This is a genomic window from Mesorhizobium sp. M0317 (assembly GCF_040321555.1).
GTDB lineage: Bacteria > Pseudomonadota > Alphaproteobacteria > Rhizobiales > Rhizobiaceae > Mesorhizobium.
This window is the reverse complement of the sequence record NZ_JAMYRV010000057.1, coordinates 1-45422: the sequence shown is the minus strand read 5'-3', so window position 1 is coordinate 45422 and position 45422 is coordinate 1. Positions and strand designations below refer to the sequence as shown.

The 45422-nt window shown below is 61.8% G+C and carries 42 protein-coding genes, 1 tRNA gene, 2 pseudogenes and 1 riboswitch; of the genes and pseudogenes, 22 read left to right on the top strand and 23 right to left on the bottom strand.

Translation table 11 applies throughout. The features are described 5' to 3' along the window. Together NKI88_RS28590 and NKI88_RS28585 are read left to right on the top strand one after the other, a co-directional pair. A partial coding sequence (locus tag NKI88_RS28590) for a DUF2125 domain-containing protein (protein WP_352658773.1) occupies nucleotides 1-461 on the top strand: 461 nt, incomplete at its 5' end. 124 nt (nucleotides 462-585) lie between these two features. Further along, nucleotides 586-1509, top strand: a complete 924-nt coding sequence (locus tag NKI88_RS28585; protein ID WP_023748509.1) for a sugar kinase — start codon at nucleotides 586-588, stop codon at nucleotides 1507-1509. A 7-nt stretch (nucleotides 1510-1516) separates the two neighbouring features. On the opposite strand, the gene NKI88_RS28580 is transcribed toward NKI88_RS28585, so the two are convergent. Together NKI88_RS28580 and hisC are read right to left on the bottom strand one after the other, a co-directional pair. Then, a complete protein-coding gene (locus NKI88_RS28580) occupies nucleotides 1517-2452 on the bottom strand; it encodes a prephenate/arogenate dehydrogenase family protein (RefSeq protein WP_352658771.1) in 936 nt (311 codons plus the stop codon). A gap of 4 nt (nucleotides 2453-2456) precedes the next feature. Further along, a complete protein-coding gene (gene hisC / locus NKI88_RS28575) occupies nucleotides 2457-3566 on the bottom strand; it encodes a histidinol-phosphate transaminase (RefSeq protein ID WP_352658769.1) in 1110 nt (369 codons plus the stop codon). A 126-nt stretch (nucleotides 3567-3692) separates the two neighbouring features. Beyond that, nucleotides 3693-3770, top strand: a riboswitch (SAM riboswitch). Nucleotides 3771-3830: 60 nt separating this feature from the next. Here hisC and metX point away from each other — a divergent pair. Beyond that, a complete protein-coding gene (gene metX / locus NKI88_RS28570; protein WP_352463195.1) occupies nucleotides 3831-5000 on the top strand; it encodes a homoserine O-acetyltransferase MetX in 1170 nt (389 codons plus the stop codon). Then, the gene (metW, locus tag NKI88_RS28565) at nucleotides 4997-5611 is read left to right on the top strand and encodes a methionine biosynthesis protein MetW (protein WP_023685353.1); all 615 of its coding nucleotides are present in this window, start codon (nucleotides 4997-4999) and stop codon (nucleotides 5609-5611) included. Before metX ends, metW begins: the two co-directional genes overlap by 4 nt. 7 nt (nucleotides 5612-5618) lie before the next feature. Here the strand turns inward: metW and NKI88_RS28560 are convergent, their stop codons facing one another. Further along, nucleotides 5619-5939: a DUF1330 domain-containing protein gene (locus NKI88_RS28560; protein ID WP_352658767.1), complete on the bottom strand. Its 321-nt coding sequence runs from the start codon at nucleotides 5937-5939 to the stop codon at nucleotides 5619-5621. 247 nt (nucleotides 5940-6186) lie between these two features. Between NKI88_RS28560 and NKI88_RS28555 the strand changes: the two genes are divergently transcribed. Next, nucleotides 6187-7122, top strand: a complete 936-nt coding sequence (locus NKI88_RS28555; RefSeq protein WP_023673297.1) for a glycosyltransferase family 2 protein — start codon at nucleotides 6187-6189, stop codon at nucleotides 7120-7122. A 51-nt stretch (nucleotides 7123-7173) separates the two neighbouring features. Here the strand turns inward: NKI88_RS28555 and NKI88_RS28550 are convergent, their stop codons facing one another. From NKI88_RS28550 to NKI88_RS28540, 3 genes are all read right to left on the bottom strand, one after another. Then, a complete protein-coding gene (locus NKI88_RS28550) occupies nucleotides 7174-7962 on the bottom strand; it encodes a DUF1194 domain-containing protein (RefSeq protein ID WP_352658765.1) in 789 nt (262 codons plus the stop codon). Between the two features lie 64 nt (nucleotides 7963-8026). Then, nucleotides 8027-9847: an ABC transporter ATP-binding protein/permease gene (locus NKI88_RS28545; RefSeq protein WP_352658763.1), complete on the bottom strand. Its 1821-nt coding sequence runs from the start codon at nucleotides 9845-9847 to the stop codon at nucleotides 8027-8029. Between the two features lie 136 nt (nucleotides 9848-9983). Further along, nucleotides 9984-10766, bottom strand: coding sequence for a class I SAM-dependent methyltransferase (locus NKI88_RS28540; RefSeq protein WP_023670688.1), 783 nt, complete (start codon nucleotides 10764-10766; stop codon nucleotides 9984-9986). A 117-nt stretch (nucleotides 10767-10883) separates the two neighbouring features. Here NKI88_RS28540 and gloB point away from each other — a divergent pair, with 117 nt between their 5' ends. Both gloB and NKI88_RS28530 read left to right on the top strand, forming a co-directional pair. Next, entirely contained in the window at nucleotides 10884-11651 is a 768-nt protein-coding gene (gloB, locus tag NKI88_RS28535; protein ID WP_023706326.1) for a hydroxyacylglutathione hydrolase, read from the top strand. A gap of 20 nt (nucleotides 11652-11671) precedes the next feature. Next, nucleotides 11672-12097: a cupin domain-containing protein gene (locus NKI88_RS28530; RefSeq protein ID WP_023706325.1), complete on the top strand. Its 426-nt coding sequence runs from the start codon at nucleotides 11672-11674 to the stop codon at nucleotides 12095-12097. Here NKI88_RS28530 and NKI88_RS28525 read toward each other — a convergent pair. From NKI88_RS28525 to NKI88_RS28515, 3 genes and pseudogenes are all read right to left on the bottom strand, one after another. Continuing rightward, nucleotides 12094-12769, bottom strand: a pseudogene (locus NKI88_RS28525) (lysoplasmalogenase family protein). The gene NKI88_RS28530 and the pseudogene NKI88_RS28525 overlap by 4 nt on opposite strands. After that, a complete protein-coding gene (gene yddG / locus NKI88_RS28520) occupies nucleotides 12766-13653 on the bottom strand; it encodes an aromatic amino acid exporter YddG (RefSeq protein WP_023670684.1) in 888 nt (295 codons plus the stop codon). The pseudogene NKI88_RS28525 and the gene yddG overlap by 4 nt, the downstream one beginning before the upstream one ends. 45 nt (nucleotides 13654-13698) lie before the next feature. Further along, a complete protein-coding gene (locus NKI88_RS28515; RefSeq protein ID WP_352658760.1) occupies nucleotides 13699-14499 on the bottom strand; it encodes a DUF3108 domain-containing protein in 801 nt (266 codons plus the stop codon). Between the two features lie 259 nt (nucleotides 14500-14758). On the opposite strand from NKI88_RS28515, the gene rpmB reads away from it, so the two are divergent. The 3 genes from rpmB to NKI88_RS28500 all read left to right on the top strand — a co-directional run bounded on the left by rpmB (nucleotide 14759) and on the right by NKI88_RS28500 (nucleotide 16573). Continuing rightward, nucleotides 14759-15055 (top strand): 50S ribosomal protein L28, encoded by a 297-nt coding sequence (gene rpmB, locus NKI88_RS28510; protein ID WP_023670682.1) that lies wholly within the window; start codon nucleotides 14759-14761, stop codon nucleotides 15053-15055. A gap of 162 nt (nucleotides 15056-15217) precedes the next feature. Continuing rightward, nucleotides 15218-15898 (top strand): queuosine precursor transporter, encoded by a 681-nt coding sequence (locus NKI88_RS28505; protein WP_352658758.1) that lies wholly within the window; start codon nucleotides 15218-15220, stop codon nucleotides 15896-15898. A 3-nt stretch (nucleotides 15899-15901) separates the two neighbouring features. Continuing rightward, entirely contained in the window at nucleotides 15902-16573 is a 672-nt protein-coding gene (locus NKI88_RS28500; RefSeq protein WP_023711706.1) for a polyamine aminopropyltransferase, read from the top strand. A 5-nt stretch (nucleotides 16574-16578) separates the two neighbouring features. On the opposite strand, the gene NKI88_RS28495 is transcribed toward NKI88_RS28500, so the two are convergent. From NKI88_RS28495 to NKI88_RS28480, 4 genes are all read right to left on the bottom strand, one after another. Beyond that, a complete protein-coding gene (locus NKI88_RS28495) occupies nucleotides 16579-17604 on the bottom strand; it encodes an esterase-like activity of phytase family protein (protein ID WP_352658756.1) in 1026 nt (341 codons plus the stop codon). Further along, nucleotides 17601-19499 carry a cobaltochelatase subunit CobT gene (cobT, locus tag NKI88_RS28490; RefSeq protein ID WP_023699107.1) on the bottom strand — a complete coding sequence of 633 codons (1899 nt, stop codon included), beginning with the start codon at nucleotides 19497-19499 and terminating at the stop codon, nucleotides 17601-17603. Before cobT ends, NKI88_RS28495 begins: the two co-directional genes overlap by 4 nt. A gap of 11 nt (nucleotides 19500-19510) precedes the next feature. After that, complete coding sequence (cobS, locus tag NKI88_RS28485; protein ID WP_023670677.1) at nucleotides 19511-20497, bottom strand: cobaltochelatase subunit CobS; 987 nt, start codon at nucleotides 20495-20497, stop codon at nucleotides 19511-19513. 123 nt (nucleotides 20498-20620) lie between these two features. Further along, nucleotides 20621-21250, bottom strand: a complete 630-nt coding sequence (locus NKI88_RS28480; protein ID WP_032887126.1) for a J domain-containing protein — start codon at nucleotides 21248-21250, stop codon at nucleotides 20621-20623. 170 nt (nucleotides 21251-21420) lie between these two features. Here NKI88_RS28480 and NKI88_RS28475 point away from each other — a divergent pair, with 170 nt between their 5' ends. Then, nucleotides 21421-21723, top strand: coding sequence for a BolA family protein (locus tag NKI88_RS28475; protein WP_023711704.1), 303 nt, complete (start codon nucleotides 21421-21423; stop codon nucleotides 21721-21723). 11 nt (nucleotides 21724-21734) lie between these two features. Here NKI88_RS28475 and NKI88_RS28470 read toward each other — a convergent pair whose 3' ends face one another. Both NKI88_RS28470 and NKI88_RS28465 read right to left on the bottom strand, forming a co-directional pair. Beyond that, nucleotides 21735-23288, bottom strand: coding sequence for an acetolactate synthase large subunit (locus NKI88_RS28470; protein ID WP_352658754.1), 1554 nt, complete (start codon nucleotides 23286-23288; stop codon nucleotides 21735-21737). Nucleotides 23289-23400: 112 nt separating this feature from the next. Next, nucleotides 23401-23652: a hypothetical protein gene (locus NKI88_RS28465; RefSeq protein ID WP_352443956.1), complete on the bottom strand. Its 252-nt coding sequence runs from the start codon at nucleotides 23650-23652 to the stop codon at nucleotides 23401-23403. A 173-nt stretch (nucleotides 23653-23825) separates the two neighbouring features. On the opposite strand from NKI88_RS28465, the gene NKI88_RS28460 reads away from it, so the two are divergent. From NKI88_RS28460 to NKI88_RS28450, 3 genes are read left to right on the top strand one after another with little or no spacing between them, the layout of a single operon-like run. Continuing rightward, on the top strand, nucleotides 23826-25775 hold the full coding sequence (locus NKI88_RS28460) for a PrkA family serine protein kinase (RefSeq protein ID WP_023686732.1): 1950 nt from the start codon (nucleotides 23826-23828) through the stop codon (nucleotides 25773-25775). 17 nt (nucleotides 25776-25792) lie between these two features. Beyond that, the gene (locus tag NKI88_RS28455) at nucleotides 25793-27100 is read left to right on the top strand and encodes a YeaH/YhbH family protein (RefSeq protein WP_023685368.1); all 1308 of its coding nucleotides are present in this window, start codon (nucleotides 25793-25795) and stop codon (nucleotides 27098-27100) included. Nucleotides 27101-27109: 9 nt separating this feature from the next. Then, nucleotides 27110-28660: a SpoVR family protein gene (locus tag NKI88_RS28450; RefSeq protein ID WP_352658751.1), complete on the top strand. Its 1551-nt coding sequence runs from the start codon at nucleotides 27110-27112 to the stop codon at nucleotides 28658-28660. A 41-nt stretch (nucleotides 28661-28701) separates the two neighbouring features. On the opposite strand, the gene NKI88_RS28445 is transcribed toward NKI88_RS28450, so the two are convergent. The 3 genes from NKI88_RS28445 to NKI88_RS28435 are packed head-to-tail and all read right to left on the bottom strand — an operon-like array spanning nucleotide 28702 to nucleotide 31336. After that, nucleotides 28702-29598 carry an HlyC/CorC family transporter gene (locus NKI88_RS28445; protein ID WP_352537005.1) on the bottom strand — a complete coding sequence of 299 codons (897 nt, stop codon included), beginning with the start codon at nucleotides 29596-29598 and terminating at the stop codon, nucleotides 28702-28704. Next, a complete protein-coding gene (aroB, locus tag NKI88_RS28440; protein WP_352658749.1) occupies nucleotides 29595-30728 on the bottom strand; it encodes a 3-dehydroquinate synthase in 1134 nt (377 codons plus the stop codon). The genes NKI88_RS28445 and aroB overlap by 4 nt, the downstream gene beginning before the upstream one ends. Next, complete coding sequence (locus NKI88_RS28435) at nucleotides 30725-31336, bottom strand: shikimate kinase (protein ID WP_023670667.1); 612 nt, start codon at nucleotides 31334-31336, stop codon at nucleotides 30725-30727. Before NKI88_RS28435 ends, aroB begins: the two co-directional genes overlap by 4 nt. A gap of 172 nt (nucleotides 31337-31508) precedes the next feature. Between NKI88_RS28435 and NKI88_RS28430 the strand changes: the two genes are divergently transcribed. The 5 genes from NKI88_RS28430 (at nucleotide 31509) to NKI88_RS28410 (ending at nucleotide 35471) form a co-directional block, all read left to right on the top strand. Then, a complete protein-coding gene (locus NKI88_RS28430; RefSeq protein ID WP_023670666.1) occupies nucleotides 31509-31661 on the top strand; it encodes a hypothetical protein in 153 nt (50 codons plus the stop codon). Nucleotides 31662-31682: 21 nt separating this feature from the next. Beyond that, nucleotides 31683-32594, top strand: a complete 912-nt coding sequence (locus NKI88_RS28425) for a site-specific tyrosine recombinase XerD (RefSeq protein ID WP_352658747.1) — start codon at nucleotides 31683-31685, stop codon at nucleotides 32592-32594. Between the two features lie 88 nt (nucleotides 32595-32682). Further along, nucleotides 32683-33633, top strand: coding sequence for an acetyl-CoA carboxylase carboxyltransferase subunit alpha (locus NKI88_RS28420; protein ID WP_023685389.1), 951 nt, complete (start codon nucleotides 32683-32685; stop codon nucleotides 33631-33633). A 234-nt stretch (nucleotides 33634-33867) separates the two neighbouring features. Then, nucleotides 33868-35163, top strand: a complete 1296-nt coding sequence (locus NKI88_RS28415; protein ID WP_023751683.1) for a L,D-transpeptidase family protein — start codon at nucleotides 33868-33870, stop codon at nucleotides 35161-35163. Nucleotides 35164-35222: 59 nt separating this feature from the next. Beyond that, nucleotides 35223-35471, top strand: a complete 249-nt coding sequence (locus NKI88_RS28410; protein ID WP_027050749.1) for a sulfurtransferase TusA family protein — start codon at nucleotides 35223-35225, stop codon at nucleotides 35469-35471. Nucleotides 35472-35483: 12 nt separating this feature from the next. Here the strand turns inward: NKI88_RS28410 and NKI88_RS28405 are convergent, their stop codons facing one another. Then, nucleotides 35484-36587: a CobW family GTP-binding protein gene (locus tag NKI88_RS28405; RefSeq protein WP_352658745.1), complete on the bottom strand. Its 1104-nt coding sequence runs from the start codon at nucleotides 36585-36587 to the stop codon at nucleotides 35484-35486. Nucleotides 36588-36590: 3 nt separating this feature from the next. After that, complete coding sequence (locus NKI88_RS28400) at nucleotides 36591-37769, bottom strand: D-alanyl-D-alanine carboxypeptidase family protein (RefSeq protein WP_023699101.1); 1179 nt, start codon at nucleotides 37767-37769, stop codon at nucleotides 36591-36593. 233 nt (nucleotides 37770-38002) lie between these two features. Here NKI88_RS28400 and NKI88_RS28395 point away from each other — a divergent pair, with 233 nt between their 5' ends. Further along, entirely contained in the window at nucleotides 38003-39166 is a 1164-nt protein-coding gene (locus NKI88_RS28395; protein ID WP_023818459.1) for a M20 aminoacylase family protein, read from the top strand. Between the two features lie 107 nt (nucleotides 39167-39273). Beyond that, nucleotides 39274-39350: transfer RNA gene (locus NKI88_RS28390), tRNA-Arg, on the top strand. A 240-nt stretch (nucleotides 39351-39590) separates the two neighbouring features. Here the strand turns inward: NKI88_RS28390 and NKI88_RS28385 are convergent. The 3 genes and pseudogenes from NKI88_RS28385 to NKI88_RS28375 all read right to left on the bottom strand — a co-directional run. Then, nucleotides 39591-41675: a recombinase family protein gene (locus tag NKI88_RS28385; RefSeq protein WP_352658743.1), complete on the bottom strand. Its 2085-nt coding sequence runs from the start codon at nucleotides 41673-41675 to the stop codon at nucleotides 39591-39593. Further along, nucleotides 41672-42568: a hypothetical protein gene (locus tag NKI88_RS28380; RefSeq protein WP_352658741.1), complete on the bottom strand. Its 897-nt coding sequence runs from the start codon at nucleotides 42566-42568 to the stop codon at nucleotides 41672-41674. Before NKI88_RS28380 ends, NKI88_RS28385 begins: the two co-directional genes overlap by 4 nt. 195 nt (nucleotides 42569-42763) lie before the next feature. After that, nucleotides 42764-42946 (bottom strand): annotated as a pseudogene (locus NKI88_RS28375) (helix-turn-helix domain-containing protein); the annotation flags it as partial. A 1432-nt stretch (nucleotides 42947-44378) separates the two neighbouring features. Here NKI88_RS28375 and NKI88_RS28370 point away from each other — a divergent pair. Next, a partial coding sequence (locus tag NKI88_RS28370) for a calcium-binding protein (RefSeq protein WP_352658739.1) occupies nucleotides 44379-45422 on the top strand: 1044 nt, incomplete at its 3' end.

The following is a 45422-nucleotide window of genomic DNA, read 5'->3' as shown; positions in this document are numbered from 1 at the left end:
CCCCGGGCCCGCACAGCGCCTACGCCGGCCGGTCCACCGTTGTTGATCTCGCCGCCGACGCGTGGGGCGGGCGCGGGGGGCCCCCGCGGGACGGCTGCGGCGACGCGACGCTGAAGAACGGCGTCGCGCTGATGAAGACGCAGGCCAGGAGCCTGCGCGGCCAGGCGGTCGACATCCACAAGCTCGATCTGTCGTCGCGAACCGCGCGCATCACCGTCTCCGGCCCGGTGTCGGTCGACGCCAACGGCCAGGTCAATGCCGACCTGACGATCAAGCTGCAGGATCCCAAAGCCGTGGCGGCAATTCTCGCCACCGCAATCCCCGAGCAGAAGAGCCAGATCGAGCAAGGCTTTGCCGGTCTGGCGCTGCTCGGCAACGAACCGTCGATGCCGCTCAAGGTGGTGAAGGGCAAGGTCTCGCTCGGCTTCATTCCGCTGGGCAAGATCAAGCCGCTCGATTAGAGCAATTCCAGGAAAAGTGTGAGCGGTTTTCCGTCCGGAATTGCGTTAAAACAAAGAGATAGAGCATGATCGCAAAGAGCGGGAACGGCTTTTGGGGAGAGATCATGCTCGAGCAAGCCGACGCATGAACCGACCGGTGAAACTGCTGAGCGTTGGCGCGCTGACGCTGGATACCATCCTGCGCGTCGAAACCCTGCCCACGCATCAGGGCAAGTTCATCGCCTCGGACGGCATCCAGATCGCCTCGGGCATGGCGACAAGTGCTGCCTGCGCCGCCCGCCGTCTCGGCGCCGAGGTGTTCCTGTGGGCAAGTGCAGGTGACGATGCCGTCGGCGACCAATTGCTGGCCGGCATCGAGGCCGAGGGCGTCGATTGCGACTTTGTCCGCCGCGTCGAAGGCGCCCGCTCGGCGCTGGCCGCGATCCTGGTCGACGCTCATGGCGAGCGCATCATCGTGCCCTTCTACGACCCAAAGGCGCAGGCCGACCCCGAGGCGGTGCCTGTCGCCGATCTTTCCGGCTTCGATGCCGTGCTGGTCGATGTGCGCTGGCCGGGCGCCGCCGCTCTTGCCTTGACCGCCGCGCGCGACGCCGGTTGCCCGGCAATCCTCGACGCCGACACGGCGCCGTTGGAGGTGCTGGAGCGTCTGTTGCCGCTGGCGTCGCACATCGTCGCTTCGGAGACGGCTGCACGCATCGTCTGCGGCCACGCGCTGAATCCCGAAACCGCCTGCGCCGACCTCGCCAGCCGCACAGACGCCTTTGTCGCGGTGACCGGCGGCGCCGCGGGAAGCTGGTGGCATGACCGGTCCGCCGGATGCGTGCGCCACATCGCGGCGCCGAAGATCAAGGCGGTCGACACGCTTGCCGCCGGCGACGTGTTTCACGGTGCCTTTGCCGTCGGGCTTGCCGAAGCCATGCCTATCGAGCAGGCCTTGCGCTTTGCCAGCGCGGCGGCCGCGCTCAAATGCCAGCGCTTCGGCGGCCGGCTGGGCGCGCCGGACCGGGCCGAGACAATGGCCATGGTCGCGGCGACCTGGCCCGTCTGAAACAGATTTAACTTTTCACCGGGTGCTCGACCGCCTGCCGGCCGAAATCCGGCACGTCGATATCCTGGCCGGCCTCGATGATCGAACGGCGAACGGCCCGGGTGCGGGTGAACAGGTCGAACAGCTTGTCGCCGTCGCCCCAGCGGATCGCCCGCTGCAGCGAGGCGAGGTCCTCCGAAAAGCGCGCCAGCATTTCCAGGATGGCATCCTTGTTGTGCAGGCACACGTCGCGCCACATGGTCGGGTCGGAGGCGGCCAGACGGGTGAAGTCGCGGAAACCGGAAGCCGAATATTTGATCACTTCCGACTTGGTCACCGATTCCAGATCGTCGGCCGTGCCGACGATGTTGTAGGCAATGATGTGCGGAAGATGCGAAACGATGGCCAGCGTCATGTCATGATGCTGCGGGTCCATCGTGTCGATGTTGGAGCCGCAGCGCCGCCAGAATTCCGACAGCTTTTCCAGCGCGGCCGGATCGGTTCCCGGCAGCGGCGTGAAGATGCACCAGCGGTTTTCGAACAGCTCGGCGAAACCCGCATCCGGGCCCGATTTCTCCGTACCCGCCAGCGGGTGTCCCGGAATGAAGTGCACGCCGTCCGGCACATAGGGCTGCATTTGCGCAATGACGGAGGCCTTGGTCGAACCGACATCGGTGAGGATGGCGCCTTTTTTCAGCGCCGCTGCGATCTCTTGCGCCACCTCGCCCGACGACCCCACTGGCACCGAGACGATGATCAGGTCGGCGTCGCGGACCGCTTCCCTGGCGTAGGTGGTGTAGCTCTCGCCAAGACCGAGCTCCTTCGCCCGCGCCAGCGTGGCCGGGCTGCGCGTCGCGATGGCGACATGGCGGGCCAGGCCCTCGCGGCGGATGATGCGGGCCAGCGACGAGCCGATCAGGCCGATGCCGACCAGCGCGATCTTTTCAAACATCGGTGCTGTCATTGTTTCAGCTTTTCAGGAATGTCGTGAGGGCATCGATGACGCCGCGATTTGCTTCTTCGGTGCCGACGCTCATGCGCAGCGCATTGGGAAAGCCATAGCCGGTAACGCGCCGCAATATATAGCCGCGCTGGGTGAGGTAATCGTCCGCCGCCTCAGCCGAATGCCTCTTGTCGTCGGGAAAGTGGATGAGGACGAAATTGCCGACGCTGGGCGTCACGCGCAGCCCAAGCTTCGTCAGTTCTTCATTCAGCCAGATAAGCCAGGTCTCGTTGTGCAACGAACTGCGCTCGACATGGGCGCGGTCGCGGATGGCGGCAATGCCGGCCTCGATCGCTGTTGCGTTGACGTTGAAAGGGCCGCGGATGCGGTTGATGGCATCGACGATGTGCAGTGGGCCATACATCCAGCCGATGCGCGCGCCGCCAAGGCCGAGCTTGGACAAGGTGCGGGTCATGACCACATTCTGTGCGCTGCCCGCCAGCTCGATGCCGGCCTCATAGTCATTGCGCCTGACATATTCGGCATAGGCCGCGTCCAGCACCAGAAGCACGTTGCCCGGGAGCGCGGCATGCAGGCGGCGGACCTCCTGGAACGGCAGATAGGTGCCGGTCGGGTTGTTGGGATTGGCGAGGAAGATGATTTTGGTCCGCGGCGTCACCGCGGCCAGGATCGCGTCGACGTCGGCGCGCTCCTCGGTTTCCTTCACAGCAACCGGCTTGGCCCCCGCCGACCGAATGTAGATCTTGTAGACCATGAAGGCATGTTCGGTAAAAATCGCCTCATCGCCTGGCGCAAGATAGGTCTGCGCCAGCAGGCCAAGTATCTCGTCGGAACCGTTGGAGCAGATGATGTTTGCCGGGTTGAGGCCGTGCACCTCGGCGATCGCCTCGCGCAGCCGGCGGGCGGTGCCGTCGGGATAGACATCGAGCTTGCTGGCCACTTCGCGCGCGGCCTCGATCGCCTTCGGCGACGGGCCGAGCGGGTTCTCGTTCGACGACAATTTATGGACCTTGGCGACGCCGGCCGGTGCCGTGCTCTTGCCCGGCACATAGGCGTCGATGTCCATAATGCCCGCGCGGGGCGTCGGCCGTGCCTTGTCCGCTGTCTTGTCCATGTCGCAAATCCATCGAGAATGCCTCCGTCCGGAGGCCGCAGCGGAAATACAAGCCGTAGCCGCGAATGTCGAGAGGCGGGCAATAGCTGGCCGTTGACGCCGGGCCGCACGAGTTCTAGAAGAACGCAACAGTTCCGTGGTGATTTGGCCGGTCGGCTTGCAGCCACGTTAAACAACTCGCTAAAGGGCCGTTTGCGTGACGTAACCGGCTTTGCGATCGCATTGCCGGTTTTTTATTGCCTGACGGCGGGCAAGGAGAGTCACATGGCCGCGCTCCGCGCTACAAAAACCAACAACGAGGCCGACAACCCGTCGAGCCCTGTGTTGCGTTTTGGCCCTGACAAGCCGCTGAAGCTCGACGCCGGCACGCTTTTGTCGCGGTTCCAGATCGCCTACCAGACATATGGCGCCCTCAACGATGCCCGCACCAACGCCATCCTGGTCTGCCACGCGCTGACCGGCGACCAGCATGTCGCCAGCACCAATCCGGTGACCGGCAAGCCCGGCTGGTGGGAAGTGCTGATCGGTCCCGGCAAGATCATCGACACCAACCGCTTCTTCGTCATTTGCTCCAACGTCATCGGCGGCTGCCTCGGCTCCACCGGTCCGGCCTCGACCAATCCCGCCACCGGCAAGCCCTACGGCCTCGACCTGCCAATCATCACCATCCGCGACATGGTGCGGGCGCAACTGATGCTGGTCGACCATTTCGGCATCGAAAAGCTGTTTTGCGTGCTCGGCGGCTCGATGGGCGGCATGCAGGTGCTGGAATGGGCGTCATGCTATTCCGAGCGCGTCTTCTCGGCCCTGCCGATCGCCACAGGCGCACGCCATTCCTCGCAGAACATCGCCTTCCACGAGGTCGGCCGGCAGGCCGTCATGGCCGATCCGGACTGGCATGGCGGCAAATATTTCGAGCACGGCAAGCGCCCGGAAAAGGGGCTCGCCGTGGCGCGCATGGCCGCCCACATCACCTATCTGTCTGAAGCCGCCCTGCATCGGAAATTCGGCCGCAATCTGCAGGACCGCGAAGCGCTGACCTTCGGTTTCGACGCCGACTTCCAGATCGAAAGCTATCTGCGCCACCAGGGCATGACATTCGTCGACCGCTTCGACGCCAACTCCTACCTCTACATGACCCGTTCGATGGATTATTTCGACCTCGCCGCCGACCATGGCGGCCGGTTGGCCGATGCCTTTGCCGGGACCAAGACCCGCTTCTGCCTGGTGTCCTTCACCTCGGACTGGTTGTTCCCGACCGAGGAGAGCCGCTCGATCGTGCATGCGCTCAACGCCGCCGGCGCCTCCGTCTCCTTCGTCGAGATCGACACCGACCGCGGCCATGATGCCTTCCTGCTCGATGAACCCGAACTGTTTGCCGCCATCAAGGGCTTCATCGGCTCGGCGGCCCGCGCAAGGGGGCTCGCCTCATGAGCGTCAATGGCAGCCAGCGCGTCGACCTCGAAGTCGTGGCCAACCTGATACCGCCGCAGTCGCGGGTGCTCGATGTCGGCTCCGGCGACGGCCTGCTGCTCGAACTCCTGCAGGAGACCAAGCAGGTCGACGGCCGCGGGCTGGAGCTGTCACAGCGCGGCGTCAATGAATGCGTGGCGCGCGGTCTCTCGGTCATCCAGGGCGATGCCGATACCGACCTCGAATTCTATCCGGACAAGGGTTTTGACTTCGTCGTCCTGTCTCAGACGCTGCAGGCGACCCGCAACCCGAAGCTGGTGCTCGACGAGCTGCTGCGAATCGGCAACCGCGCCATCGTCTCCTTCCCCAATTTCGGCCACTGGCGGGTGCGGCTGTCGCTGTTCGTCAAGGGCCGGATGCCGGTGACCGCGGACCTGCCCTATTCCTGGTACGACACGCCCAACATCCATTTCTGCACCATCCGCGACTTCGTCAATCTGGTCGAGGAACTCGGCGCCTCGGTCGAGAAAGCCACCGCGCTCGACGGCAACGGCCAGAAGATCGGCCTGTCGATGCCATGGTGGTTCTGGAATTTCTTCGGCCAGCAAGCGGTGTTCTTGTTGAAGCGGTAGTTTGCCCCTATGCCAGCACGTCCGTCGCCTTGTGCGGGTGCTGAACGCCATCGGCGATGATCACATCGGCGTGGGAGTTGTCGGTGCGCAAGGCCAGAATCTCGCGATAGGCTGATGAATCGTACCAGCCCCACGCATTCGCCCTGTCCGGAAACTCGATGACGATCAGATGCCCGGGCCATTCGTTTTCGACCACGTCCATGTCGGCGCCGTGGACAAGGAAGCGGCCGCCGAACGGCTCCAATGTGGCGTCGATCCTCTGCAGATACTCGACAATCTGCGGGCCCATTGTGACTTGACGCATATGGGCGACGGCGTAGGCGGCCATGGCTGAACTCCCTGTGAGATCGAAGCCCGACGACCGGCTTCGTTGGCGCAATCTGCAGACATGATGGCCATCGGTCGATTACGTCTGGGGTAATCGGCCGGCTTACCGGCGTCCTGGCTCAACAGTTAGTGATGACATTGCCGCTGGTTTTTTGTAGCGTCGAATCGAATGCCATCCCGGGGTAAGGCTTGGACGGCGACATCAAAACCTCCGGCCTCCAGGCATTTCGGGGCACAATCGAAGCAACATGTCCAAGGCAACCGACCTCGCTCCGCTGATCTCGGTGATCACACCGACGCACAATCGCCGCAGCAAGGTGGTGCGCGCCGTGGAGAGCGTGCTGGCGCAGAATTTTCCCCGGTTCGAACATATTGTCGTCGATGACGGCTCGACCGACGGTACGGCAGCCGCACTTGCCGAAATCCGCGATCCACGGCTGATCTATGTTGGCTCGAAATGGCGCGGCGCCAATGCCGCCCGCAATGCCGGCATCGAGCGGGCGCAGGCGCCGGTGGTGACATTCCTCGATTCCGACGACGTCTATTTGCCGGATCGCCTGGCGCGGACGCTGGAGCAGTTCGACAACAATCCCTCGCTCGAAGTGCTGATCAGTTCCTTCGTGTCGCTGAAGGGCAATCGCCGCACCAACTGCGTCAACCGCGAGGCGCTGCTGAGCCGCGACTCGCTGGAGCGGGCCCTTGTCGCGCAGACCATCTTCATTGCCGGGTCGGCAATCACCGCCCGGCGCGAGTCGCTGCTGGCCATCGGCGGCTACGACAGTGACGTCACGCGCATGCAGGATCGCGAATTGTTGCTGCGCTTTGCCCGTCGCAGCGGCGCGCAGCTGTCCGAAGTGATCGACTGGAAAAAGTACAACTCGGAGAATTCGATCTCCGGTCGCCGGGACGGCTATGTCGAAGCCTATGCGAGCTTGATCGACAAGCACCCCTATATCGCCGACCGCTACCCCTACATTCCGCCTTACATGATCGCCCGGCAGCTCATCGCCGATGCACTCAAGGGCAGGGTTTCGCAGGCGTTCTCCGGCTATATGGCCAACCGGTCGTCGAAGGCGCTTGGCTATTCGCTGCCGCAGCTGTTGCGTGGCTATGTCGGCGGCCGGCGCTGGCGCCGCGATCTCTATGCCGAATTTCGCGACAAATACGGTGCACGGCCGGCCTGAAGTTTGCCGACAAGCCGCGCAGCGGCTTTCCCCTCCGAACTGCCTCAAACCTCATTTGTCGAGTTCCGGCAGATATGGGTCGGAATATAGCCGCCGGTCGCGTTCGCCCTGTAGGCAGTCCATGGGTGTGGCCGCATCGATCGGGACCACGGTCGCATCGGCGATGCCGCTCACCTCCAGGATCAGCTTGCGGCGTATGGCGGTGGCGAATTCCGAGGCCGCATAGATCGGCAACACGAAGGAGCCGGGCCCACCGGTGACGCAGTCGTCATAATACTGGTCGAGATGGCTGAAGGTCGGCGACGGGCTGATCAGGATCGGCAGGCCGTTGATGACGATGCCCTTGGCCACCGCCGCATCGCGTGTCGTGGCGACGGGCAGCCCGGTGTTGTTGGGACCGTCGCCGGAAATGTCGATGACGCTGCGTGGCGCATCGAACCCCGTGCCCTCGAACAGCCCGGCGCCGAAGGCAAGCGCACCGGAAATCGAGGTGCCGCGAAAGCTGCGGAACGGCCGCGCTTCTATTCTGTCGGCGAAGGCGTTGGCGCTCTCTGCGCTGTCGATCACCTGCCAGGCGATGACGCCATCCTCGCGCACGACGCCCGCCCATTCGAAATAGGCAAGCGCGATGCGCCCGGTGGTTCCCGAGCGCACGGCCTTGATGAAATCGGGATGCCTGAGCGCCTCGACATAGCCCGCGCGCTGCAGCGCGAACTCCCTCTCGTCCATCGACTGTGAGATGTCGACGGCCAGCACCAGTTCGACATCCACGGCAACGGCCGGGGCAGCCACGGGCGTGGTGCAGGCAAGGCAGGCAAGCAGGCTGAGCGCATCGAGCATGGCCGCACCACGGATGTTTCGACCCGTGAATCTTCGCCGCGATCGCGGCGAAATAAAGCCCCTTCTACTTCTTTCGCCGCACGGCCGCTTTCGGCGGCGGGTCGATGGCGCCGGTCCTGACTCGGGCGGGTTTCAGTGGCGCAGCACCCGTATCCTTCACGATGTTCAATGCGCGTGGAAAGAAATGACCATTGTGCAGTCCGCGCCCGATGTTGAGGATCGCGGTTTCCGGCAGGCGTTTCTCCAGCATGGACAGTACCCTTCGCAGCGAAGGACCATCGAACGCGTCCATCGCTTCGTCGATGATCACCCATTTCGGCTGCCGCAAGGCCAGCCTGGCGAAGGCCAGCGACCGCTGTTCGTCATCGTTGAGTTCACGCTCCCAGCGTGCGGAACGGTCGAGCGAGGATGACAGCCGCTCGAGGCCGACCTCGGCCAGCACCGCCCCAAAATCAGCATCGCCAGCCGGCGCCGAGCCATTCGGATGCAGCACTTCGCGTAACGTGCCGGCAGGAAAATACGGAACACGCGGCACGAAAATCGGCGTTTCTCCGGCCGGCAAGCCGATCCGCCCGCTGCCCCAGGGCCAAAGGCCGGCAATGGCGCGGAAGAACAATGTCTTGCCGGCGCCTGGGTCGCCGGTGATCACGACGCGCTCACCGGGATGGATCTCGACATGGCTGTCTGAAAGTTTGGTGCAGCCCTCCGGCGAGGCCACTTGGAGCTTCTCGAAGGTCAGGCTGCCATTGGCGTTATCGCCGAATTCGATGCGCTTTTCCTTGTCGTGCAACACATCGGTTTCATCGAGCGCAATGCGGAAGTCGGCAACGCGCATCAGCGTGGCGCGCCAGTCGGCGATGCCGCCGATATTGTTGATGAACCAGCGCAGCGACGAGTGCACCTGGTTGAAGGCGCCGACCGCCATCATCAACCCGCCAAAGCTGATATCGCCTGAAAAATAGACCGGCGATGCCACAAGGATCGGCGCCACCACGGTGATCCAGCCATAGGTATCGGTCACCCAGGAAAGGTTGATCTGCGCTTTGTAGATGTTTCGCATCGCGCCCAGCACCGTGCCAAGGTCGATTTCGAGCCGTCTCTTGGCATCGGCTTCGCCGTGATAGAGCGCGATGGCGTCGACATTCTCGTTGACGCGCACCATCGAGGAGCGCAGCTCGGCCTCGCGGGTGTAGCGGTCGCTGTTGAGGCGGATCAGCGGCCGCCCGACCAGCCAGCTCAGCCAGGAGGCGATGCCGGCATAGAGGAACGCGGCCCAGACCATGTAGCCCGGTATCGCCAGCGACCAGCCGTTGATGTGGAAGACGAAGCCCGACGAGAGTTGCCAAAGCACGCCGACGAACGACACCAGCAGGATGAAGGATTGCAGCAGGCCGACGCCGAGGTCCGTCGACAGATCGGACAGATGCGCGGCATCCTGCTGCATGCGCTGGTCGGGATTGACGCCGATGGCGCCGGCATTGGCGAGCCGGAAGGCCCGCGCCGGCCGCATCCATTGGTCGATCAGGTCGAGCGTCAGCGCCTCGCGCAGCTTCAGCCGGATCATCTGGTTGAGCCAGGTCTGAGCGATGTTGAGCAGGAGCAGCGTGCCGGCAATCACGGCAAAGATCATCAGCTGATGCAGGAAGGCCGCCATGTCGCGACGCGCCAGCGCATCGTAGAAAGGCTGGTTCCAGCGGTTGAGCAGAACCTGGCCGATCGACGTGGCGACGATGACCGCCATAATGCCGACCGACGTCCAGACCAGCCACTTGCGCACCGGTGAGCCTACCAGCGCCCGTTTGATCGTCGCCACCTGATCGCGCAGGCTGCTGGCTTCGACGGTTACCGGCTGAGCGGTGGCGGACTGGTCCGGTTGATCAGCCATGCACGAGGTCCTTGCGTTCAGAAGCGTTGCTGAACCAGATGGAGAGACTTGAAGGCATCCGCCGCTCAAACGGACCGCGAATGCATCTGCGACAGATAGGTGGGAAAAACCCACGCAACACCAGTTTTCATGATGATCACGAAGGTGTCACCTGACGCGTCGTCGATGTCACCCCTTCCGCCCGGCGGCCAAGCCGCGTCGCACCGTGCGGTGACAGTACCGGCACGAAGACACGGCGCGAGGCGCGCTGCGCGACCGGCACGCCCTGATAGAGCCGCTTCTGCGCCTCGACCACGATGACGCCGGAAAAGATCGGCCAGAACCGCCGGCCGGCGCGCTCCAGCACATTGTGGAACCGCATCATGAAGCGCCGCGGCGATGGCGGGAAGAACAGCGCGTCGGACCAGGAAGCCGGTGTGAAATTCGCCTCGCGCAGCAATTCTGTCAGCTGGCCGCGCGAGAACGGCCGGCCATTGCCGAACGGCGTGTGCTCGAACCGCGCCCAGACACCGCGCCGGTTGGGCACGACGATGACGACGCGCCCTGCCGGCGACAGCACCCGCCAGATCTCGTTCAGCGTCTCGCGCGGGTTTTCGACATGTTCAAGCGAATGCACGAGCAGCATGCGGTCGATGCAGGAATCGACCAGCGGCAATTCCTCGTCGAAGACCAGCGCCGTAGCCGTCGGCCCGTTCGCCGGCCAGACGACGGCGCCTTGCGTAGCAGGCATGAAGGCAAACACCCGCTCGGCATCGGTGCCGAACCGCTCCAGCCACGGCAAGGTATAGCCGAGCCCGACCAGCCGCTCATTGGGCACTGTTGCCCATATTGAGGACAGCGCCATGGTGATCGAGCGTTCAGCCAGGCGGCCGAGCGTGGTCGAATAGAAGGAGCGGAGATCGACGATATCGGAATGCATGCGCGGGACGGTAGCTGCGATGCCGCCCAAGTTCAACAAAGCCGGCACGTTCTGCAAAGCTAGATGACATCAGCGGCCAAGCGCCCTATGTCTGCGCCAACAGATGGAGAGATGCCAATGCCCGTCGAAATCGAACAGTTCATGTGCCGCAGCGACAATTTCGGCGTGCTGGTGCATGACCCGAAAAGCGGCGAGACCGCCATTATCGACGCACCCGAAGAAGCGCCGATCATTGCCGCTATCGAGCGTACCGGCTGGAAGCCGACGATGATCCTGACCACCCACCACCATGTCGACCATGTCGAGGCCAATCTGGCGCTGAAGGAGCGCTTCAAGCTGCGCATCGTCGGACCGGAGGCGGAAAAGGAAAAGATCCCCGGCATCGACGAGACCGTCGGGCAAGGCTCGGTCGTCCATCTCGGCGGTGAGCGGATCGATGTCATCGCCACGCCCGGCCACACTGCGGGCCATGTCTCCTATCATTTTCCGGCCTCGAAAGTGGCGTTCACCGCCGACACTTTGTTCGCGCTCGGCTGCGGCCGGCTGTTCGAATGCAAGCCGCCGGTGATGTATGAGTCGCTGAAGAAGCTCGCCGCACTCCCGGCCGACACGGTCATCTATTGCGGCCATGAGTATACGCTTTCGAACGCCCGCTTTGCGTTGACCGTCGACCCGACCAATTCGGCGCTGAAAGAACGCGCCGCCAAGATCGAGACCCTGCGCGCCGACAACAAGGCGACGCTGCCGACCACGATCGGCGAGGAATTGTCGACCAATCCGTTCCTGCGCTGGCACGACCCGGCGATCCGCAAGCATCTCGGTATGGAGGCGGCCTCCGACGCCGAAGTGTTCGCGGAAATCCGCAAGCGCAAGGACAATTTCTGAGCATCATTCCGGGATCAGCCATGACCAGCGCCGCTGAAATCATCGCCACGCTCGGCCTCAAGCCACATCCGGAAGGCGGCTGGTATGCCGAGACCTTTCGCGACGGCGCCGGGCGCGGCCATTCGACGGCGATCTATTTCCTCCTTGAACAGGACCAGATTTCGGCCTGGCACCGGGTCAAGGACGCGGCCGAGGTCTGGCACTTCCATGCCGGAGCGCCGCTGGCGCTGTCGATGTGCGAGGAAGGTAGTCCAATGCTTAACCAGGTGATCGAGCAGGTGCTCGGCATTGAGCTTGCGGCGGGCGAGCGGCCGCAGATCGTCGTGCCGGCCGGCTGGTGGCAATCGGCGCGCAGCCTCGGCGAATGGACGTTGGTCGGCTGCACCGTGGCGCCGGGCTTCGACTTCGCCGCGTTTGAAATGGCCGAGCCGGGCTGGCAGCCTTAGGCCAGAAGAAAACCAAGAGTTATGCAGAGCTGGGCGGCATAGTAGAGCACCCAGACCGCATAACGGATGCCGGCGCGATAGGGTGCTATTGCCGGAACCAGGAATTTCTCCGCGGCAAGCAGCCCGTCCGATGCCATGAACATAACAGCGCCGCCGATGACCCACGGATTGGCGAGCGTCAACGCCGAGATGCCCATCGCTAGAATGGCCGCGATATAGATGGCGATCGGCACCCGCAGGCCGGGACTGACACGGCGCCAGAGCGCCGCCAGCAATGACGACTGCGAAGGCCGCCATGGCAAGCGCGATGGCGCCGCGCCATGTCTCGGTGCTGAGCACATCCAGCCCGCCGCCGCCGCGCAGGAAGAGCGGCACATAGAGGACATGCGCCGCAAGGAAGCTGGCCAGCCCGCCGAGGAAGGCCTTTTCGCCGTCACGCGACAGGAAGGCATCGCCGACGGCGCTGAGCGCCAGCGCAGAGACGAGCAACAGCGGCCCACCTTGCATGAAGGCCAGCGCCGCAAGCATGGCCACGGCCAGCGTCTTTGCCGCCGAGCGGGCCAGCGTCGGCCGCATATCCAGGGTGAAGGCGTAGATCACTGCCGCCACCAGCGAAAAAATCAATGTTGCATTTGCGTTGGCGTCGATGCCGCCGGCAAACGGCATCGTCATGCGCTTGCCCCGCCAGTTGCCGCCTTGCGCAGGAACAACGATTTCGCCGCCAGCGCCGCCCCACCCGTGATCAACACGCAGGCAGCCAGGATACGCAGCGACGGCTCGGCAACGCCCGCCGCGATCAGCACCAGTGTCGACAGCAGTGGCGCCGCATAGCTTGCCGCGCCGAGCACCTGGATGTTGCCTCGTTTGACGCCGATATCCCAGGCGTAGAAGGCGGCACCCACCGGCATCAACCCCAAACCAACCACCGCCAGCCACTGGCCGGGGCCATCGGGCAGCACCGTCTTTTCCAGCAGAAGATGGCAGATGAGGGACAGGGCTGCCGTGGCGGCGCAGAACCAGGTGACGATTGAGGTCGGCACCGCCGGAAAGCGCCGCGACAGCAGCGAATAGGACGACCACAGCAGCGCACAGACGGCCGCCATCGCATAGCCGAAGGTGTAGCGAGCATCGAAGGCGAGGCCGCCACCCTTGGTGACGATCAGCACGGTCCCGGCGAGCCCGAGCAGCGCGCCGACGACATGGTTCCAGGCCAGCTTCTCGCCCGGCATCAGCGCTGATCCCAGCACGATCAGCAGCGGCCACAGATAGGCGATCAGGCTTGCCTCCACCGCCGGCGCGTTGCGCAGCGCGGTGAAATAGAAGAAATGGTAGCCGAACAGTCCGGCAATGCCGATCACCCAGACCTGGCGTGGGATCTTCAGGCTTTTATCGGTCGCCGGCATGAACAGCCGGGCAACCAGCCCGACCGCGGTGCCGATGGTGAAGGTGATGGCCGAGAGCAAGAATGGCGGCACGGCGCCCGACGCATCGGTGAGCAACGCCAGCAGCGCCCACATGGCGACCGCCGAGAAACCGATCAGTGTTGCGCGCCCCATGCCCGTCTCCGGCGACTCGCCCCATTTCTATTCGGGTGGGCGCGTCTATTCAGTAGCTTCGAACCGCCCCGCGCTGACAGTCAAGGTGCCGATCTGCGTCCCGACCGTGGCGTGGATCGGCGCATATATGCCGGTTTGGCCGAGCGGTGCAAACGTCACCATCATCTGGCTCTTCTTCTTCAGGTAATTCAGCGCCTTGCGGCCCTTGCGGTAGCCTGCCACCGGCTCGAAGCTCATCTTGCAGGTAACGGTGTCGCCCTTGTAGCCCTTGACCGAGATCGATCCTTTCGAGGCGTAGGTCAGCGTCAGGTCGGCGCGCATCTCGCCGTCATAGAATTTCACCTTGCGCCCGCAGACCTGGTCGAGGCTGTCGGCATGGATAACGGTAGCCGCCATGGGATCGAGCACAGATGCCAGATCGTTGCTGCCCAGCGGTATCCAGTTTTTGGGATTGCGCTTTTTCGGTTCGGGAATGACCTGGGTGGCGGTCACCGCGCCATTGGCAAAGCGGATATCGACCATGGAAGCCTTCTTACCGGACTTATAATCGGCGCGAAATACCTGCGGCTGCATCTGCTTGCCCAGAATCTTGCCCTTTGACGAGATCGTGCCGCTCGTGTCGTCGAACAAGGTGGCGAGACCCGCGCTGGAGACGGTGCCGTCTATGGAATAGCTATCGCCTTCGTAGTGGCTGGAAAATGTCGCCTTGGCCACGGAAAGGCCGAGGAACGACACCGTGTATTCGCCCTTGAAGGACTGTGCGGTGGCTGCGGGCGCGGCGGCAAGGGTTGATGTTGGCAAGGCGGCGATAAGTATGGCGACAACGGCATGTGACGGGCGAAGCATGGCGGGCTCGGTCCTTGATTTTTTTAACCGGAGGCGGGCGACTCCGGCTTGAGATGTCCCTGTCCGACCGCTTATAGGCTGAATTCCGGCCTTTATGTGAAACGCTCGTCACAGTCGTGGGCAAGCCGGAGCTTGACGCATTGGCGAAATGCAACTATGGAACGCCAACTTTTCCATAAGGCCGCCTGACTGAAACCGCGCGCCACCCGGCGCGGGCGAACAAGGTTTGGCAGGCTAGACAGAACTGAAGGTTAGAACCATGTCCCGCACCTGCGAACTCACTGCCAAGGCAGTCCAGACCGGCAACAATGTGAGCCACGCCAACAACAAGACCAAGCGCCGCTTCCTGCCGAACCTCGTCAATGTGACGCTGATTTCGGAAGCGCTGAACCAGAATGTGCGCCTGCGCATTTCGGCCAACGCGCTGCGTTCGGTCGAGCATCGCGGCGGCCTCGACGCCTTCCTGGCCAAGGCCGACGCCAAGGAATTGTCGCAGCGCGCGCGGCTGCTGAAGAAGCAGATCGCCAAGAAGCTGGCCGACCAGCCCGCCGCTTAACGATATCAAGGCGGGGGACGACCGCCCTGAGCATCGGAGCAATCCGATGCTCAAAACTTCTAAGGCAGCAGCATCGGAGCAATCCGATGCTCAAAACTTGCAAGGCAGCGCGATCCGGATTTCGGCTAGCGCCTGGCTGGTTCCATTACCCAGGATAAAAAAATGACTTCCTTCTCGCGATATCTGCCCTTTGTGGCCGCCATGGCGCTTGTCGTCGTGGTATCGAACATCCTCGTGCAGTTCCCGATGCAGGGTCAGGCCGGCGGTCTGTCGCTGGCCGACATCCTGACCTGGGGCGCCTTCACCTATCCCTTCTCCTTCCTGGTCACCGACCTTGCCAACCGCCGCTACGGCCCGACGGTGGCGCGCCGCATCGTCTTTGTCGGCTTCATGACCGCGGTGGTCTGCTCGATTCTCGTCCCGCCCTTCCTGTTTCGCCACGGCCTGATCGAGTTCGAGACATCAGCCGACCGGCTGGTGCGCATCGCCGCAGCTTCCGGCGCGGCCTTCCTTTGCGCGCAATTGCTCGACGTCACCGTGTTCAACCGGTTGCGCCGGCAGAGCTGGTGGCGCGCGCCGATCGTCGGCACGCTGGTCGGCTCGGTGTTCGACACCCTGGTGTTCTTCAGCATCGCCTTTTCGGCCGCCTTCGCTTTTGCCGGCCCGAACGACAGTTTTGCGCTGGAGACGGCGCCGCTGATGGGCGTGCTGCCGGTCGAGACCATGCGCTGGGTCTCCTGGGCGCTGGGCGACCTTTCGGTGAAGCTGATCATCGCTGTTGTGGCCCTGATCCCCTACCGGCTGCTCGCCGCCTACTGGAGCCAGCCGGCCGTGGCTGTCTAGGCCGTGATCCCTTGGGTCCAGCTCGGCTCGGCCAAAACGCCTGACGGCGGACAGGAACTGCGCCTCAAGCAGCGCGGCAGCGAATTCTCGATCATGCTCGGCACCAATGAGCTGATGAACAGCCGCCTCAGCGGCTCCGAAGAAGCGCTGGCCAAGCTCTCCTGTGAAAAGATCGGCGGCCGCGCCCAACCGAAAATCCTGATCGGCGGCCTCGGCATGGGTTTTACGCTGCGCGCTGCGCTTGCCCAATTGGGCGCCGACGCAGGCATCACCGTTGCCGAGCTTGTCCCCGCCGTCATCGCCTGGGCGCGCGGCCCCATGGAGGCGGTCTTCGCCGGCTGTCTCGACGATCCCCGTGTGACGGTTCGCGAAGCCGACGTCGGGCACATCATAAGATCCGACAAGGCAGCCTGGGACGCCATCCTGCTCGATGTCGACAATGGCCCCGAAGGCATCGTCTACAAGGGCAACGACGCCCTCTATGGCGCTGCCGGCCTCGGCGCGGCGCGTGCAGCGCTCAGGCCCGGGGGCGTGCTGGCTGTTTGGTCGCAAGGCCCCGATGCCGGCTTCACACTTAGGCTCAAGCAGGCGGGCTTTGTCGTGGACGAGGTGAAGACGCGCGCCAATGGCAAGCGCGGCGCGCGCCACGTCATCTGGATCGCCACCAAGCCTTAGGGCTCTCAATCCTGGTGCAGGATGAATTCCAGATAGAGGTTGCGCTGCAGGATCGAGTGGTTGTCGTCAGAGATCAGCGACACCATCAGCGCTCCGTCATCGCGGGTCCAGACGTCGAGTCCTTCCATATTGTCGATCTGGTAGCCCATGTCGGCTTCCATCAGCACCGGCCCGTCAGCAACCGCGCCCTTCTCGACGCTTTCGCCATAGATGCGCCTTAGCCGCATCCTGACACCGCCGGCCATCGAGAAACTGCGCTCCAAAAGCAGCAGGTCGCCATCCGGCAGGAAGGCGCCGTCAGTGATGTCGAAATCGCCGTTGCGCTTGACCGTGAAGACGCCCTTGTGCGGCCCTTCGATGATGGCGGCATAGATGTTGCCAACCTTGTCCAAGCTCTTTTCCGAGACCACGACGAGGCCGCCCTCGTGCTGGCCGTTAGGATTGGCGTGGGTGACGGTCTCGAAACCGCGGTTCTGCCGCAGTTCCCGGGCTGGAACCAGGAAGTTCAGTTGCTTGAACGGCGCAGTCATGTTGCTGGGGTCGATCTTGAACTGGGCGACGCGGTGATCGCGCTCGAAGCCGACGGTGGCAATGCCGTCGTTGACTGCAAGGCCCTCGGCATCGACTTCCCATTTCTTGTCGATCGGCCGGCCCTTCTCATCGACCATCTGCTGCATGCGGAAATTCTGGATGCCGGACGGCCGCTTGTCGGCATCATGGGTGATCGAGCCGAAGAACCAGAAGCCCGTATCGGCGACGCCGATGAAATCGCTGCCGGGTTTGACGAACCGAAATGCCGACAGCGCGCCGAAATCGCGCGTCGTCGAGTTCATCTCAAGACCGCCGACGAATTCCAGCAGCCCAAACTGCTTGTCGGCGCTGCCGATATTGAAGGTGGTGATCGGCCGCGCCGAGACTTCGACCGGCTCGACCGCGCTTGGGCCGGCGGCGATGGCCGGCGCAAACGCCATGCCGAACAAGGCAGTGACCGCGAAGAGCATCTGCCGAAACCCGCCGCTCAAAAATATCATCCAGCGCGCCGGTAGCCGCCGCGGCGTGTATCGCGCACGTTTTCCTCGGCAAACAGCGAGGCCAGCTGCTCGGTCATGGCGCCGGCCAGTTCCTCGGCATCGACGATGGTGACGGCGCGCCTGTAATAGCGGGTAACGTCGTGGCCGATGCCGATGGCCAGCAGCTCGACCGGCGAGCGCGTCTCGATCAGCTCGATGACGGCGCGCAGATGCCGCTCGAGATAGTTGCCAGGATTGACCGACAGCGTCGAATCGTCCACCGGCGCGCCGTCCGAGATCATCATCAGGATCTTGCGCTGTTCGGGCCGGGCGATCAGCCGGTTGTGCGCCCATAACAACGCCTCGCCGTCGATGTTTTCCTTGAGCAGGCCCTCGCGCATCATCAGGCCGAGATTGCGCCGGGCGCGACGCCACGGATGATCGGCGGATTTGTAGATGATGTGGCGCAGATCGTTGAGCCGGCCGGGGTTCGGCGGCTTGCCGTCCTTCAGCCACTTCTCGCGAGCCTGTCCGCCCTTCCACGCCCGCGTGGTGAAGCCGAGGATCTCGACCGAGACGCCGCAGCGCTCCAGCGTGCGCGCCAGAATGTCGGCACAGGTGGCGGCAACCGTGATCGGCCGACCGCGCATCGAGCCCGAATTGTCGAGCACCAGCGTCACCACCGTGTCGCGGAATTTGGTGTCGCGCTCCTGCTTGAACGACAAGGGCTGCATCGGGTCGATGACGACACGAACCAGGCGTGCCGGATCGAGATAACCCTCTTCGAGGTCGAAATCCCAGGAACGGTTCTGCTGCGCCATCAGGCGGCGCTGCAGCCGGTTGGCGAGCCGGCCGACGACGCCGGAGAGATTGGCCAACTGCTTGTCGAGGAAGGCGCGCAGCCGGTCGAGTTCTTCCTCCTCGCACAGATCTTCCGCACCGACCGTCTCGTCGAAGGCGGTGGTGAAAACCTTGTAGTCAATCTCTTTCGGCAGGTTGGCGAAGGGGTTGTCGTTACGGCGCGCCTCGCCCGGCGTTTCGGCGTCCGCATCGTCATCGTCGGAAAGATCGTCGGCAGTGGCGTCGGAGGCCTCAGTCTCCGACGACTGTTCGTCGTCGGCGGAGGCCTCGGCATCCTCTGACTGCGACTGCTCGGAGCCGGAATCCTCTTCGCCGCCCTCCTCGCTCTGCTCCTCGCCTTGCGGCTGGTTGTCGTCATTGTCCTCGGAGTCTTCGGTTTCCTGGTCGTCGCCGAGTTCCTCGGCCATCTCCATGGACGCAAGCATCTCGCGCACGACGCGGGCAAAGGCCTGCTGGTCGCCAAGCTTGGCCGACAGTCCGTCGAGATCGGCCTTGGCTTTTTCCTCGACCCAGGGCCGCCAGAGGTCGACCAGCCGTTCGCCGCTCTTCGGGATCGGCCGTCCGGTCAGCTTTTCGCGCACCATAAGCGCCAGCGCCTCCTCGATCGGCGCGTCGGCCTTGTCCTTGACGTCGACAAGGTTGGCCTTGGCGTATTTGTCCTCCAGCATCGAGCCGATATTGTCGGCGACGCCCTGCATGGCGCGGCTGCCGATCGCCTCGACGCGGGCCTGTTCCACGGCGTCATAGATCGAGCGCGCCAGCTTGCCTTCCGGCGCCAGTTTGGTGTGGATGCGCTGATCGTGGCAGGCGCGCTTCAGCGCCATGGAATCGCCCAGGCCACGAGTAATCGCGATGTCTGTCTTGGACGCTTTCTTCGGCAGTTCGGGCAGTCGGGCGCGGCTGCCGGCGAGCGCCGGGCGGTCCTTGGCGAAACCGACTTCGAGCTCCTTGTCGCCGGCGATGGCGCGCATGCAGACGGTGACGGCACGCTTGAAGCTGTCGGCTTCAGACCCCGTCTTCGACTTGTTGCGCGTGTTGTCGCCCGGACCCGCCATCAAGGCTCAGCTTACCCCAGCACCACGTTGGCGGCGCTCTCGGGCAAATCCTCGCCGAAGGCGCGCTGGTAGAACTCGGCCACCACCGAACGCTCCAGCTCGTCGCACTTGTTGAGGAAGGTCAGCCGGAACGCCATGCCGATATTGCCGAAGATCTCGGCATTTTCGGCCCAGGTGATGACGGTACGCGGGCTCATCACGGTCGACAGATCGCCATTGATGAAGGCCGAACGCGTCATGTCGGCGACGCGCACCATCTTGTTGACGATGTCCTTGCCCTTGCCGTCGCGATAGTGCTTGGCCTTGGCCAGCACTATGTTCACCTCATTGTCGTGCGGCAGGTAGTTCAGCGTGGTGACGATCGACCAGCGATCCATCTGCGCCTGGTTGATCTGCTGCGTGCCGTGATAGAGGCCGGTAGTGTCGCCGAGGCCGACCGTGTTGGCGGTCGAAAACAGCCGGAACGCCGGATGCGGGCGGATGACCCGGCTCTGGTCGAGCAGCGTCAGGCGGCCCGACGATTCCAGCACGCGCTGGATGACGAACATCACGTCCGGACGGCCTGCATCGTACTCGTCGAAGCAGAGCGCGACATTGTGCTGGTAGGCCCAGGGCAGGATGCCGTCGCGGAATTCGGTGATCTGCAGGCCATCCTTGACGACGATGGCGTCCTTGCCGACGAGGTCGATACGGCTGACGTGGCTGTCGAGGTTGACGCGCACGCAGGGCCAGTTAAGGCGGGCGGCGACCTGTTCGATATGGGTCGATTTGCCGGTGCCGTGATAGCCAGACACCATGACGCGGCGATTGTAGGCAAAGCCGGCAAGGATCGCCAGCGTCGTCGCCTTGTCGAACAGATAGTCCGGATCGATGTCCGGCACATGTTCCGAGGTCACCGAATAGGCCGGCACCACCATCTTGGACTCGAAGCCGAATTTGTCTTTCACCGACACCGTCGTGTCGGGCAAATTGGCGATGTCGCGATCGACCTTGTTCATCTCTATCCAAGTCTCCACTGGCGAAATGCCTGATTTCGCCGGCAATCGATTTTGTCCGGGGGCGGTCTTAGAGCCTTTTCCACCCTTATGAAAGTTGGAAAACGACACGAACCGTTAGGTTGCTCAGCACAAACCCGCCTGCTTGAGCACGCGATAGGCCTGCAGCACATCGCGGAACCGGTCTTCCGAACCTCTATCGCCGCCATTCGCATCCGGATGGTGGCGCTTCACAAGTTCCTTATAGCGCGCCTTGATGTCCTTGCCAGTCGCCTTTGTATCAAGGCCAAGCGTTTCCAGCGCCTTGGCCTCAAGCGGCTTGGCCTTGCGTTCGCGCGCCTCGCGCGGGTCCTTCGGCCCTTTGAACAGGTCGAAAGGATCGCGCATGCGGTTGTAATAGCCGGCGCGACCGGAACGCTGCTGGGCGAAATCGGGCGAGGAGCGCGTCGAGGCGCCGGCGACGCCCATCTTCCATGTCGGCCGGTGGCCGGTCATCGCTTCCTTCTGGAAGCGGGCTATCTCGGTGTCCGGCACGCCGGAGAAGTAGTTGAAACCCTTGTTGTATTCGCGCACATGATCGAAGCAGAACTGAAAATACTCGCCTTCCTTCATGCGTCCGACCGGCGCCCGGTGGGTACCGGCCTCCTTGCAGCCGTCCCACTGGCAGATCGGCGAGTGCGACTTCAGCTCCGCATCCTTGTCGGGACGGACCCGAATTTTCTCGAAATATTTGGGGTACGGTTTCATCTCACCCATTTATGGGCTGTTCGCACGTGCGAAACAAGAATTGACATTTTCGCGATCATCGCCCTAACCGCTGAATCGCGGCATAAAGCAGGGCGAAATGGCGATTTTTTGAGGCGGCCCGGCGGGATCGATCCCGATTTCCCGATCACGCCTTGCAGATATGGTGAAGGGAGATGGCGATGTCCATACAGGCGACTATGGAAGACAAGCTGAACAAGGCGTTTTCGCCGGAGCGCCTGGCGATCGTCAATGAAAGCCATCTCCATGCCGGTCATCACCACCACGGCTCCGACCATCACGCTGCCTATGACGGCACTGGCGAGACGCATTTTCGCGTCCGCATCGTCTCATCCGTCTTTGCCGGCATGAGCCGCATCGACCGCCACCGCGCCGTCAACGAATTGCTGGCAGCGGAGCTGCAAGCCGGCGTCCATGCGCTGGCAATCGAACCGGCTGCACCCGGCGAAAAGACCCGTTGGTAAGTCTCTCCGCCTCAGATCACCGCTTCGATGAGAAACGGTCCCGGACGCGACAGGGCACTGTCGAGCAGCGCGTCGAACCGCTCGCACGTGTCGGCGCGGGCCGCCTCGACGCCCATGCCTTTGGCCAGCGCAACCCAGTCCAGCGCCGGATGGTCGAGATCGAGCATGCGCCTGGCGTTCTCGCCGATCTCATTGACCCCGACATTCTTCATTTCGCCATGCAGGATGGCGTAGGTCCGGTTGGAAAAGATGATGGTCACGACGTCAAGCTTTTCCCTGGCCTGGGTCCACAGTCCCTGCACCGTGTACATGCCACTGCCGTCGGCTTCGAGATTGATCACCTTGCGGTCCGGGCAGGCGATCGCCGCGCCGGTAGCCATGGGAATGCCGCCGCCGATCGATCCGCCCGTACCCATCATGTAGTCGTGCGGCGCCGCAAAGGCGGATAGCGTGAAGAACCGTCTCGCCGAGGTGACTGCTTCGTCGCAGACGATGGCATTGGCCGGAAGTTTGCGCGCCACCGACAGCGCGATGGCATCGTCCGTCAGTCTGCCGCTCAGCGTCGGTTCGTCTGGAAAGGCGGTTGCGGCGGCGAATTGCTGCGTCGGCTTGATGCCGAGCTCGTCGGCCAGCGCCTCCAGCGCCGCTTTCAGATCCTGGCCATGCGCCGCCAGCGAAAGCACCTTGCAATCGTCCCGAACCAGCCGCCCGGGCTTGCCGGGATAAGCGAAGAAGGCAACCGGCTCCTTGGCGCCGACCAGCACCAGCAAATCGATATCCCGGAGCGTGGCCGTCGCCGCATCGACCGGATAGGGAATGCGGGTCGGGGCGAACCGCCCGCGGCCGCGCTGCATGCGGGCGATCAGAACCTCACTGAACAGCCTGACATCGCTTCCCGATGAGATTCTCCCTGCGATTTCAAGTCCATCGGCGCGCGCCGCCTGCCCACGCACCACCATGCCGACACGGCCCGGCGCGGCGCGGATTGCTTCGGCGATCGTGCGCACAACAGCCATGTCGACGGCGGGCGGCGGCTCCAGCTCCACCTTGCCAGGTGAAATCGCAGCAACTTCGCCCCAGGCGGCATCCGCAGGCAGGATCAGCGTCGTGACGCCAGGCGGCGTGAGTGAGGCGCGGAAAGCCGCCTCTGCGGCCGGCACAATATCGGCCGGCCCCTTGACGCGGCCAACCCAGTTCGACATCGGCGACGCCAGGCCTTCTATGTCGCTGGTCAGCGGGGCATCGAGCGGCAGATGGTAAGAAGCATGGTCGCCGACAATGTTGATCATCGGGCTGCGCGCACGCCTTGCGTTGTGCATGTTGGCCAAACCGTTGGCGAGACCCGGTCCGGTATGCAGCAACGTTGCTGCCGGGCGGTCGGTCATGCGCGCATAGCCGTCGGCGGCGCCGGTCACCACGCCCTCGAACAGGCCGAGCACGCAGCGCATCTGAGGTTTGCGGTCCAGTGCGGCAACGAAATGCATTTCGGATGTGCCAGGATTGGCGAAGCAGACCGCGACGTCATTGGCCAGGAGCACGTCGCACAGCAGATCGGCGCCATTCATGATTTTCTTTCCCAATCGACAATTCAGGAACAATTGCACCTGTAGGCGCCGGGTCGGCAATGTCCCGCCGGGGCTTTTGGTCTGATCCAGGACGCCTCGCGGGGATCCGGGATCAACCGACGGTCCATTCAGGAATGGCCAGCATCGCGGCGGTCAACGCGTCGCCGTCCTCGCCGAAGTCGTGATTGATCGACATATGCGTGTAGGCGTTGCCGTCGAACAGCGTCACTTCAGTGCCGGTGGCGCGCAGGCGTTTGGCAAAGCCTTCGATTGGTCGTCGCGGCCTTCGGCGCGCGAATAGGCGATGAAGGTCGGCGGATGCTTGTGTCCATCGAGATAGCTGGCCGGCGACAACGCCGCCCATCAACTCCGCAGCACCGGGCAACCCACCATTCCAGCCACTCCGAATGTTTCCTCCCAAGCCTTCTACCCGGATTGCAGCCACTCTCCTTCATGTGAAGGGAACCAACAATGCTTTCCGACAGTTGAAGGTGATGAGGCGATTGGAATCCAGATCGGCTCCGAGGGCAGAACATCATGCGTGCAACCCAATCCGACGTCTTCGATCTTTTTTCGGAAATTTATGCCAATGCGGCGGACGAAGAGGTCAGCATCCAACAGTATCTTCTTGCCTGTCGGGAAGACAAATCGATGTACGCTTCGGCGCCCGAAAGGATGGTCGACGCAATCGGCGAACCAAAACTGGTTGACACCAGCAAAGACGAGCGCCTCGGCCGCATTTTCGCGAATCGGACCCTCAAGATCTACCCTCATTTTTCTGACTTCTATGGAATGGAGGATACGATCGAGCGCATAGCTGGATATTTCCGCTATGCCTCGCAGGGGCTCGAAGAACGCAAGCAGATCCTCTATCTCCTCGGCCCGGTCGGCGGCGGCAAATCCTCTCTGGCCGAGCGCCTGAAGAAACTGATGGAGCAGCGCCCGATCTACACGCTGAAGGTCGGCAACCAGATCAGCCCGGTTTTCGAGTCGCCGCTTGGGCTGTTCCATCCCGATCACATGGGTGATCTGCTAGAGGATAAATACGGCATAGCCCGGCGCCGGCTGAACGGATTGATTTCGCCATGGGCGGCCAAGCGCCTCGACGAATTGTCTGGCGACATTTCCAAATTCAGCGTCGTCAAGCTGATGCCGTCGCGGCTGCGCCAGATCGGCATTGCCAAGACCGAACCTGGCGATGAGAACAATCAGGATGTCTCGGCCCTGGTCGGCAAGGTCGACATCAGGCAATTGGAAAATTTTAGCCAGTCCGACCCCGATGCCTATTCCTATAGCGGTGGCCTGAACCGGACCACGCAAGGTCTGCTTGAATTCGTCGAGATGTTCAAGGCACCCATCAAGGTTCTGCATCCGCTGCTGACCGCGACACAGGAAGGCAGCTACAACGGCACTGAAAATTTCGGCGCCTTTCCCTACCAGGGGATCATCGTCGCCCATTCCAACGAGTCGGAATGGCAACAGTTCAAGAGCAACAAGAACAACGAGGCGTTTCTCGATCGCATCCTGGTGGTCAAGGTACCCTATTGCCTGCGGATCACCGAAGAGAGGCAGATCTATGAGAAATTGCTGCGTGAGAGCGAGTTGGCCGCCAGCCCCTGTGCCCCTGAAGTTTTGGACATCCTCAGCCGCTTTGCAGTTTCGACGCGCTTAGCCGAGCACGACAACTCGCCGCTCTACACCAAGATGCGCGCCTATGACGGCGAAAATCTGAAGGAAGTCGATCCCAGGGCAAAGTCGGTCCAAGAATATCGCGACGCCGCCGGCGTCGATGAAGGCATGACGGGCGTCAGCACGCGCTTTGCCTTTAAGATCCTTTCGCAGACATTCAACTTCGATAATGAGGAGGTGGCCGCCGATCCTGTGCATCTGATGTACATTCTGGAGGAGGCGATCAAGCGGGAGCAGTTCCCGAAGGAAACGGAAGCGGCCTATCTTGAATTCATCAAGTCGGAGCTTGCGGCGCGCTACGCCGAGTTCATCGGCCACGAAATCCAGAAGGCCTATCTGGAGTCCTATAGCGAATACGGCCAGAACCTCTTCGACCGCTACATCGCCTATGCGGATGCCTGGATTGAGGACCAGGACTACAAGGACCCCGACACCGGCCAGATCCTCAACCGGGAGATCCTGGACAACGAACTTTCGCAGGTCGAGAAACCGGCAGGCATCGCCAATCCCAAGGACTTCCGTAACGAGGTGGTGAAGTTCACTCTGCGCGCTCGCGCAAGAAACCACGGCCGCAACCCGTCATGGACCAGCTATGAAAAACTGCGCGAGGTCATCGAGAAGCGGATGTTCGGACAGGTCGAGGACCTCTTGCCGGTGATCAGCTTCGGCTCCAAGCAAGACAGCGTTACGGAAAAGCGCCATAACGAATTCGTACAGCGCATGATCGAGCGTGGCTACACAGAACGGCAGGTACGCCGGCTGGTGGACTGGTACATGCGGGTGAACAAGGCGGGTTGACAGAGCCGGATGGTTCCATGCCGATCTTCATCGACCGTCGCCTGAACCCCAAGGACAAGAGCCTTGGCAATCGACAGCGCTTCCTCAGGCGTGCTCGCGAGGAGTTGAAGCGGAGCATTCGCGATCAAATCCGCACTGGCAGGATCGCCGACGTGGATACCGAGCACGCCGTGCCCATGCCTGAAAGGAAAACGGCCGAGCCGAGCTTCAACGATGACAGGGCCAGCGGACGGCGCCGACACATCCTCCCGGGCAACAGGCATTTTTCCCCTGGAGACCTGCTCCCGAAGCCGCATGGGGGCGGCGCGGCGTCGTCGCCAGGAAACACGGCGTCGGAAGACGATTTTCGTTTCGTGCTGTCACGCGAGGAGGTGCTCGAACTCTTTTTTGAGGATCTCGAACTGCCCGACCTGGTTAAGCTCAATCTCAAGGAAATCCTTGCCTTCAAGCCGCGCCGGGCCGGCTTCGCGGCAACCGGTTCCCCGACCAACATCAATGCCGGCCGCACCATGCGCAACAGCCTAGGCCGGCGCATTGCGCTGAGGCGCCCCACGCAGCAGGAACTGGAGGCGATCCTCCGGGAAATCGTCACGCTTGAGTCGGCCCCGGCCGGCGCGGCGGTGCGCCAGCGCATCGCGGAATTACGCGACGAGCTTGACCGGCTGGAGCGACGGCGCAGGCGAATTGCCTTTGTCGATCCGGTCGATATCCGATTCAACCGCTTCGACGCCCGGCCGGTGCCGAATGCCAATGCCGTCATGTTCTGCCTTATGGACGTGTCCGGATCGATGGGCCAACGCGAAAAGGACTTGGCCAAACGCTTCTTCGTGCTGCTGCACCTGTTCTTGAAACGGCGCTACGAACGCACGGAGATCGTCTTCATCCGCCATACCCATGAGGCGCACGAAGTGGATGAGGACACGTTCTTCTACAACACGCAGAGCGGCGGTACGATCGTCTCCACCGCGCTCGACGAAATGCACCGCATTATCGGCCAGCGCTATCCTGCCAGCGAGTGGAACATTTACGCCGCGCAGGCCTCTGACGGGGACAATTTCACCACCGATTCCGAGCGATGCATAGAGCTCATGAACGGCAAGCTCATGCGCCTGTGCCAGTATTTTGCCTATGTCGAGATCATCGACGAACGCGAGAGCCACATATTCGGTGCTACCGAAAACGGGACGTCGCTTTGGCGCGCCTACAGTACGATCGAGCTGAAATGGCCCAACTTCCAGATGAGCCGCATCGCTGCTCCCGCGGATATTTACCCGGTCTTCCACCGGCTCTTCGCCAGGCAGCCGGTGGCCATCAAGAGCGCTTGAGAGAGAGAGATGGTCAGGCGAGCCAACGAAACGAATTTGTTGTTTTCCGGTTCCGACTGGAATTTCGAGAAATTATCGCGGGCTTTTGAAGAGATCGAGGCGATCGCGGTCGACGAGTTGCATCTCGATACTTACCCGGTCCAGATGGAGATAATCTCCTCCCAGCAGATGCTCGACGCCTACTCATCTATCGGCATGCCACTGATGTATCGGCATTGGTCGTTCGGCAAACATTTCCTTCACCAGGAGCTTCTTTACCGTAAGGGTGGTCGGGGGCTGGCCTATGAACTGGTCATCAACTCCAATCCCTGCATCGTCTACCTCATGGAGGAAAACACCATGGCGTTGCAGGCCCTTGTGACGGCCCACGCGGCGCTTGGCCACAATCATTTCTTCAAGAACAATCATCTGTTTCAGCAATGGACCGACGCCGGGGCAATCCTGGGTTATCTGGACTTCGCCAAGGGCTACATCGCCCGGTGCGAGGAGCGGCACGGCCTTGCGGCAGTGGAGGCCATTCTCGATTCCGCCCATGCGCTGATGGAACAAGGGGTGTTCCGCTACCACCGGCCGCCAAAGCTCTCGTCGGAGCGACAGCGCGAAGGGCTTCGCGAGCGCCTCGAATACGAAGAGCGCTCCTACAACGATCTGTGGCGCACGCTGCCGCCGTCGCAGAACAAAAACAAGTCCGGCAATGAGGATCAAGGGATGGCGGAGCGCAAGAGATCGCTCAACCTTCCCGAGGAAAACCTCCTTTATTTCCTCGAGAAGAACAGCCTGATCCTGGAACCCTGGCAGCGCGAGATCATCAGGATCGTCCGCGTCATCGCGCAATATTTCTACCCGCAGCGACAGACTCAAGTCATGAATGAAGGCTGCGCCACCTTCGTGCATTATACGCTCATGAACATGCTATTCGATCGCGGCCGGATCGGCGAAGGTGCCATGCTCGAAATCCTGCGCAACCATTCGAACGTGATCTTCCAGCCGGCCTTTGACGATCCCCGGTTTTCCGGCATCAATCCCTATGCCCTCGGCCTCGACATGATGCAGGACATACAGCGCATTTCGACCGAGCCGACGGCGGAGGACCGCGACTGGTTCCCGGACATTGCAGGACATGACAACTGGCGCGAGGTCCTGCTTGAGGCCTGGGCCAACCACCGCGACGAATCCTTTATCCGCCAGTACCTCAGCCCGAGCTTGATCCGAAAATGGCGGTTCTTCGTGCTTGGCGATGGAGCCGACCAACCGCATTTCGAAGTCGCCTCGATCCACAACGAACGTGGCTATCACAAGATACGGGCCGAGCTAGCCCACGGTTACGACCTTGGAGCGAATCGGCCGGACATCCAGGTGATTGATGTCGACCTGCTCGGCGACCGGCAGTTGCGACTGCAACACAGGGTAAAGGATGGTGTTGTGCTCGAAGGGGCCAGCCGTGACGCGACGCTGCGCCATGTCCGCAGCCTCTGGGGCTACGAGGTCAGCCTGGTCGCAGTTGACGCTCAAACCGGTGCGACCATCCACGAACGGTCTACGAGCCAGATCGCGGCATAAGCTCGGCAAAGAGCGTCATGTGGCGGGCCTGCTCGGTACCTTTAAGATTCGCCCGCCGGCCTGATCCTGATTCTGGCGATCCGGTTCTTGTCGCGCTTCATCACCACGAAGCGCTTGCCGTGGAAGGTGAAAGCCTGCTTTTCCTCGGGGATCGACTGCGTCTCGTGGATGACCAGGCCGGCAATGGTGGTCGCTTCCTCGTCAGGCAGGTTCCAGTCGAGCGCCCGGTTGAGATCGCGGATCGGCACGGTGCCGTCGACGACCACGGAACCGTCCGCCTCCTGCTTCACGCCCTGAATGTCTACATCGTGCTCGTCGGCGATCTCGCCAACGATCTCCTCGATAATGTCCTCCAGCGTCACCAGCCCTTCGACCTCGCCATATTCGTCGACGACGATAGCGAAATGCGCCTTGGCGCGCAGGAAGGCGTTGAGCTGTTCCTGCAGCGTGGTGGTGTCGGGCACGAACCAAGGCTTCGAAGCGATCTTCATCACGTCGATCCGGGAAAAGTCGTTGCCGACCTCGTTCAGCGCTCGCAGCAGGTCCTTGGCGTGCAGCACCCCGACAATGTTGTCGAGCGAGCCCTGCCACAACGGCATGCGGGTGTGCGGGCTCTGCAGAATCTCGCGCACCACCGCTTCCGGCCCATTGTCGGCATTGACCGAGCGCATATTGGTACGGTGGACCATGATGTCGGAGACTTCGAGTTCGGCGAGGTCGAACAGCCCGCCGACGCGGTCGCGGTCCTCACGCACCATTTGGCCGTCGCGGCGGAAATCGTCGACCGCGCCGCGCAACTCGTCCTGTGTCGAGCGCTGCGGCTCGATGCGCGACAGCTCATAGCCGAACATGGCAAGCAGGCGCGTGCGCACGGCCAGGACCAGCAGGATAAGGATGGCAAGGACGGCGACGACGGTCCAGCCGGGTTCGTTGATCATCGCCGCCGGCTTTCCTGGCCCGGATGGTTCTCCCTCAGGAACGAAAGCACTTCCGACGCCGGTACATCCTTGGCAATAAAAGCCTGGCCAACACCGCGCGTCAGGATGAATGTCAGCGCGCCGCGCGACACTTTCTTGTCCTGGGTGATGAAGCCAAGCAGCGCCTCGCCATCGGGCAACTCACCAGGGATGTCGGCCATCCGCCAGGGTAGACCGACGGCGCGAAGATGCGCCTCCACGCGCGCCGCGTCGTCCGGGCTGGCCAGATTGAGCCTTGCGGAAAAACGGTGCGCCAAGGCCATGCCGATGGCGACGCCTTCGCCATGGACGAGGCGGGCGCCGTCATACTGTGTGGCGCCTTCCAGCGCATGGCCGAATGTGTGGCCAAGATTGAGCAGTGCGCGGTCGCCGGTTTCGAACTCGTCGCGGGCGACGACATCGGCCTTGGCGCGGCACGCCTCGGCGATGGCCTCGGCCCGCTCCGGTCCGCCAGCGAACACCTTTTCCCAGTTCGCTTCCAGCCAGGCGAAAAACGCCGGTCGGTCGATCAACCCGTATTTGGCAAGCTCGGCATAGCCGGCGCGAAATTCGCGGATCGGCAGCGTGTCGAGCACTTCGGTATCGGCCAGCACCAGTTTCGGCTGGTGGAAGACACCGACCAGATTCTTGCCGCGCGGACTGTTGATGCCGGTTTTGCCACCGACCGAGGAATCGACCTGCGCCAGCAGCGAGGTTGGAATCTGGACGAAATTCATGCCGCGGCGCACGATGCCGGCGGCAAAGCCGGTCAGGTCGCCGATGACGCCACCGCCGAGCGCAATGACGACATCGCCGCGCTCCAGCTTGGCGGCGAGCACGCCGTCGACCACCTCTTCGAGATGGGCAAAGCTCTTGGTTTTTTCGCCGGCCGGCAAAGTGATGACGGCAGGCTGGATGCCGCCTGTTTCCAGACCGGCCTTCAGCGCGTCGAGATGTGCCGCCGCGACATTGTCGTCGGTGACCACCGCCGCCCTCGTGCCGGGCAGGCGGCGCGAAATCTCGGCGCCGGCGCGCGCCAAAAGGCCAGGGCCGATCAGGATGTCATAGGCACGCTCGCCAAGGCCGACCTCGACAGTGACCGGTTCGCTCACAGCCGCACCTCGCCTGGCGCAGTCGGAGCCGGAATGCCGAAATGCCCGCACAGCGCGTCGACAACCTCCGTCGCAATGACCTCCTTGCGGTCGTCGCGTGTCGGCACGGTGATGTTGGACGTGGCATAGACCGGGTAGCGCTCGCCCATCAGTCGCTCGAGCACGGCGCGCGGATCGGCGCTTTTGAGCAACGGCCGGTTCTGCTTCTTGGACACGCGTTCCATCAATAGGTCGATCTCGGCCTTCAGCCACACCGACACGCCATGACCGGCGATCGCTTCCCGCGTCTGCGCATTCATGAACGCGCCGCCGCCGGTCGACAGCACCTGCGGCCCACTCTCCAGCACGCGCAGGATGACGCGCTGCTCCAATGCCCGGAATTCGGTCTCGCCATAGCGTTCGAACAGTTCCGGCACCGTCATGCGCGACACGGTTTCGATCTCCTGGTCGCTGTCGACGAAGGGCAGCGACAGCATCGTCGCCACCTTGCGGCCGATCGCCGTCTTGCCGGCGCCCATCAGGCCGACAAAGACGATCGAGCGGCTGCCCAGCCTGTCGAGCAGCGCGGCATGGCTATCGCCGGGAGGATTTGCTGGTAACGCGTTCATGAGACCATGCTGTTTCTAAGCCGTCTTTGCCGGCGTATCGACATCAAAAGCCCGTTTGCGTCAAGCATAGCGCCTTTCGCACGCAGAGCCCTTCGTCCTTGAATTGACGGAATTAGCGTCCCATAAGGACACAGGGCTTGGAATCGCAGAGCAAGAAGACGGGCGAAGATTGATGCCGACACTGTTCCGCTTTGTCGTGACGATGATGATTCTTGCCGGCATTGCCTATGGTACGATGGTGGCGTTGGCGATGTTCGTCGAGCCGAAAAAAGCCGAAATCACCGTGCGCATTCCACCGGAAAAGCTGAACCCCAAGAAAAACTGACCCCAAACTGATCCCTGGAACATGAACAGCGCGGCTCGCATCGAAGCCTTTCTCGAGATGATGAGCGCCGAACGCGGTGCCGCTGCAAACACGCTGTCTTCCTACCGCCGTGATCTCGAAGACGCTTCGCAGCAGATTGCCGGCGGGCTTGCCGCTGCCGCCGCAGCCGACATCCGCGCCTATCTCGACGATATCGCGGCGCGCGGCTTTGCGTCGACGTCGCAGGCGCGCAAACTGTCGGCGATCCGCCAGTTCTTCAAGTTTCTCTACGCCGAGGGCTTGCGCGGCGACGACCCGACCGGCACGCTGGACAGTCCGAAAAAGGGCCGGCCGCTGCCCAAGACGATGAGCGAGGCCGATACCGGTCGGCTGCTCGACCGTGCGGCGCTTGAGACAGGCGATGGCGTCAATGGCGACCGGGTGGCGGCACTGCGCCTGCACGCTTTGGTCGAGGTGCTCTATGCCACCGGCCTGCGCGTCTCCGAACTTGTCGGCCTGCCGGTGACCGTCGCCCAGCGCGACGACCGCTTCTTCATGGTGCGCGGCAAGGGCGACAAGGAGCGCATGGTGCCGCTGTCGGCCAAGGCCGGCACGGCGATGCGGGCTTGGCTCACAGCCCGGGCCACGGTGCCGGCTTTCGCCGACAGCCCGTTTCTGTTCCCGGCCGCCGGCGACAGCGGCTTTCTCTCCCGGCAGGTCTTTGCCCGCGATCTCAAAGGCCTTGCCGCGCGGGCCGGCATATCGGCGGCGAAAATTTCGCCGCATGTGCTGCGCCATGCTTTCGCCAGCCATCTCCTGCAGAACGGCGCCGATCTCAGGGCGGTGCAGCAGCTGCTCGGCCACGCCGATATCTCGACCACGCAGATTTACACGCATGTGCTGGAAGAGCGGTTAGTGCGGCTGGTCAACGATCATCATCCGCTTGCCGACTAGGCCTCATATCGCTATGTGAGGGCAACGTGCCCGCGCGGAGCCTACATCTGCGCGATGTTTGCCTTCCGACGCATCGGTCCGCTCAAGAATGTACAATTACCTCGATTTCGAAAAGCCGGTGCAGGACCTTGAACTCAAGATCCTCGAGCTGAAGAAGCTTGCCGAGAATGGCGAGGCGGTCGACGTCGGCGACGAAATCAGCCGGCTCGAGAAGCGCGTGCGCGACGCGCTGCGCGACATCTACAAGGCGCTGACGCCGTGGCAGAAGGTGCAGGTCGCGCGCCACACCGACAGGCCGCATTGCCTCGACTACATCAAGGGTCTGTTCAGCGATTTCACGCCACTCGCCGGCGACCGCAATTTCGGCGAGGACCAGGCGATCATCGGCGGCTTCGCCCGCTTCCGCGGCGAACCGGTGGCCGTCATCGGTCAGGAAAAGGGCTCCGACACGGCGAGCCGGCTCAAGCACAATTTCGGCTCGGTGCGCCCTGAAGGCTACCGCAAGGCCGTGCGGCTGATGGAACTTGCCGACCGTTTCCAGATCCCACTTCTGACGCTGGTCGACACCGCCGGCGCCTACCCCGGCGTTGGCGCCGAGGAACGCGGCCAGGCTGAAGCCATCGCCCGCTCAACCTCGGCCTGCCTCGGCCTCAAAGTGCCATCGATTTCGGTTGTAATCGGCGAAGGCGGTTCGGGCGGCGCCATTGCGATCGCCACCGCCAACCGCGTCTACATGCTGGAACACGCCATCTATTCGGTGATCTCGCCGGAAGGCGCTGCCTCGATCCTGTGGCGCGACACGACGCGCTCGAAAGATGCGGCGACCAACATGAAGATCACCGCCCAGGACCTTCTGGAAATGAAGATCATCGACGCCATCATTGCCGAGCCGCTCGGCGGCGCCCAGCGCGCGCCCGAAACGGTGATCGCCGCCACCGGCGACCTGATCGCCAAGACGATGAAGGATTTTGCCGGCGCCAACACCGATTTTCGCGAACAGCGCCGCGAAAAATATCTTGCGATGGGCCGCAGCCTCTGATTTTGGCCGGCAGCGCACCGCAATGTGGCGTCAAGGAGCAATTTCGCCACAAAAATGCCGCCGCATTCGGCTCAATAAAAAATCCGTGACACCGGGCGAATTGCCGTGGGGGGCGCCGTCCGACGCTTGCGGTAAGGAATTTTCAAGGTTAACGGGCTTAGGGTCCGTCAGTGTTCAGCATGCAGGCCCGGGCGCTATCCGGCCGTGACGCGAGAAAAAGACATAGCCGTATCCATGTTTACCAAGCTTGCCCGCACTGGACTTCTGATCGCCGCGCTTGGCGTTGCCGGCTGCAACGATTCCTCGATGAAGAATTTTGCGCCGGAAGCCAGCAAGCCGCTGCCGGACAAGATCCTGGCCGACATGAAGGCCAAGGGCATGATCCGCACCTCGTCGGTGATGGCTCGCATCTTCAAGGAAGAAGGCAAGCTCGAAATCTGGAAGGCCAAGACCACCGGCCGCTACGAGATGGTCGCCAGCTACGACATCTGCAAATGGTCGGGCAAGCTCGGCCCGAAATACACCGAGGGCGACCGCCAGGCGCCGGAAGGTTTCTATACGGTCCGCCCGTCGCAGATGAATCCGCGCTCGAACTATCATCTGTCCTTCAACATCGGCTATCCCAACGCCTATGACCGTGCCAATGGCCGCACCGGCGCCAATCTGATGGTGCATGGCGCCTGCTCGTCGTCGGGCTGTTATTCGATGACCGACCCGCAGATCGAGCAGATCTACGCTTTTGGTCGCGATGCCTTCCAGGGCGGCCAGACCGAGTTCCAGATCCAGGCCTTCCCATTCCGCATGACCGCCGCCAACATGGCGCGCTACCGCAACGACCCGAACTATGAGTTCTGGAAGATGCTGAAGGTCGGTTACGACAATTTCGAGATCACCAAGGTGCCGCCGAAGGTCGATGTCTGCGACAAGCGCTATGTCTTCAACCAGGTGGCGCCCGAGGGCACGACATTCGATCCGACTGGCGCCTGCCCCGCGACCACGCAGCCGGATTCGCTGAAGAGCGCACTCAACGCCTATCAAAGCAGCTATGACGCGGCCTTCACCGGCGCGGTCAAGGCCAGTGTTCCGGCGCCCAAGCCGACCATTGCCGGCATCAAGGAAGCCAGCATCGTTTCCGACTGGTCGAAGCGCCGCGCCCGGGGCGAGCGCGTGCCGATCGAACCGCCGTCGCTGAATTCCGACGGCACGCTGACCGAGACGGCGCGCATGGGCCGCATCGATTCGCCCGCCGGCCGCAAGATGGCGGCGCTGGACGCAGAGAAGGAAGCCAAGCGCAAGGCCGAGGAACAGCGGGTTGCTGCCATTGAGGCAGCGAAGGCCGCCAAGGCCCAGGCACTGGCTGAAAAGCAAGCGGCAAAGGCCCAAGCGCTGGCCGAAAAGGAAGCAGCCAAGCAGGCCGCCCAGCAGCCGGTCGCCACTGCGAGCGTCGAGGCGGCGCCTGCAGAACCGCCGGCGGACGAAAGCCGGATGTCGAAGATCAAGAACAAGCTGCTAGGCATGTTCGGCGGCTGAGGTTTTCGCCTTGCCGATGCATGCCGCCCAAAAGTGCGCCGCGGTTTTGGGACAAAGACATGCATGAAGACAAACAAACAAATCACACCGCGATCTATGACCTCAAGGGCCTGAACTGCCCTCTGCCCGTTCTCAAGGCGAAAAAACGCTTGGCGGCGATGCAGCCGGGCAGCCGGCTCTGGCTGGAGACCACCGACCCGCTGGCGGTCATCGACATCCCCGCCTTTTGCGCCGACGCTGGTCACCAGCTTGTTGAAACGTCAGCCGTCAGCGGCGGCCACCGCTTCCTGGTCGAACGCGGCGCATAGCGAGCCTGACAATCAGCCCCCGGCTATCGCCAGCGGATTGCTCTCCAGCGCCGCGCGATCCGGCGTGTCGATCGACGGCCGGTTGGTGAAGGCGGAAAACAGCCGGCGCACATAATCTTCCGGCATGTCGAGCGTGATCAGCACCAGCCTGGTGCCGCGTTGGCCGTCCGGCCAGGCCAGCAGCCGCGCCGGCGGATGCAGGATCTTCTGCACCCCGTGGACGACAAGCGGCCGCGACGGGTCCTCCGCAAGCTCGATGACGCCCTTCATGCGCAAAAGCTTGTCGCCATGCGCCGAACGCAGCAGGTCGAGGAACATCTCAATCGCCGAAAACGGCACCGGGCCGTCATGGACCAGCGAGTAGGAGCGCACGCGGGAATCGTGGCGGTGGTGATGCTCATGCTCGCCGTGGTCATGATCATGATGATGATGGTGCTCATGGGCGGCTTCTTCGCCGAGCCAGCGCCGGACATCGGCGGATTTGGTCGCCGGATTGTAGAGGCCGCAATCGAACAGCGCCGCGACGCCGGTTCGGCCGTCGCCGGCGTCCAGCACCACGGCGCCTGGATTGAGCTGATGGAGTCGCGTTCGCAAAGCATTGACGTCGCCGGGATCGCTGGCCAGATCGACCTTGGTCAGCACGATGCGATCGGCGACCGCCACCTGCTTGACCGCCTCGACATGGCCGTCGAGCGTCGCATTGCCGTTGACCGCGTCGACCAGCGTGATGACGCCATCAAGTCGGAAGGCCTGCACAAGGGCGGGATGCGCCATGATCGACTGCAGCACCGGCGCCGGATCGGCGAGCCCGGTGGTTTCGACAACGACGCCGGCAAGGCGGGCGATACGGCCGGTCTGCAGCCGGTCGACGAGGTCAGCCAGCGTATCGACCAGTTCGCCGCGCACCGTGCAGCACAGACAGCCGTCGGACAACTGGATGATGCCGTCCGAGGCCTGCTCGACCAGCAGGTGGTCGATCGCCACCTCACCGAATTCGTTGATGATGACGGCCGTGTCGACCAGTGCCGGATCTTTGAGCAGCCGGTTGAGCAATGTCGTCTTGCCGGCGCCGAGGAAGCCGGTGACCACCGTGACGGGTATCGGAAAGCCAGCCATCGCCTAGTTCGCGGCTTTGACCAGCTGGTCGCCCTGCACCGCGGTGGCCTGGCCCACCACGGCCGGTTCGGCGCCCTTTGGCGCCGGAATGTCTGGCCGCCAGCTCGGCAGCGGCACATCGGCGTATTCCTGGCCGCCCTGGTCGAGCATCGCCTTCGGCGCCGGCCCGGTGGCGCCGCCGAGGCCGACTGCAACCAGCGTCGGCACGTGGTCGAGCTTTTCCTGATAGGGCGATTTCGGCACGTCGGCGCCCTTCGCGGCCACCGGCGGAGCCGCCTCGGACTGCTCGTGCGGCGCCTTCTTCCTGCAGATCTCATCATGCATGTCGTTGGGTGACATGGTATCGCCATAGGAAGGCATGGCCGCGACCGTGAGCCAGTTCGGGTCGGGCATGGCAAAGCCCTGGTCAAGCAGCCTGGCGGCGGTCTCGGCACGGCTGATCGCCGATTTTTCGCCGAGCACGACCGCGACCAGCGTGCGGCCATTGCGTGTCGCCGAGCCGATCATGTTGAAGCCCGAGGGACAGACGAACCCGGTTTTCATGCCGTCGGCGCCGGGATAGCGCCCGATCAAGAGATTGTAGTTGGAGATCGCCTTCTTGCCGACGGCAAGGCCTTCGATCGAGAACCAGGGGGCGTATTGCGGGAATTCCTTGCGGATCGCCATCACCAGCAGGGCAAGATCGCGCGCCGTCGTGTACTGCTCCGGCGAAAACAGGCCGTTCGGATTGACGAAATGCGTTCCGGTCATGCCAAGCCGCGCCGCCTCCGCATTCATGCGAACGGCGAATCCGGCCTGCGAGCCGCCTATGTTTTCGCCGATGGCCATGGCGATATCGTTGGCCGATTTGACCAGCATCATCTTCAACGCATTGTCGAGCCGCATCACCGAGCCCGGCTTGAAGCCCATCTTGCTCGGCGGCTCGCCCGCCGAATGCTTGGTCACCTTGATCGGTGAATCGAGCTGGACCTCGCCGGCGGCAATCGCCCGGAAGGTGACATAGGCGGTCATCAGCTTGCTCAGCGAAGCGGGATACCAGCGCTTGAAGGCGTCCTGGTGCTGCAGAACCTTGCCGCTGTTGAGGTCGAACAGGATCACCGGATTGGCCAAAGCTGGCCCAGCCAGCATGGGTAGCGCCAAGCCGCCCGTTAGCAGTAATTTGAGGATATGGCTGTGCCGCATCATGGAATCCGAAATCGCCTCTTGCCGTAGTCGCCCCTGGCTCCGTAAGATTTCGTTACGCGATGGCCAGCATGACCTGATCCGGCCCTCAATTTCCGGATCACATTGTCTGGGGTGCTATTTACCCTATGTGACGCCAAGATGGCAAAGTGCCAAGATGGCAACAAGCATGGCAATCACAATTGCAATCAAGCAGGCCAGATCGTCTGCTCCAACAGCGAGATGGAACCATTATGCCGATTCTCAACCGCGCCGCCGAGATGCAGGATGAAGTTGCCGGCTGGCGACGCCATCTGCACCAGACGCCAGAACTGAATTTCGATGTCTTCAAGACCGCCGCCTTCGTCACCGAGAAGCTGAAGGAATTCGGCTGCGACGACGTGGTGACGGGCCTCGGCAAGACCGGCGTCGTCGGCATCATCCATGGCCGCAAGGGGCAAGGCGCGACCATCGGCTTGCGCGCCGACATGGACGCGCTGCCGATCAACGAGATCACCGGCAAGCCCTATGCCTCGACCATTCCTGGCAAAATGCATGCCTGCGGCCATGACGGCCATACGGCGATGCTTTTGGGCGCCGCCAAATATCTGACCGAAACGCGCAATTTCGCCGGTTCGGTCGCGGTTATCTTCCAGCCGGCCGAAGAGGGCGGCGGCGGCGGCAACGAGATGGTCAAGGACGGCATGATGGAGCGTTTCGACATTTCGCGCGTCTTTGGCATGCACAACATGCCGGGCCTGCCGGTCGGCCAGTTCGCCATCCGGCCGGGTCCGATCATGGCGGCGACCGCCGAGTTCACCATCACCGTGAAGGGCCGCGGCGGCCATGCGGCGATGCCGCACGGCACGATCGACCCGATTGTCATCACCAGCCAGCTGGTCGGCGCCCTGCAGACGGTCGCTTCGCGCAGCACCGATCCGGTCGAGGCGGTGGTGGTTTCGGTGACGAAATTCCACGCCGGCGACGCCTATAACGTCATTCCCGAGACCGCCGAGATCGCCGGCACGGTGCGCACGCTAAAGAAAGAGATCGCCAAGAAATCGGAAGAGCGCATCCGCACCATCTGCGAAGGAATAGCCACCGCCTTCGGCGCGACGATCACCGTCGACTATGACGCCAACTATCCCGTGACCTTCAACAATCCGGAAGAAACGGTCTTTGCCGGCGATGTCGCGGCAAATGTCGCCGGCGACACCCAGGTCCACCGCGCCATCCAGCCGGTGATGGGCGGCGAAGACTTCTCCTACATGCTGGAAGCCCGCCCTGGCGCCTTCATCTTCATCGGCAATGGCGAGACCGCCGGCCTCCACCATCCGGCCTACGACTTCAACGACGAAGTCATCCCGCACGGCATGAGCTACTGGGTAAAACTGGCCGAAACGGCGCTCGCAGCCTGACATATGCCGCCGAAAGGCCGGCCGAATTGCCTTCGGCCGGCCTCTTCATTGCCTTCGGCGAGCCCTCTTGGCGAAACGATCGGAAGCGGCTATGTGTCGGGCCGCGTGGTCCCGTAGCTCAGTAGGATAGAGCGGCAGATTCCTAATCTGTAGGTCACAGGTTCGATTCCTGTCGGGATCACCATTCAGTCACTGTAGATATAGCCTATGTCGGATGGCTCGAAATTCGGTCGACTTATCCGAGAGTTAGCCGCAGCCTTCTCCGGACAGTCGGGCTGGGCTGCGCAATTCGTCTCTGTATCCGCCGAGTTTCCAACGCCCGTCTCTTTGTCCGGCTTTGCGTGCCCTATTGTTTTTGCAGTCGATGCAGAGAGATCGCTTGTGAGTCCCGGTGCAGCGGAAAACAGAGCGGGCATGGGTGTGACTAAAAGCCCAGAAGGGACTGCTGCTGGTTCCAATCAACCGGCAGATCGCCGAGCCGAGCCAGCCGCCTGGCGGTTAAGCTGACAGGTTGATTGCCCGCCAAGATGTCGTCCACGATCGCCGGAGACAGGAAGGCTAATGGCAATGCCTTGCTGAGGTCAGCGCGGTGGATGCCGGTAACTTTCGAGAGTTCCGAAATGCTTCGAGCCGATCCATTTGTGAGAGCCGACAACATCGAGTGCGACCTGGCCAGCAGATTGACAAGGCCCAGGTCAGGAACCTTTTCGCGCTTTGGCTGATCTCCAATGATCAAGCGAGCCTCATTTCCACGCCTTTGTATCTGGCATGCGACGGCAATTTTGTAAGTCTCTGCCGCGAAGACAGCTTGCTGGCAGTTTGTAGCATCGGATTTTCCTTCGCCCTGTGATTGCAAGATCACACCCACCAAAGCAGCAGGACTGATTGCAAACTCAATGGCCTCGGGCGCAAGCGTTATCCTCACGATCGCATTTTTGATGATCGATCTACGCTTTGACTTACATACTGGTGAGTCACTCAAGAGCCCATCCGCTTCGCTCACACCACTCGCGATCTTATCCTTTGATGCGTACTGCTCGATCCATTCAGCCAGTCGCGATTTGTCGTTGAGCAAAGCAATCAGCTGCTGATCGACGATTGCTTCCAGCTCATCAGCCGGAACTCTCCAGCCGGTGTCGTCCTTGCGCCGAGCGACCTTCAGCCGATTGGAGATGTAGTAGCGGTAGCGCTTGCCATGGTTGCTCGCATAGGCAGGGCTCAGCCGATCGCCGGTTTCGTCAAAGACGAGGCCTGTGAGTAGATGCAGATCCGCGGCATTCGATCGCGATCGGCGTTTCGGCCCTTGCTCCTTCAACAGTGCCTGAACCGAGGCAAACAATTCCGCGTGTATGATCGGCTGGTGAGCGCCTTCGTAGCAGGTGTCTTTGTGACGAGCCTGACCGATGTAAACTGGGTTTGAAAGCAGGTGATAGAGTCGCCCACGACTGACTGGGGATCGAAGCGGCGTGGATCCGTCCACCGTTTGGCTTTGATTGAGTTCATCGGCCATGGCCATTACCGACTTCAATTCCAGATAGCGCTGGAATATCGACCGGACGATTGTCGCTGCCGCTTCATGAACCATCAGCTTCTTATCAACTGCACGGTAGCCGAGCGGAACGGTACCGCCCATCCACATACCCTTCTTTCTGGATGCAGCGATCTTGTCGCGGATGCGGTCTGCGGTCACTTCCCGCTCGAACTGAGCGAATGAGAGGAGCACGTTGAGCGTCAGCCTGCCCATCGACGTCGTGGTGTTGAACTGCTGGGTGACAGAAACAAAAGACACACCGTGAGCATCGAAGGTCTCAACGATCTTGGAAAAGTCCATCAGCGATCGCGTGCCGATCAAACCGGCAATCTGACCCTGAGAGGCTTTGATGAGAGCCTCGGATTCAATCGGGTTCCTTACCAGCTTGGGCGCAAGATCGAACAGATGGAGATAGGCATCTATCGTGTTGGCCCAGATGAAAGGCGACGCGGTTTTCTTGGTCAGTATCGCCGACCCTGCGCCCGGGTTGCTCAAGCCATCGACCAGCGAGCTTCGCAAGTACCCCAACTGATTTTGCAAATCGATTCCGTCGAGCAGATTTGCGGATGCCTCAGGCGCCAATGCAACATCGAAAAAAGCCTCCCCGTTCAGCGAGGCATCGACTGAGCCAGATGTGCCGAATGAAGCGAATTCTCCCTGGCAGTCCCGGAGCGCATCAAAGCTGATGACTTGGTCGGCATATTTCTCGGCGCAGATCGCATAGGACTTCTTGACGGGATGACTCAGTAGCGCTGCCAATGCCTCTTCTGTGATCTTATGGTCATGCTTCACCCTGTCATCCAGCTTGCCGAGAAGACTGCCGAGTGTCGCCAGCTCCACATCCAACCGGTCGAACCGGCTGTTCATGTTGTTGTAGATGAGCTGCATTCCGGCTTCGACCCGATCGAACCGGTTGTTCATGGTCCCCGCGAGGTTCTGGATGTCGTTGTGCAGGCTGTCAAAACCCTGTTTGATCATCGAGGCAGTGGGTCCTCACCGAACGCACTGAACATAGAAATCATCGAGAGCGCGGCATTGGTGGCGCTGAGACCGGAAAGCAGTTGTTGACCGATCTTTTCCGCGTGGCTGATGTCGACAATGTTCTGAGCGATCGAAGACAATCCCTTTGTGGCGACGCTGACCTTATAGGCGGCCTCGGGATTATTGGCGAAGACGATCTTGCCCAGCATGTCGGTGAATTGAGCACCCGCCTCGATTTTGGCTTTCTGCTCACGGATTTTGTCGGCCTTGTCCGCGGCCCTCTGCTGCGTCTTCAGGATATTGATGAGTTCCGTGTTCGATGCGGCGATGGCGTTCATTTGAGACTTCAACGCGCCGATCGGACCCTCCGGATCCTCGATATCGACTTTGAGTCCCTTCAGCATCTGCACGATCTGGGTAACCTGATCGCGTGTATTCTGATCTTGAGCCTCGAGCTTGATCTCCTCGATCTTCGCATCTTTTTTGGTAAGGGCATCGATGATCTTCCGGTGCCATCGCTCGTTGCAGCCGACCATCGGCTTGATCTCGAAGTCTCCGACGATTGCGGCCAGTGGATCCTTCATCAGATCGCGGATCTGGAGCAATGGTGCCAAGCCGTTCTCGCTCATGCACTTGATGTGGTCGGGATCCTGATCGCGCAGGACGTAGAGACCCTCGTCGCTGGTCGCAACGCCGTGAGGGAAGAGATTTCCGATAAGTGCGGTGTTTTTCTTGTCAAGTTGAAAGCTGGGAATACCGCCGTAATATGGATTGAGTTTGTCCAAATCTTTGGCGCTCTTGATATGGACGAAGAGATCCTTCGCCTGCGCCGATCCGTCAGTGCTGAACGTCGATGCCGTAACGGCAATGCCGACGGCGAGTAACCCCATTCTCATGACACTTCCCCCCGGAGCGAAGCCACAACTGCGGCTTTCATAGCGTGATCCGCCGCCAACAATCGGTCAAGCCCGTCTCCGCGCTCCCATTGTGCGTAGCTGGACGGATCGAAAGAGGGTGGATCGGGGTGCCGCGATAAATGGTCTGGTCAATTCGGCCTTCACAACGAGGCAAACCACTTCCCGCGCTTCTTTGGATGCTAGGCCGGCTGCGCCTTTGCTGTTGTAGGCTTGGATCAGACGATGCACCTGGCTGCGACTGATACCGAGGAGTTCTGCAGCATGAACAACGCTCAGACGGTGCTCGCGGATCTTCTGAACGGCTTCGAGGCGATGGAGCTCATTGTCAGACAATGTCGTAAGAGAGATCATTTGCAACAATCCTCAAAGCGCTCGGCCTGTTGGTCCTTAAGCGCGGTTGAAGGAGTGTGTTGCGATGTCTCTTTCCTCTGAGGATTAGGGGCGATCTGCGATCGAGTTACGCGAAAAGTGTCGCGCTTCTAAATTGCCGGATTGTCGCATTATTAGCCGCTATAGATCGAAGTCGCAGAACATCATTTATGGAATATGCGGATCGATTCCGTCATTGGCTGGCTCACGATGTCAAATTCTTCGAGGCCGAAGCCTTCGTCGATCGGCTGAGGAATGGATGAATCACGGGTTGATGCTCTCGGCTAGATAGATCTAACCGCATCTCCAGCTGGAAGGCCAAAAACAAGCCGATGAATCTTCCAGATGCATATCGCCGTCTCGCTCCGATACTGCGTCGGATAGTCTGGCAAATGGCTGATCCAACCCAACCCGAAGTGCCTGCGGTAGCGCATGGGACGTATGGGAGCCTGAGGTCACCAAACTTGCGCCCTCGGCTATCGTTCTACTTTCTGGCGCGGCAGCCCCTGCCATTGCTCGATTTTAGGCCGTTAACCGTCCCTCCTTTTGGATGTTGACGCTTACTCTTCATTAGCGTTAAGAATGTGCTAATATAAGCATCGCCTAAGAAATCCTGGACCGGCAATCAGGAATCGGCGACGCCATAGGGCTAAGGGGAACGCAGCGCGGCCAGGAAAACTCGGCAGCTACCATCGTTAAGACAAGACCCGTCTGTGGACGGCCATGTTGATTCCATGGCTGATCGCGGGGTTGCGACGCCACCTGCGACTCCTCTGGATTGTGCGCTGACAATAGACGTCGGTCAAAACCAGCATGTTGGTCGTTCAAAACGTTTAAATGGAGAACAAGATAGCCGCCGACTGATGTACTAAAATAGATGATGGGGCATCTGTTTTTGTGCTGGTGTAAGAGTAACAAGGGGGTTGGGCTTAAATGGCTTCTTGTCAAAGCACAGACGCCAACGAAACTGCGACATCGTTTCCAAATACACCGCCGATGGGAGACGGGGCCTGCGGCTTTGTCGAAAATACAACCATCCTCATTTCCATGCCGTTGGCCGTTATTTTTCTCGATCCGTGCAACGATTTGGTCGGAATCGGACTTTGCCATATCGATGATGGGCTTCCTGCCTCGACCGATGCGAAGAGACCCGGGGGCGCCTATTGCGAAGTTTCAGCCGACATCAGGTATTCGGCGGACTCGCGAGCATGGGCGTTTGGCGTCGATACAAATGTCATTGGTCTGAACGCGAACTCATTGGTCCTGGCGCTCTCGCCCGGAATCTCGCCGTTTTTTGGCGAAGGCAACCTTGCTTGCACAGATTCGCATTTTTTGAGCGACCCCACCGCAAGTGGCAGGTCGTCGTCGGCAGTTCTTGACCGACAAGAACAACTAGCGAGATAGGGGACAGGACATGGCAACGACCATTGGCACAGGCAGCAACGACAATCTGGTCGGCGGCAGCTTAGACGACGTGCTATCGGGGGGTGCTGGAGACGATCGCCTGAATGGCGGGTCAGGCGCCGATACCCTTGACGGTGGCAGCGGTTTTGATGACCTTCTGGGCGGATCAGGCGCTGACCTTCTGATCTTCCGGGCCTACGAGAACCAGTACAAGCTTGGGAGCACCTACGTTGCGGGATCAGGCGGATTGCCTGGCACTCTCGCCGGCGGCACCGTCTACGACAACGGAGCTGCTCAGAGCGGCAGTTCTTTTGGCGGATACGACAACTACGATGGCGGAAACGGCTCGGCCAAGGGCGGAACGGGGGAGATAGACACCCTTAAGATCTACGTCAGTGTCCAACAAAGCAATGACGCCGCATTCATGCAGGCGCTGAACGACGAGATCAACTATTTCAATACTGTTTGGTATCCGGCTCACAGAAATCAGCAAACGCTGCAGGCGGATCAGTCATTTTACCAGTTCAAGAGCGTCAACCTGAAGGTCAGTGCCGTCGAGACGATCGCCCCTGTGACGGTCGACAACACCACAAATCATGGGCCGGTAAACACTGTCCCCCTTGGGACGCAGATCGCTACCGAGGACACGACAAAAGCGATCGGGGGAGTATCTGTCGCGGATTCCGACGGCGGGCTGCTAACGACGACGATCTCGGTTATTCACGGCACGCTTACGGTGACGTCCGGGCCAGGTGTCACCCAGAACGGGACGAATTCTGTCATCATTACGGGCACATCGGCGCAAATCAACACCGTGCTCTCTAGTCTGACGTATAAGGCAGTGCCGGACTATAATGGTGCGGACAACCTTACCATCGCGACTTCGGACGGGTTGGCGACCGACAGCGACACGGTCGCGATCACCGTTACTCCTGTGAACGACGCACCGGTGAATACGGTGCCGGCACTGCAGACGGTCGCCGAGGACACCAACCTTTCTGTCACCGGCCTGGCGATTGCCGACGTAGATGCTGGCAGCGCCACCAACATCACC

Coding starts and splice junctions, on each gene's coding strand:
- NKI88_RS28585 (WP_023748509.1), top strand. CDS start 586: ATGAACCGACCGGTGAAACTGCTGAGCGTTGGCGCGCTGACGCTGGAT.
- NKI88_RS28580 (WP_352658771.1), bottom strand. CDS start 2,452: ATGACAGCACCGATGTTTGAAAAGATCGCGCTGGTCGGCATCGGCCTG.
- hisC (WP_352658769.1), bottom strand. CDS start 3,566: ATGGACAAGACAGCGGACAAGGCACGGCCGACGCCCCGCGCGGGCATT.
- metX (WP_352463195.1), top strand. CDS start 3,831: ATGGCCGCGCTCCGCGCTACAAAAACCAACAACGAGGCCGACAACCCG.
- metW (WP_023685353.1), top strand. CDS start 4,997: ATGAGCGTCAATGGCAGCCAGCGCGTCGACCTCGAAGTCGTGGCCAAC.
- NKI88_RS28560 (WP_352658767.1), bottom strand. CDS start 5,939: ATGGCCGCCTACGCCGTCGCCCATATGCGTCAAGTCACAATGGGCCCG.
- NKI88_RS28555 (WP_023673297.1), top strand. CDS start 6,187: ATGTCCAAGGCAACCGACCTCGCTCCGCTGATCTCGGTGATCACACCG.
- NKI88_RS28550 (WP_352658765.1), bottom strand. CDS start 7,962: ATGCTCGATGCGCTCAGCCTGCTTGCCTGCCTTGCCTGCACCACGCCC.
- NKI88_RS28545 (WP_352658763.1), bottom strand. CDS start 9,847: ATGGCTGATCAACCGGACCAGTCCGCCACCGCTCAGCCGGTAACCGTC.
- NKI88_RS28540 (WP_023670688.1), bottom strand. CDS start 10,766: ATGCATTCCGATATCGTCGATCTCCGCTCCTTCTATTCGACCACGCTC.
- gloB (WP_023706326.1), top strand. CDS start 10,884: ATGCCCGTCGAAATCGAACAGTTCATGTGCCGCAGCGACAATTTCGGC.
- NKI88_RS28530 (WP_023706325.1), top strand. CDS start 11,672: ATGACCAGCGCCGCTGAAATCATCGCCACGCTCGGCCTCAAGCCACAT.
- yddG (WP_023670684.1), bottom strand. CDS start 13,653: ATGGGGCGCGCAACACTGATCGGTTTCTCGGCGGTCGCCATGTGGGCG.
- NKI88_RS28515 (WP_352658760.1), bottom strand. CDS start 14,499: ATGCTTCGCCCGTCACATGCCGTTGTCGCCATACTTATCGCCGCCTTG.
- rpmB (WP_023670682.1), top strand. CDS start 14,759: ATGTCCCGCACCTGCGAACTCACTGCCAAGGCAGTCCAGACCGGCAAC.
- NKI88_RS28505 (WP_352658758.1), top strand. CDS start 15,218: ATGACTTCCTTCTCGCGATATCTGCCCTTTGTGGCCGCCATGGCGCTT.
- NKI88_RS28495 (WP_352658756.1), bottom strand. CDS start 17,604: ATGATATTTTTGAGCGGCGGGTTTCGGCAGATGCTCTTCGCGGTCACT.
- cobT (WP_023699107.1), bottom strand. CDS start 19,499: ATGGCGGGTCCGGGCGACAACACGCGCAACAAGTCGAAGACGGGGTCT.
- cobS (WP_023670677.1), bottom strand. CDS start 20,497: ATGAACAAGGTCGATCGCGACATCGCCAATTTGCCCGACACGACGGTG.
- NKI88_RS28480 (WP_032887126.1), bottom strand. CDS start 21,250: ATGGGTGAGATGAAACCGTACCCCAAATATTTCGAGAAAATTCGGGTC.
- NKI88_RS28475 (WP_023711704.1), top strand. CDS start 21,421: ATGTCCATACAGGCGACTATGGAAGACAAGCTGAACAAGGCGTTTTCG.
- NKI88_RS28470 (WP_352658754.1), bottom strand. CDS start 23,288: ATGAATGGCGCCGATCTGCTGTGCGACGTGCTCCTGGCCAATGACGTC.
- NKI88_RS28465 (WP_352443956.1), bottom strand. CDS start 23,652: ATGGGCGGCGTTGTCGCCGGCCAGCTATCTCGATGGACACAAGCATCC.
- NKI88_RS28460 (WP_023686732.1), top strand. CDS start 23,826: ATGCGTGCAACCCAATCCGACGTCTTCGATCTTTTTTCGGAAATTTAT.
- NKI88_RS28455 (WP_023685368.1), top strand. CDS start 25,793: ATGCCGATCTTCATCGACCGTCGCCTGAACCCCAAGGACAAGAGCCTT.
- NKI88_RS28450 (WP_352658751.1), top strand. CDS start 27,110: ATGGTCAGGCGAGCCAACGAAACGAATTTGTTGTTTTCCGGTTCCGAC.
- NKI88_RS28445 (WP_352537005.1), bottom strand. CDS start 29,598: ATGATCAACGAACCCGGCTGGACCGTCGTCGCCGTCCTTGCCATCCTT.
- NKI88_RS28435 (WP_023670667.1), bottom strand. CDS start 31,336: ATGAACGCGTTACCAGCAAATCCTCCCGGCGATAGCCATGCCGCGCTG.
- NKI88_RS28430 (WP_023670666.1), top strand. CDS start 31,509: ATGCCGACACTGTTCCGCTTTGTCGTGACGATGATGATTCTTGCCGGC.
- NKI88_RS28425 (WP_352658747.1), top strand. CDS start 31,683: ATGAACAGCGCGGCTCGCATCGAAGCCTTTCTCGAGATGATGAGCGCC.
- NKI88_RS28420 (WP_023685389.1), top strand. CDS start 32,683: ATGTACAATTACCTCGATTTCGAAAAGCCGGTGCAGGACCTTGAACTC.
- NKI88_RS28415 (WP_023751683.1), top strand. CDS start 33,868: ATGTTTACCAAGCTTGCCCGCACTGGACTTCTGATCGCCGCGCTTGGC.
- NKI88_RS28410 (WP_027050749.1), top strand. CDS start 35,223: ATGCATGAAGACAAACAAACAAATCACACCGCGATCTATGACCTCAAG.
- NKI88_RS28405 (WP_352658745.1), bottom strand. CDS start 36,587: ATGGCTGGCTTTCCGATACCCGTCACGGTGGTCACCGGCTTCCTCGGC.
- NKI88_RS28400 (WP_023699101.1), bottom strand. CDS start 37,769: ATGCGGCACAGCCATATCCTCAAATTACTGCTAACGGGCGGCTTGGCG.
- NKI88_RS28395 (WP_023818459.1), top strand. CDS start 38,003: ATGCCGATTCTCAACCGCGCCGCCGAGATGCAGGATGAAGTTGCCGGC.
- NKI88_RS28385 (WP_352658743.1), bottom strand. CDS start 41,675: ATGATCAAACAGGGTTTTGACAGCCTGCACAACGACATCCAGAACCTC.
- NKI88_RS28380 (WP_352658741.1), bottom strand. CDS start 42,568: ATGGGGTTACTCGCCGTCGGCATTGCCGTTACGGCATCGACGTTCAGC.